The organism is Paraburkholderia sp. BR10937, assembly GCF_040965695.1.
Classification (GTDB): Bacteria; Pseudomonadota; Gammaproteobacteria; order Burkholderiales; family Burkholderiaceae; genus Paraburkholderia.
The window spans coordinates 114,758-172,428 of the sequence record NZ_JBFRCL010000009.1 but is presented as its reverse complement, the minus strand read 5'-3'; the positions used below and the strand labels follow the sequence as shown (position 1 = coordinate 172,428).

Genomic DNA, 57,671 nt, shown 5'->3' with positions numbered 1-57,671 from the left:
ATTTCACAACTGCAAACGGATCAGGGGCGCCTTGCCCTGAGAATCATCCTTTCACCGGACGAAAATGAGCGCGCACGGGACAAGGTATCGTTCGACCAGGACGCTGCCGGAATCAAGGCGCAGTTGGGGGCGCTAGACAATCTCGTCGGTACGGACGAAGGCCGCGCACTGCTGGCTGCTGTCAGATCGACCCAGTCCGACTACTCCGGCTTTGTAAATGACGCTGTCGCGCTGGCGCTTGGGGGCAGGACGCAGGACGCAACGGCGCTGCTGCTTGGCGATCGCAACGACGCACAAGGTAGGGCAGAGGCGGCGCAGAGGGCGATGAGTCAGTTTGAGGAGGCCGCAGCGCAGAAAGGCGCAGCGGACGCGAAGCAAGCCTATGCGCAGACGAGCGTCGTCGTCTGGGGCGTTCTGGCGCTTGCGCTGGTTGTTGGCGCAAGCCTGGCGTGGTTTGCGACACCCTCGATCACCGAACCATTGAAGGAAGCCCTGAGCGTCGCGCACAGGGTCGCCGACGGTGACTTGAGCGCGCCGGTCCACGCGTCGTCGCGGGATGAGACTGGTCTTTTGCTCGCAGCACTCGAGTTCATGCGGCATAGTCTGGCGAAGAGCGTCGCGGCTGTACGAAGCAATGCTCAAAGCGTCTCCATCGCCAGCTCGCAAATCGCGGATGGCAACGCGGATCTCTCAGCACGTACTGAGGAACAGGCGGTCGCGCTTGCGGAGACGGCAGCGAGCATGACGCAGCTTACCCAGACGGTGAAGCAAAACAGCGAGAACGCGAGGCAGGCCGAAATGCTCGCGACGCGGGCGACCAATGTCGCTGACGCGGGCAATGACGCGGTACAGTCGATGATCCAGTCGATCGGGAGAGTCAGGGATAGCTCCGGGCGGATCTCCGAAATTACAGCCGTGATCGAGGATATCGCATTCCAGACCAATATCCTGGCGTTGAATGCCGCTGTAGAAGCGGCGCGGGCCGGCGCGGAAGGCCGGGGATTTGCGGTCGTGGCGAGTGAGGTGCGCAGCCTGGCACAGCGCTCGGCCGCCGCAGCGCGAGAAATCAAGGCGTTGATCGGCTCATCGGTGAGCTTGATTCATGGGAGTGCGACTCAGGCCGCGGAAGTCGGTGCGACGATGGCGGAGGTGAAGCAGGCGATCGAGCGGGTTTCGGGTATGGTGGCGCAGATCGCTGCGGCTTCAGACGAGCAGAGCCGGGGCATCGAACAGGTCAGTCATGCCGTGGTGCAGATGGACGAGGCAACGCAGCAGAACGCCGCCCTTGTCGAGCAGATAGCAGCTGCCGCACGTACGCTCGAAGAGCAGGCCAGCAGGCTTGACGAGGCTGTCTCCGCATTCAGGCTTGCAACGACAGAGCAACCATCATTCCAGCAGTTCCAGGGGGCTTGCGCTTCGCTCGAAGCGCCAATCCGAGCCGCAGGACACGATGTTGCCCAGACATCCGGCCTGCAGTGAGATCCGAAGTGACTTCAACGGGACGTCACTTGAGTTTGTTCAACATCCTTGCGTGTCCGCGTTCGAGAAGAGAGTTGAGCGGTACCGCAATCGCCTCCAGTTCGCCGCGCACGAGCGCCTGGGAGCCCGACCGGCTGACCCCAAGGCCACGGAGAATGGCGGCGACTGCCTGCTCGGTTTGCTCACTCGCTGCGCCATCTTCTGCAAAGCGCTTTATTGTCGCCAGCGCCGTACCTGCGATCAAATCGAGCGCCACTTCGACCGTGACGTCCCGGAATCGCCCCGTTGCCAGTCCCTGCTCAATGTGAGGGGGCAGATAGACGTAGATCAGGCTACTTGGTCCTGCGGCGTGCAATCCGGCCGCGCAGATAAAGCGCGCAAGGAGCGGGTAAGTGCGTGCCGCGTGCAGAAACATCCGCACGCCACAGGCGATTCGTCGCGCGGGATCATCATATGAACCTACTTCAATCTCGATCAGGCGAAGCAGTTCGTCGTTGAGTTCCTGCGTCACGGCGTCGAGGAGCTCCTCGTTCGTCCGGAAGTAGTTATAGAACGTCCCTTGCGAGACCTCGGCCGCTGCGATGACCTCCTGGATCACGCTGGCGCCGACGCCCTTTTCCGCAAAGACCAGCATCGCGCTCTCGATCAGCCGCGCGCGCATACGTTCCCGTCGTTCCGCTGCAACCCGGGGCCTGTGGTCAGTGGTCGTGTGTTCACTCATGGTGCTGATTATACGGTGCGGACGGCGCACGCACCGCCACTCGTCCAGGGAAAACGAGAATATTGTCATAATGACAGATATCTCAATACAATGAGCGATATCAAGCTAACTACCCGGACCGGTTGACACACATGGACGCCCCAACTACCGCAATTGCAATGAGCCAACGCACCGTCCAGGTCGGCGGTCGAAGTATCTTTCTGACAGAGGCTGGCCACGGCCCTGTCGTGCTGATGCTGCACGGGGGCGGTCCCGGTGCTTCGGGCGTTTCCAACTACTCGAGGAACATGGAAGTCCTCGCCCGTCATTTCCGGGTTCTCGTGCCCGACATGCCCGGTTACGGGAAGTCGACCAAGGGCGTCGATCGTGGCGACCCGTTTGGGGATCTGGCAGCCGGCATGCTGGGGATGCTGGATGCGCTAGGCATCGCGCAGGCCCACCTGATCGGCAATTCGCTCGGTGGCGCCTGTGCCCTGCGCATGGCGTTGGAGCGCCCCTGGGCAGTTGGCCGGCTCGTTCTGATGGGGCCGGGCGGCGTGGATACGACTCGTCAACTTCCCACGCCGGGTCTCAAACGGCTATTGAACTACTACAAGGGCGAAGGGCCGACGCTCCAGAAGCTCACGACATTTATCCGCGGCGACCTGACCTATGACGGCAGCCTTGTTCCCGAAGCGGTGATCCGGGAGCGGTATCAGTCGAGCATCGACCCGGAGGTCGTTGCAAGCCCGCCTTTGCTCGGGCCCAAGGGCATTCCGCAGTTTAGAAAGATCGACTTCACACGTGATCCGCGCCTGTCGTCAATGCAGAATCCCACGTTGGTGTTGTGGGGCACTGAGGACAAGGTCAACCGGCCGAGCGGCGCGCATTCGCTGCAGCGTCGCCTGCCGAACTGCGATGTGTATCTGTTCAGCAAGACCGGTCACTGGGTGCAATGGGAGCGAGCCGCCGAGTTCAATGCAGTCGTGCTCGCGTTCCTGGCACAGGACAACGCCGGGGCGCAAGTTTCCCGCAAGCGGTAGCCCGGAGCTTGTTGCCATGCCAAACATCTCCAGTCCAAGCCGTTTGCCCAAAAGCCTGTTCGGGCGTGTTCGTATGGGTTACCTGCTGGCCGAATCGACACGGCTAGCAGAATGGCGAAAGTTCGTCGGCGAGGGACTCGGACTACACGTCGATGTCCTGGAGCCGAAAGTGCTCGCTTGCCGCATCGATTCGCATCAGCGGCGTTTGATCATTCGCGAAGGCGTCGCGGAAGACGTGATCGCAATCGGCTGGCAACTCGACGACGAAGATGCGCTGCAACTTGCGTGCAAGCGTCTTGCGGTGTACGGCATCAAGGTCCAGGAGGGCAGCCCGCAAGAGGCCGTCCTGCGAGGCGTGCACAGATTCTGGTACTTCGCCGGTCCCAAGAAGCTACGCACGGAGTTATTCACGCAAGCACTGCGCAGCGACCTGCCGTTGCAGATGAAAGCGAGCGGCTTCGTGACGGGAGCCGCCGGCATGGGGCACGTCGCAATCACAACGCGCCAGCCGGAAGCGATGCAGGCGTTCTGGAAAAAGGTCTTCGACGCGAGGCTTTCCGATGAAATCGAAGACAGGATCGACGGTATGAGTCTTGACTTTGCGTTCCTTCGATTGAACGAACGTCACCATTCGCTCGCGACCGCATCGACGCGCGGTCTTCGCTTGAATCCACTGCGTACCCAGATTCACCACATGAATCTTCAGTGCGCATCGCTTGATGATGTCACACAGGGCTATTTGCGGTGCCGCGCAATGGGTTATCCGATCGCCAATGCCATTGGTCAGCATCCGAATGACCGTGAGCTTTCCTTCTACGTTCAAACGCCGTCCGGGTTCGAAATCGAACTGGGTTGGAATCCGATCGTGGTGGACGAGCGCACATGGCAGTCCACGACGTACCAGGGCATCAGCTTGTGGGGGCATCGTCCCGAAAACCTGAGCCTGCGAGTCAGACTGGGGCGCTTGCGCCGTGGTCTTGCATCGTTGATGCACCCTGAGTTCACAGTACAAGGAGAGCAGTCATGAGCGTAGCGCATCTGGACGATGCCTGCGATGTCGCGATCGTGGGATTGGGCCCCACTGGCCTCGTGTTGGCGCATATGCTCGGACGGGCCGGCCATCGTGTCGTCGTCCTGGAGCGCGAGCCGGTCTTTTACGGCAATGCCCGCGCGGTGTACACCGACGACGAATGCATGCGCATTTTCCAGTACCTCGACGTTGCCGACGAGGTGCAGTCGCAAATGATGATGGAGACACCGGTGCAACTGGTGCGTCCGGACGGCACGCCGATCACGCAGTACATGCCGCGCAAACGGCCGTTCGGCTGGCCAGTCATCAACTTCTTTTACCAGCCGTATCTGGAAACGACGCTGACCAAAACCCTTGCACGTTACTCAAACGTCGAGGTGCGAAGGGGGCGCGAAGTCGTCGATTTTTCACAGGATTCAAGCGGTGTGTGCGTCGTTCATCAGGCCACGCGTGAAGCCCGGTTCAGCGACATGAGCGATGCGCGTATGCGCGTCGACGCCGATCCAGACATCCGATCAGTGCGCGCACGCTACATGGTTGGCGCGGACGGCGGGCGCAGCATCGTGCGTACGAAGCTGGGCATTGACATGAGCGGGCGGAGTTTCCCGGAGCCATGGCTCGTGGTGGATCTTGAACGCAAGGCAGGTACTGATGCGTTACGTCATCTGCCTTACTTCAATTTTGTGGTCGATCCAAAGCTGCCCGTGGTGAGCTGCGTTCAACCTGACAGGTTCCACCGGTTCGAGTTCATGCTGATGCCTGGGGAAACAAAGGAAAACATGGAGAGACCCGAAACGGTCCGGAAGTATCTTTCCATGTTCGTCGATCCTGACCAGTTCAACGTCAAACGCAAGCTTGTTTATACGTTCAATGCATTGATCGCTGCAAAGTGGCGGGACGGCCGGATCCTTCTGGCGGGCGACGCTGCGCATATGACACCCCAATTCATGGGACAGGGCGCCAGTTCGGGCGTGCGGGATGCGTATAACCTTGGCTGGAAACTCGACCTGCTACTGCGAGGCCTCGGTGGTGATTCGCTTCTGGATACCTATCAGTCGGAGCGTCACGCTCACGCAAAGGCGATGATCGACGCGTCAGTCCTGCTCAAGAACGTTGTCTCGGCCAGGAATCTCTTCGCGACGTTGCTGCGCGATATTTCCCTCGCCGTGATTCGGGCAGTACCCCCGCTAAGACGCTGGTTTCAGGATGGTGGCTTCAAGCCGATGCCGGTCTATAAAAAGAACGCCTATCTCGGTATGCCGCGCAGCCGCCGCCGTGGGCCAGAGGGCGCGCTCGCACCACAGCCGGTGGTGCGCATGTTCGACGGTTCGAGACGACGGATGGATGATCTTCTCGGCCATGGGTTTTCGCTGGTAGGACTCAACGTTGATCCATACCGTCATATTGATGAGTCATCTGCCGAGACACTAGGCGCGCTATCGGCGAAGGCGATCACGCTCTATCCCTATGGCGCACGGCCGCAGGGACTCAGCGGTGTCGAGCGCGACAACCGGAGCGGACCGACGGAGGTCGAGGATATCGACGGAGATATGATCGCGTGGTTCGCCAAAGCTGGCTTCAGTCAGGAAGCCGTAGCGATTCTGAGGCCCGATCGCTTTACCTTCGCCGTGGTCCCAGTCACCGAACTCAATCGCACGATCGCGGAACTTCGCAACCAGCTCGGTATGCGGGCAGGCACGCGCGGAGTTGTTTCATGCCCGTCGGCGGGCGTGCCCGTTGTTGCAAAAGCTGCCTGAACCTTGCTTACCTTACGTACCTGTCATGTCTGAATCGCTTGATCATACTGCCGTTCATGCGGCGGCCGCCGCACTGCGCAATGCGCGCGCAACGCGCGCGCCCGTCGATCCCGTTTCCACGCGGTTTGGCATCGCCGGTCTGGAGGCCGCCTACGCTGTCGCCGAAGTAAACGCCGTCGCGCGAACGGGCGAAGGCCGGCGCATCGTCGGCAAGAAGATCGGTCTCACATCAGTCGCGGTACAGCGCCAACTGGGCGTCGACCAGCCGGACTTCGGCGTGCTCTTCGACGATATGGAATATCTCGACGGGGACGACGTTCCAGTGAGCCGCCTCCTGCAACCGAAAATCGAAGCGGAGGTGGCCTTCGTGGTCGGGCGCGACATCGAAGACGACGCGCCAACCTACGCCAGGGTGCTTTCGTCGCTTGCATACGCGGTTCCAGCGCTGGAGATCGTAGACAGCGCTATCACAGACTGGCGCATTACGCTCGAGGATACCGTTGCGGACAACGCGTCCTGTGGTCTGTACGTGCTTGGTCATCAACCGGTCGCTATCGGTCAGTTGTCGCTGGGCGACCTGGGTATGGCGATGACCCGCGATGGGAAGACTGTATCCACGGGAACAGGCGCAGCGTGTCTTGGCCATCCGCTGCGCGCTGTCTACTGGCTCGCGCGCACGATGGCTAGTCGAGGGCAAATGCTGCGCGCGGGAGACGTCATACTTTCCGGCGCGCTCGGCCCCATGGTTCCGCTCGGCGAGGGCGACGTAATTCATGCGCAGATAGGCGCACTCGGCGGCGTCAACTGCCGCCTGCTTTGAGGACGGGATTAATGAACAGCAAACTGAAGGTCGCCATCGTTGGCAGTGGCAACATTGGCACCGATCTGATGATCAAGGTACTGCGTCACGGCGAACACATCGAGATGGGCGCGATGGTGGGCATCGACGCTGCCTCGGAAGGATTGCAGCGCGCCGCACGCATGGGTGTCGACACCACGCACGAGGGTGTCGAAGGACTCGCCCGGATGCCCGTGTTCGCCGACATTGACATCGTGTTCGACGCGACGTCGGCCTCGGCGCACACGCACAATGACGCATTCCTGCGCGCATTGAAGCCGGGCATCCGCTTCGTCGACCTGACACCGGCTGCCATCGGACCGTATTGCATTCCGGTCGTAAACGGCGAGTCCCATCTCGACGCGCCCAACGTCAACATGGTGACCTGCGGTGGTCAAGCCACAATTCCGATGGTCGCCGCAGTGTCCCAGGTCGCGAAGGTTCACTATGGAGAAATCGTCGCATCCATCTCCAGCCGAAGCGCGGGACCCGGCACGCGCGCCAACATCGACGAATTTACCGAGACGACATCGAGGGCGATCGAGACGGTCGGTGGCGCAGCCAGGGGAAAGGCCATCATCGTGCTTAATCCCGCGGAGCCGCCGCTACTCATGCGCGATACGGTGTACACGTTGAGCGAGTATGCCGACGAAAGCCAGATTGAGGAATCGGTGGCGCGCATGGCGGCTGCAGTGCAGTCATATGTCCCTGGCTATCGCCTGAAGCAGCGCGTGCAGTTCGACCGGATCGACGCCGATCAGGCGTTGCGGATTCCCGGTGTCGGCGAGCGCATCGTCGGCCTGAAGACCTCGATCTTTCTCGAAGTCGAGGGGGCTGCGCATTATCTGCCCGCCTACGCAGGCAACCTCGACATCATGACGAGCGCCGCCAGGACAACGGCGGAGAAGATCGCCGCCCGCTTGCTGGCCAACCATAGTTGAGTTCCGCCGATGGACAAGAAAATTTACATCTCCGATGTGACACTGCGTGACGGCAGTCACGCAATCCGCCACCAGTACAGCGTGGCGCAGGCAAAGCAGATCGCCATTGCGCTCGACGCAGCGCGGGTCGATTCGATCGAGGTCGCGCACGGCGACGGTCTCCAGGGCGGCAGTTTCAATTATGGGTTTGGCGCGCATACTGACGTCGAGTGGATTGCGGCAGTCGCCAGCGTGGTCAAGCACGCGAAGGTCGCTACGCTGCTGCTGCCCGGCATCGGGACCGTTCACGACCTGAGGGCTGCCTATGATGCCGGGGCCCGGATCGTGCGTGTTGCCACGCATTGCACCGAGGCCGACATTTCCCGGCAGCACATTCACTATGCACGTGAACTCGGCATGGAAGCCGTGGGCTTCCTGATGATGAGTCACATGCAAACGCCCCAGGCACTGGCAGGGCAGGCAAAGCTGATGGAGAGCTATGGTGCGACCTGCTGCTATGTGGTTGACTCGGGTGGAGCGATGACCATGAGCGATATTCGGGAGCGGATGAGGGCATTCAAGGATGTGCTGAATCCCGAAACTCAGACTGGCATTCATGCCCACCACAACCTCAGTCTTGGCGTAGCGAATTCGATCGTCGCAGTTGAAGAGGGCTGCGATCGTGTGGATGCCAGTCTCGCGGGGATGGGCGCAGGCGCTGGCAATGCACCGCTTGAAGTGTTCATAGCGGCGGCCGCGCGTCTGGGCTGGAATCATGGCACTGATCTTTACCAGTTGATGGATGCAGCCGACGACATCGTGCGCCCGCTCCAGGATCGGCCGGTGCGCGTAGACCGCGAAACGCTCGCTTTGGGCTACGCAGGTGTGTATTCGAGTTTTCTGCGTCACGCGGAGCGTGCCGCTGAGAAGTTCGGCCTGAAGACCGTGGACATTCTTGTGGAACTGGGGCGCCGGAGGATGGTTGGCGGCCAGGAAGACATGATTGTCGACGTGGCACTGGACCTGTCGAAGGCACGTGCTTAGGCCTTGGGTCTTTTAGGTCCTGTGCGTTAACTCAGTTGTAGAAAACGTTGGAGATTGGTGTGAATCGCGTCGATGTTCATCATCACTTTGTCCCTCCTGTCTATCGGCAGGCGATGTCCAGGCATGGCTTGCACAAGGTAGCCGGTGCAGCGCTTCCGGACTGGAGCGTCGGCGCGTCGTTGGACGTGATGAACGCCAATTCGATCCAGAGCGCCCTGCTGTCAGTCTCGGCGCCCGGAGTCTATTTCGGGGATGTTGAGGAGGCACGCAAGTTTGCACGCGAATGTAATGAATATGCGGCGGCTATTCGCGATCAAGATCCAGACCGCTTCGGCTCGTTTGCGGTGCTTCCGATGCCATTTACGATGCATGCGTGTGAAGAGGCGGTCTATTCGCTGGATGTCCTGAAGGCGGACGGAGTTGTCCTTCTTGGGAGCACCGAGGGAAAATTTCTCGGTGACCCGCAGTTTGACGAATTGATGGCGGAGCTCGATCGCCGGCGGGCGGTCGTCTTTGTCCACCCGAATCTGCATCGCTCGAGCGAGGAGCTCGGTCTGGACGCACCCGGGTTCCTGATCGAATTTCTCTGCGATACGACACGCGCGGCACTCAACCTTATCCTTAGCGGAACGCTGGAGCGATTTCCGCATATTCGCTGGATTCTGGCCCACGCTGGAGGCTTTCTCCCCTACGTCGCGTGGCGGCTGTCGCTTGCCAACCTGATGCCGGACGTCGCGTCGAAGGCACCGGCCGGGATGCTGACATACATTCGCAAGTTCTACTTCGATACGGCATTGTCCCCTGCTGCCTATCCGCAGGCCGCATTGCGCGAACTCGTCGAACCGTCCCAGATCCTTTTTGGCAGCGATTTTCCGTTCGCTCCAGCGCCCGTAACGGCAATGCAGCGCGACACACTTGAGCACTCTACTGTCTGGGACGCTAGCGCGCGTACTGATATCGATCGCACGAACGCACTGCATCTGTTTCCGAGGTTCGTAAGTGCGGGAGATGTGGTCGCTCCGGCGCGTGCGCGGGACGTTAGTTCACTCGCACCGCTGAAGCGCGCTGCGGCCAATGCAGGCGTAAGACTGATTGACAAGCTAAGAAATCGCTAGGGCGATCTTCTGTCTGACTATGGGCTTCAGCTAGCCCACGTAACTATGGATTACTAAGTTAAACCGTTCGTTAAGGAAATCTTCCGCGAATAACGCCGGAAGTTACGCCCTTGTTAGTCCACGGCAACGGACAAGCCACTGTCGAGACCGATACGCTGACGGCGGAACGTGGCTCGTTTCCAGCATTTTTTCAAAGCGTCGCCAGGACGACGCTTCTCTATAAGATCTTAACTGGAGACAATATGAAGCGTAGCAGCTCGGCCTTACTCTTTTCGCTCTTTGCAATTTCGGGGGGAGCACATGCTCAATCGGCAAATCAATGGATGCTCAATGCTGGCTGGATTCACCTCGCGCCTCAGGACTCGAGTCAGCCGTTGACGGTAAATGCACTCGGTGCATCATCAACGGTCCCTGGCAGTGGCGCGGCTGTATCTGATGCTGACACCTTCGCCATCACGGCCACATATTTTGTAACGGATCACATTGCGGTCGAAACCCTCCTTGGCGTACCACCAAAGCTGCAACTTAGCGGAACGGGTTCGCTTGCGGCGCTCGGCAATCTGGGCAGCGCAAGGGTCTGGAGCCCTGCGATTCTGGCTCAATACCATTTTGGCGAGCCGACAGCACGCCTGCGTCCTTACGTCGGCGCGGGCGTCACCTACGTCTGGTTCAAAAACATCGAGTTGAACAGTCCGATCGCCACTGGTCAATTTCTTGCTTCTCCAACACTCGGCGCGAAGCTGGAGGGTCCGACATCCGTATCACTCAGCAGTTCACTTGCACCGATTGTCAACGCGGGATTGACATACAACGTCAACTCACATTGGTCGGTCGGTGTTTCCGTTTCGTATGCCTGGCTGTCAACGAGAGCAACGCTCACAACACGGTCTTCGCTTGGAACCGTTACAAGTTCAACCAAGCTAAAGATTGATCCGATTGTGAGTTTCGTTTCTGTCGGGTACCGGTTCTAGTTGGGCGCTGGGTTTTAAGGTGGGAAGTGCCGGTGCGATTGAGGGTCTGCTCGTCGTCGCATTGCATGTACCCTACGCAAAATGGTTCTGGACGTTCGCGGGCAGGTCGTAATTGTGCGCTGGTCCAGAACCAATGCTCATACATCGCTCTTGGCATCGATAAGGCATGCGAAGGGAAGCGGTCTTCGGGATTGGCAGAACGGGCCACAGGCCGAAATGGCGGTCTAACTCGCGCGGCAGAGTGCCGACATGATCGAGGGCGGGCCCACACGCCCGCCGAACGACCATCTGGATCGCATTGCTTGCCACGCGGACACGCTGAAAGCGCTCGTCGCGTGCCGCGATGGCGCGGTGAGTCAAACAAGAAGTGCGCTTCAAGTCAAAATCCCGATAGCCGGGTTGGCAGACGATCTCTCCTACGCGAGAGTGCAGGTCGTGGCATCTCCTCCCTCCAGTGAAAGTCGCGCAATGCGCAATTGCTGGCGTATCGGTTGTCGCGCACTCAAGGGAGAACTGAGTAATAGACTGCTCTTCATGGAAGCCGTGAAGACAAATACGCATGTGAGGAGCGGGGATGTGTGGCCGACGGTGGGATGCCCGAGTGTGGGTGATCAGCACGCGGCAAGCAATCTATCGCGGTAACGCGGAGCGGTTGTTTCCGCGATTGGCCTCGAAGTAACAGGAAGGGAAGCGGGCGCGATGTACGCACGCCCCCATTGTTCCCGATTGCTTCCGTGGTCGACCACAACCGGTCACGGCACTTTGCGCCGCGTTGCTTTCAACTGTCAGCCCTCACAAGCTGACCATCGGGCTGGCCGCTTTGCAGCGCGCGATATTTGCCGAGTGAGAGAAGCAGCGCGCTGGCAACGATGAGCACCATCGGGGCGAGCCGCAGCGGTAACTCGTAGTTGCCGTTCAGGTCGAAATAGCGACCGGCGACGAGCGGTCCAACTACAGCGCCGAAGGCATAGCCCGCGAACGCAATCCCATAGTGCAGCCCGAAGCGGCGCAGTCCCAGATAGGCGCGAACGAGATAGGAAAGTAGATCGCCTTCGGCTCCTATCGCGAGGCCGATGCAAGCGCATGCGAATAGCGCGGAATTCAGCGATGCAGCGTTCATGAGCAGCAGGTACCCCGCGGCGCCTGCGAGAAAGAATCCTGCTCCGACAAATGGTGCATGCAGATGATCGATGAGGACGCCGGAAAGCAGCCGTCCGACGAGAATCCCCACGCCGATGAGCGAAGCGCAATAAGCTGCTGACCCGGAGGACAGGCCTCGATCCGTCAGCAGTGCGGGCAAATGCGGATTGAGCGAGAGTGTGGCGCTTGATGCCAGAAAGGCTACAGCGACGATGGTCCCGAGCTTAAGAGCTGAGAATCGAGGATCCGCGACAGTGCCGTCTGGGAAGCGCTCGTGCCGGGGTGTCCGAGGCGTGTTCTTTCGATCCTTGATCAATGCGCATGCGAGAAGGGAGCCCGCGAGAGACACACACGCAATGATCTGGTATGCGTGGCGCCAATGGAATGCAGCGATGAGGTGCTGCGTTACCGTTGGCGCGGCTGCGGCCCCCACGCCGAGTCCGACCATTGCACAACCAGTTGCCAGGCCGAGCCGCCTGTCGAACCATTGTGGAAGGATCGCGAGATAGCCTAGAACCGATGTCGCTGCGCCCGAAACGCCGATTACCAGCGAGAGCGCGATCCAGGCGGCGATGGCTCCGCTCTGCAGGCCCATACACGCGACGGCGAGACTGAACACAATCGCGGACACAAGAATCACGCGCTTTACACCGAAGCGATCCATCAACATGCCGACGAACGGGCTCGCTGCCGCCAGCCCGGCCATCGAAGCCGCATACGATATGGCCGCCTGTTCCCGGGTCCAATGGAATTCGCGCAGAATTGCGGGTGCGAATACACCAGCGGTTGCATTGAACGCGGGCGCATAGCCTATAGCCATGCCGATCGCTGCCCCTGCAACGATAGCGGTGAGTTGTAACTTCCCGGGCTCACCGGAATGTGCCGACTCCACTGGCGCTGCGCTCATAGGTGTCTCCTCATGGCTCTGGATATGGTTGGCGGCGCGCGGCTCTCCGGCCGGTTCCGCAGACATTGGGAAAAAATGCTGGGTAAATCGAAACTGTGAAAGTCAGTCGAGGCCTTGACAGTCGCCGAGGTAAGCACCAGCGCCTTTCAGTTGGGGCTCGAGCTCTAGCAGCTTGAGCATCTGCCGCACAGTGCAAGCGGCAGTGGACGTGACTGGCACACCGAGTTGACGTTGCGCGAGCTGCAGTGCCGGCAGCGACGGCATCTGCACACAGGCGGAAAGCACGACCGTGTCCACGCCGTGTGTATTGAGGCGCTTCACATCGTGGAGGAGCATGAGCGGGTCGCGCGCGCCCACGTCGAGGTTGTCCTCGATCGAGAAGTTGATCGCGTCCTGAACCTCGATACCTTCCGCCTCGATGTATTCGACGACACGCCGCGTAAGTGCATCGCTGTATGGCGCCATCAGTGCAACGCGCTTCGCACCAAAGCTCTTGAGTTCGTCGACGAGCGCGCCAGCCGAGGTCATCACTTCAGGCCGCGCGACGTTTGCGTCGATGGCTTCGCGTAGCGCCTGCGCAGCCGTGCGATGGTAGCCATGCCCCATGCACATGATTGCGACGAGGCAAGCCGTGCTCAGCACGTCCACGCGCGCATCGGCAAGCTCGATGGCGCAGCGGCCCATGTCGCGGTTCATGCGTTCGAGCTCCTCGGCGACCACCTTGTGCATGCGCACGCGGCTCGAATGGAACGTGAAGATGTGTTCGGGATGGTCGTTCATGTACGACGCGAACATCGCCGGAATTTCCCTTTCCATCGTGATGTTCGAACTGGGCACGATCTGCCCGATGCGGTAATTCATGTGCGGTTCACCTCGTTGTGACGGCGCGAGCGTGGCGCGCCAGCATCGCGCGCAGTGGCGCGGGAATGTCCGTGCTCTCGCGCACGTGGGCGTGCACGCAGATCGGCGAGAAGCGCGCATTGAAAACCGGCTCGCCGCCCGGACGTCTGCCTTCGCAGTGGAAGTCGAAGCTGCGCGTGCGGATCTCGCCGACGTAGCATTCGAGATCGACGATGTCGTTGGGCCAGAGCGTGCCCGCGAAGTCGAACGTCATTCCGCGACAGGGCAGACCCACGCCGTAAGGCTGGCCGAGCGATTCGCCCGAACCGCCCGCGATGTGGTCCTTGAAGAGCGCGAGAGCGCCGAGCAGAAAGTCCGGGAAGCGCCCTGTATAGACGACGCCTGCCGGATCGCAGTCGCCCCAGCGCACGGTGCGCCGAACGACGAACGGCGCGTCGCTCAGCACGTACTCGTAGCTTTGCGTCATGGCATCGCCTCGCCGGCCGGCACCGCGCCCGCGCTCGCCAGTTCACGCATGAGCGCGGGATACTGCTCGCGCAGACGGGCGGCGTCGACACGGCCAGTGCGCGTCATGAACTGGTAGACGAACTCATGTGGCGTGTACGTATCCATCCATTCGCGGACCTGCTCGTACCATTCATACGAGGCCTCAGAGGCGCTGATCAGGCGATCCTTCGCTTCACGACGCAACCCGGTGTACGCGCGCAGCGCGGCCCCTGCGTCGTCCGCGTGTGCCGCGATGGACTGTGCGAGTGCGATCGAGTCTTCCATCGCGATGCGCGTGCCTGAACCGATCGAAAAGTGCGCACTGGCCAGTGCATCGCCAATCAGCACACGATTGCCGCTGAACCAGTTCGCGTTGCGGATGACCGGGAATTGCCGCCAGATCGAGTTGTTCGAGACGAGGCCGTGGCCTGCAAGCTCGGGTGCGAAGACGCGTTCGAACAGCGCGCGGCGTTCGTCGGCGCTGGTGTGTTCGAGGCCAAAATCGCGCCACGTGCGGTCGTCGCATTCGGCCACGAACGTGCTCATGCCGTCGGAGTACGGGTAGTAATGCGCGACGAAATAGCCGCCTTCGTACCGTCGGAACACCAGCGCGGGACACGCAAACGCCTTTTGCACGCCGAACCATGCGAAGTGGTTGCTCAGATCGCGCCGGGTCGTGCCGAAGCCCGCTTCGTCGCTCGCACGCACGAGCGAATTGATGCCGTCGGCGCCAACGACGATGTCACCGTCGAGCGTCTCGACATTGAGCACGCGTGAGGACCACGTCACGCGGATGCCAAGGCGCCTGGCGTGCGCCTGCAGGATCGAGAGCAGCCGCAGCCGCGCGATCGCGCCGCCCCCCTGGCCCGGACGTTGCACCGTGATTGGCGTCTCGGCGCTGACGATCGTTTGCTGCGTGCTGAACTTCATCGCCCTCACCAGATCGCCGCAGACCTCGGGGGCGGCGTCGCTCAGGCGCGCGAGTCCAGTGTCGGCGAGCACGACCCCGAAGCCGAACGTCGCGTCGGGTGCGTTCTGTTCGAACACCTCAATGTCGACGCCGGGTGCGTTCTGCGCGAGCAGGATGGCGAGAAAGAGGCCGGACGGGCCGCCGCCTACGATATCGACGTTCATGGCTGCACCACCGGGCTGATCACGAGTTGGTCGGTATCGAACTGCTCGATGCGGCCCGCGAGGCCCCCTGTGAGCGCGCCATACCATACCGCAGGCTTGAAGCCGAGCGCCTTGCGGGTGAACGTGATGCCGGGATTGCCGTCGATCCGGATATAGCCGTCACCGGTCGCCGCGGTGCGGTAAGTACCCGATTCGCGCGCGGCGTCGACGAGCGGCCGGAATTCGGGGACGTCGAGTACGAACACCGAAGCGACGCCGGCATCACCGGAAAGCTGCAGGCGGCTTGCCTTGCGCTGCCATACCGGCTCGATCGAGGCAAACGGTTCGCCGGCGGCGCCGCGCTGCTCCAGGTCGATGGCCGCCTCGATGGTGCGCGTGGCGTCCGCGGCGTCGATCGTGTCGAACGGGCGTGTCTGGTAGGTGATTTCGATCGGGTAACCGTTCGGATCGTTGAAATAGATCGACTCAATCACTTCGTGGCGTACCTGATAGCGCAGCTCGATGCCGGCCTGCTCGACACGCGCGCGCCATGCGGCCAGCTCGACCGCGTCGGCGACCTGCCACGCGGTATGCGTTGCTCGCACCTGGTAGTGATCGCTCGGCGCGAGCCGTTCAGGGCGCTCGGTGCCGATGTAGTAGAAGAACGCAATCGTGCTGCCGTTGCCGCTGTCGAAGAAGAAGTGCAGGAAGTCGGCGTGATCGGCCGGTCCCCAGCCGCGCGCGGAGATCGCATGTACGAGCGGGAGGCCGAGCAGGTCGCGATAGAAATGCACGGTTTCCTCGAGCTTCCAGGTGGGGCGCGCTGTGTGATGCACGCCGCGTAACACGGGGAGCGTGAGCAGGGACGAGTGGATGGGCTGATTCATGACTTATGCTCGATTGGAGGTGGATGCAGCGCCCTCATGCTGGAGACGCTCGATCAATTGCTGGCGCAACAACACCTTGCTGCGCTTGCCGGACGCGGTGACAGGAAATTCGTCAATCAATTCGAGTCGTTCGGGCCATTTGAATTTTGCGAGTCCTTCCGCTTCGAGAAAGGCCGTAAGTTCGCCGAGCGTGAGCGTCGTGGCCGCCGGGCCGGGCACAACGAACGCGCAGACTCTCTCGCCGTAAACCGGATCGGGCATACCCACGACTGCCGACGCATGCACGTTCGGACAGCGATTGATGACGTTCTCGAGTTCTTCCGCGTTGATCTTTTCGCCGCCGCGATCGACGACGTCCTTCGTGCGACCCCGGAAAAAGTAGTAACGCTTTCCGTCGATCACCTCGGCCATCATGAGGTCGCCTGAGCGATAGAAGCCGTCGGCGGTGAAGCGATGCACGTCTTCCTTTTCCGACTTGTAGTAGCCGCGGATCGTGTACGGTCCGCGAAAGATCGCTTCGCCCGTTTCGCCGTCGGGAACTTCCTTTTCGCCGCCGATTTCGACGATCTTCACCTCGTCCCACGCGGACACCGGACGACCGACGGATTCGTCGAGCGCGTAAGCTGGATCGCCTGCCTGCGTGAACATGATCACGCCCTCGGTCATACCGAAGATGTGATAACAGGGCGAGCCGAGCATTTCGCGCAGGCGCGGCGCGTTCTTCGGGCCGATCAGCTTGCGGCGCGCCTTGGTTTCGGGCGCGGCACGCCTCATCTGGTCGGCCACGCGTGAAAGGATCGGGCCCGCGAGGCCGTACCAGGTCGGGTCGTAGTGCTCAATCGTGGTTGAGAGCGTTTGTGCGGAGATGTCGGGGCAGACGGTGACGCGTCCGCCCACGAGCAGGATCGGCCCGAAGAAGCAGACCATGTTCATGTTGTGCATGAACGGCGTGGGCATGAAGAGCACGTCGTCGCCCGTGTAGCCGTTCCATGCCGCGACAGCCTGCATGTTGTACAGATACTCGTTATGAAAGCGGGGAATGATCTTCGGCACGCCCGTCGTGCCGCCGGAAAGCTGGAATACGGCGGCCTGGAAAGGATCGTCCTCGACGCGCGCCAGCAGATCGCGCGCTTCATCCGCAGGCGTGCCTTCGATGAGCGACCATAGCGTGACGGCTTCGCCGCGCCGCGCGCCGCGCGCCTGGATCGCGATCGTCAGGGAGGGCACATGGGCGCGCATCTCCGCAGCGAAGGCGACGTCGTCGAACTTCGGATCGTCTCCCTGGACCACATGGACGGTCGCTTCGCTGAGGTTGCCCAGGTACGTGATCTCGTGTTTGCGGAAGGCCTGCAGTGCACACAGTGGAATCAGCGACGCCTTCAGGCAGCCGATGAATGCGATGAGCAGTTCGTTGCAGTTGCCGCACTGCAGGATCACGCGATCGAGCGGCTGCGCACCGAGCCTGAGCAGGGCCGCCCCGAAACGGTCGGTGAGGTCGTCGAGCTGCGCGTAGGTGTATTCGGCCTCGGGGCCGACGATCGCGAGCTTCGCGGCATGTTGCGCGAACGCCTCGCGCAGCGCCGAAGTCAGCGACTGCGTGCCGAGCACGCCGGCTTCGAGGTACGTTCGCAGCCTCGCCTCGTCAGGGTATCGCACGCCTGGCAGTGCGACACGGGGCCGTATTGTCTGTTGTTCCAACGTTGTCTCCATCATGATGCCAATTACAGTAATCAGTCTGCGCCGAATCGCGCGTTCAGCCATTCGACGATGTGGCGGCCGGCAATCTCTCGTCCCGACGGCTCGTCGCGTTGCATCGCCATGCCGTGATGGTTGCCTCGCACGCGAATGCGGGTTTTGTCGGCGGCGCCAAGGCCATTGAAGATGGCCTCGAAATCCCGCGGGAACGCACATTGGTCTCCCGTGTATTCGAGCAGCAGCGTGGGGGCGACGATCGATCCGGCACATTTCTCGAACGATGCCTGCGATGAGAGTCCCGACCACGTCGAAAGCCACGATTCCGGCGTGACGACGCGCCCGAAAGCAACGCTGCCCCAGTTCGACGTGAACGGATCGTTGCCCCACAGCGAGCCCGGCTTGCGATCGGATGGATCAAGGGATGTATCCCATGCGCGCAGGTCGGCGTCCGTGCGCCAGACCTGGAAGATCGGCGCATGCGCAGCGACCCGGCGATCGGCGAACGAGGGCGCCTCGCCCTTCAGACGGCGGCGCGCGTCCAGCTTTCGTTCGATCAGTCCGCGCGCTTTCTCGTCCAGACGCTGTGCGCGCTGCGACTGCGCCGCCCGGTAACGTTCGATGAACGCGGTTGCGTAGTGCGCAGTGCGCGTCACGGGGTCGTAGCCGTTGTCGGGTGAAAACGGATCGAGCGCGGGATCGACGGACATCGGGTCGCTTTCATCGACGACGCTTGGATCGAGACTGTTCAGCAGAATCGCACCTTGTCCCGGATGCGGTGAGACCAGAATGAAGCCGTCCGCGCGCGGCAGCTCAACGTCGGCGAGCCCTGTGGGCCGCCCCGCTGGTGTGCGCACCAAACGCTCGGCGGACAAGAGATGCGACTGCTGGTTATAGAACGCATACAGCGCGCCACCGCCCGAGTTGCCGAGCAGCACGACATCGCGATAACCGAGGGCGCGCAGATGCTGCATGCCGGCTGCTACATCGAGCAGGGCGATCTCATGTTCGAGCCGTAGATCATTGCCGATCGAGCGCGGACCCTGTACCCAGCATGCGCAGCCGGCGTCGAGGACCGCGGGCACGAGATAGTGGGTCACGGACATCTCACGCGGGTGCATGATCGACACGACCGTCTTTTCATTGCCTGTTGCCGTGAAAAGAAAGCCGAGCGTTTTCTGGCCGTCGGCGGTTTGGAGTGCGTAAGGCACCACCTTGTAGGGGCGGCGCATCAGCGCCGGGTCCCAGTTAGCGCCGCGCAGGCCTGCAGTCACGACCGCTTTTTCTACCTGATTCACGTCTCCTCCAAGGGGAATTGAGCTTGATATAAATCAGGTTAAGAATTAATTGAGATAGTGTCAATTAAAATTTGAAGGTACACTCTGGGTACTTACCCGAGCGACGACTGCCATCAATGACTGCACGTACCATCAGGAAGCTGGAAACCCCTGCGGAAGCGCCGCCGCGCAGGCGCGGTCGGCCGCCGAAAGCTGCCGCACCCATTGGTGCAGAATCCATGCTGTCGCGCAACGTCATCATCGATCGTGCGAGTGAAATGGCGAAGACGATGCCGCTCGACCAGATTTCGATGGTGCAACTGGCCAAGGAATTCGGTGTCGCACCGGGGCTTATCCACTACTACCTCGGCAGCCGCGATGACCTCATCTCCGGGGTTTTGAACGGCTATTACCGGCGGCGTCTCGAGGCGTTGCCGGCCCTGACGGGAGACTGGCGGCCTGACGTCGAGATCATTGCGCGCACGTCATTCTCGCTGGCGCGCGAAATGCCCGGCGTGAGCCTCTATGTCGCCTCACACAACCGTTTCCGACTCTTCCAGTCTGTGGCGCCGGGCGAAATCGACTACGGGATGGCGCTCTTCAATCACATCACCTCGGCATTTCTACAGGGCGGCTTTGCGGCCGATCGCGCAGCGCTCGCGTACCACCTGCTTGCGCAGTACCTGCTGTCGTCGAGCATTTCTGCTGCGGGCCGCCAGTCGCCGGCAGAACACTCGGGCTACCTTCGCGGCAAGTTCGACGAAGTTTCCGGCGATCGCTATCCCGCCGCGAAAATTGTCGGTGTGGCTTTCTCCCAGTTGAGCGCAGAGCAGGCTTTTGATGAGGGTTTGAAGTTGTTGCTCGATGGCTTTGTGAGCTGGCAGGTGCAGGGCGCGGCTGCACCCGCGGGCGTGAAGCAGCAGACGTCGCGCGCGCCCCGCAGGAATCGAGGAGCGAGCGCGGCCTGAAACGTTAGAACTTGTGGCGAATGCCGATGCGCACGCCAATCTGCTTGTCGGTTGTGGATGGGCTGAAACCGGCTATCGATGCGACGGCGGACTGACCGAGAGAGTCTGTTCCCATCGCGCGCTGCAGCGCCGTCAGGAGGTAAAGATCCGTGCGCTTGGACAGAAAATAATCGGCTGCGAGATCAAGTTGCAGGTATTTGGCGCCGTCGTCGCCCTTTACCGAGTTCCGGTGCGTGTAGTCGATGCCGCTTCCAAGTTGCAGGTATGGCGTCACGTTGTATCGTACGTTGAAGTCAAAACTGGTGAACACGGCGTTGCCACTGTAGCCGAGTGGATTGGGGCCCGACGACGAGCCAAGATGGTCGAAGCGCGTGTTGGTTGCGACAAACGAAAACGCAGCGCCGCCAAGCGTGTACGAGGCGCCAGCACCGATGATTTCGAGCGTCTTCGCCGACGCATAGCCCGCGTAGACCGGGTACGACTGCGCGCTCGTGGCGCTGCCGGCCGAACCGATGTTGTTTGCCGTTGCCGTCCCCTTGTTCGGGGTATTTCCGTAGAACGAGACATTCGGGTCGCGCGCGTTCAGGTAGCCTGCGCCGAATGAAAAAGATCCGCCAGTGTAGCCTGCGCCGAGAGACCAGATCTGGTTTTGCGTAACGTTACCCGCGACGCCGCCGAGGCTGTACAGTGCTCCAGCGCTGAAGCCGCCGAATTTGGCCGTGGTGATCTTGACAGCGTTGTTGATCCGGTTCGTGTTGGTCAGGTTATCGAGATCGTCCGGGTGGGCGCCCATGTAACCGGCCCACGATCCCGACGCGGAAAATGGCTGCACGAAATCGATGAGCGAATCGTATTGGCGGCCTAGCGTGACTCTGCCTAGCGGATTGGACAGGCCGATATAAGCCTGGCGGCCGAATTCAGCGCCGCCTTGAGCCAGCGCGCCGCTATTGGCAAGGAAGCCGTTTTCCAGAACGAATATCGTACTCAGCCCGCCACCGAGGTCCTCTGAGCCGCGCAGGCCCCAACGGCTGCCGCTAAGTCCGGTCGCGTGAGCGTCTGTCAAGGCGAACTGTGAGCCACCGATCGGCTTTCCGCCTACGACACGCGTCTGTGCACTATTCGTATACGTCAAGCCGATGTCGACAATTCCATAGAGCGTCACCGAACTCTGCGCGTATGCCGGCGCGGCAAGAATGGCAGTAAAGGAACAAAGCGCTGCGTGTCTCCGAAGCATGCTGCATCTCCACATAAGTAGTTGTACGAATTGTTGTTGTCTTGAGTGCCATCTACTCGCGCTGCCACTTTGGCTTATTTGAGATGGAATCAATTATGTAGCAGAAATCTAGCATAATTGAGATCCATGTCAATAATTCATGGGTTGTCCGGGCTACATCGTTTACCCCGGTATCCGAGGGACTCCGCTGTGCTTAAGCCTCGGGGCCCAGAAGGGCAAGGCAGCGTTGCATTGGCCGCACTCGTTCGTTGGAGGCTAGAGAAAGGGGGGCAACCGCAGGCATTCGAAACCGCGACAATGGCGGCCTTATAGGCGGCCGTGACCTGCGGCAGGGGGTGCCCCTATGTGGTTCGTCAAGCGCTAGGGGCTGACTTGGGTTCGTAAAAGGTGCCGTCTCGCAGCATGGCAAACAGGACGTCGCAGCGTCGCCGTGCCAGTGCGATGAGCGCCTGGTTATGTCGCTTGCCCTGCTGGACCTTGCGTGCGTAGTAAGCCCGTGAGATGGGGTCTCTCAAGGCCGCGAAGGCCGATAGAAACAAGGCGCGTTTGAGCACCTTGTTGCCGCGCCTGGACGGATGCTCGCCACGGATAGATGAGCCCGAGCGCCGAGTAACTGGTGCGAGGCCAGCGTAGGCCGCTAGGTGACCTGCCGAAGCGAATGCTTTGTGCGCGACTTCGGTGAGGAGTCTAGCGGCGGTCCTGACGCCGACTCCCGGCATGCTGGTCAGGACCGGCCAAAGAGGGTGAGCAAGCACCAGCCGTTCCACTTCGGTGGCGATTTCGTCGCGCTGCTTGCGTAAGGCGGCAAGTTGCTGAGCCAGGCGCGGCATGACGATGGTGGCGGCTTGCGTGCCGGGCACGATCACGGCCTGTTCGCGCAGCGCTTGAACGATTTCGGCGGCCAATCCTTTGCCCATGCGCGGCGCGAGTTTGGTCAGGCGGTTGGCGAGTGTCTTCTCGCTGATCGCTGCAAGTGCGGCTGGAGACGGATAGCGCTCGAGTAGATCAAGCACGGCGGGATGGTCGAGGCGCGGTCCGAGAACGCGCTCAAGTGCGGGATGAATCTGGGTGAGCAGGCCGCGAATGCGGTTGCTGGTTTGTGTAATTTGAGCGGCGAGATCGTCGTCGAAGCCGCAGAGCATGGTCAGCTCGGCGAGCGGCTCATCAGCTAACCGAAGCGAGCGCAGTGTATGCGGCATCGAGCGGGCGGCCTCGGCGATGATTGCGGCGTCGCGGGCGTCTGTCTTGGCTTCACCGGCATGCAGGTCGGCAATGCGGCGCATCGCCAGTCCGGGCAGATAGGCAACCAGAACGCCTTCATCGCGCGCGACGGCCACCGGTAATGCGCCAATGGTGGAGGGCTGGTCGACAACGAAGAGAAGGCGGCCATGTACCTTGAGTTCGGCGTTGAGGGCGCGCAGTTTGGTCTCGTCGTTGGGGAGCGCCTTGTTGTACAGGCGCTTGCCATTCCGACCCAGTGCTACTGCGTGATGCTGGCCTTTACCGACGTCGACACCAATGAAGACATCGACGGCGTCATGTTGTTGTGTTTCTTGCATCGAAGTTTGTGCAGATTGAACGGATTGGCCTGCAACAACGGTGGCAAGTCTCGGCATCCACGTTACGGACGGCCTTGGAATATCCCAGCCGAGCCCCTTCTATGAGCAGAGAGTTGTCAAGGGCTTTCGCAAACTGATGCACCGATGCGGTTTGCGGACGCCATGAACTGATCTCCAAGAGTTATCCATGGCCGGTCGGTGGGGCGCCTGTCTCGACCACGACGCCGACCGGCGGTGGATAACTCTTCTCATTTTGAGGCCGGTTTCTTCTTACATCGATTGTGGCTCGTCAGCGTACAAGCGCATTTCGCACCTAGTATTCCAGTGGATTTCTGCCGCCCGTCAACCATGACCGCGATCTGTTCTACATCCTGGTCTGAAGCCGATCGTCGCGCCCGTGAGACTCCAACGTCTCACCGCCTTCTATCCGCTGGCACCCTTGCCAGCCTTATCCTGTATGCGCGTTACGCTGGATTTTCTATTCAGGAGCATGCCCAATCTATTGAATCGGTTACGTCGGTAACCCAGGGGCTCGACGGGCATGTTCACTCCAAACCGGTATCTGGAAAGTGCTGCTGGGCGGAACCTTGTCTCCTTTCCTGCAAACCTGAGGAATTAAGCTGACTTCAGGTGTGCGCCTTCGGGAATGACGCCGTCTTTCAAATAGCGCCAAAGCGCGATCGCGAGGCGCCGTGCGACTCCGACGATGGCAATCCGCCGGGCTCGACGGTTCGGGCCCGTGCCCTGTGTACGCTCGTTGAACCACTTCGCAAGCGTGCTATCGGGTTGGTGGCGTAGCCAGGACCAGCCTATCTCGATCAGTAACGCGCGGACCCGACCGTTACCTTGTTTGCTAGTGCCTTGGTCGGCTTGGCTTTGACCGCTATCGAACGGCTGTGGCACGAGTCCAACGCACGCTCCCACTTGGCGCCGGTTGCTAAATTTGCGCCAGAATAGTTCTAGCGCGAGACGAGATGCGCCCACTTCGCCGATGCCTCTGAGGCGCGCAAGCGCATCGCTTCGCTCGCGTACGGCGGCGGGCAGGCTGGCTTGGCGCGTCTTCTCGAGAAGTGCCAGTTGCTGTTCGGCTAGTCCAAGCCGATCGCACTCGTGCGTCAGCCGTTGGTGCAGCTCTGCAGGCAACGGCGTGCCGTCGTGGCACTTCACTTCGCCGCGTGCGAGCCGGCTGACAAAGCGCTTCTGCCCGACGTCCTCCCAGCAGCCCAGCGTGGCCAATAGTTTGCGCATCCGGTCGCGGTGTTGCAGCACCTCTTTCTGCAGCTGGGCCCGATCACGCATCAGATGGCGCGACGCTTCGTCTTGCGGCGACGGCACGCGGATTACACGCATCCGATCGCGTTCGCCGTGCAGCCACGCGCGCAGGTTGATGACCAGCATAATGGCGTCGAGCCGGTCGGTCTTTGCGCGCCGCTTGTGCCGTTCGACCGGAATGCTTGCCGGATCAATGACGTAGCACTTAATGCGTTGTGCTTGCAGCGCACGATGAATCCAGAACGCATCCTGACCAGCTTCGTAGCTGACGACGACGCGCACGTCATCTGGGAGCGCCCACTCCACTTTGTGCCGCCTGACCAGTTCGAGCACGGCTTGCAGGCGGGTCGCGGCATCGGGTTGGGTCACGGTATGCACTGCTGGCCGATTGCGCCGCCCGTCGTGCAGCGCGACCTTCCATTTGGCGGCCGCAAGCTCAAGTGACACCGCTAGTACAAGTGGCTCGGTACTCGTCGTATATGCCGGATTTGCATGCATGATGCTCTCCTGTCCGCTGGGGGCGACGCGCTGATTTTAGGCCCAGCGGTTCGTCGGGACCCCGTACGCTTCATAGGATCTATTAGCGATCACCAGCCACCCACCAGACCCGGTGACAACACCCCCCGGATCATGACTGCGACTGGGGGCGAGAATCATGCCGGGCCTGGCTGGCCAAAGCCTCGATTATCGAGGCGGGAAGATAGTAACGGGGGGTGCTGCTCTCGAAGGCAGGCTGAAAGGTTGACTGTGGAGGCTGCCCCGGCTACCGGTCAGCGCGCGTCAACGGCACGAAGTTTTGGGTCTCGTGGCACGCGGGAGCGATGCTGTCGATCAAATTGCTACTGCAACGCGGGTTGATGCTGAATACGCGGGGATGTCGCGCGGTCGCGCGTTTTAGTCGGCCACGGCCACGCCGCACGGCACGCCTTTTGAGGCTCCGAGTCCTTTGGGCAATCTGAACAAACAGCATTTCCAATTCTTCGATGGAGTCCTCGTCATCGCGGCAATTGCGAAGCAGAAGCTCGATAGAGCTTTCGTTCACCGCGAGCGAAGCCCGATCCGTCGGCTGTACCTAATTGAGGCATTGAGCAATTCTGGTTAGCTGACGTCGAGCCTCCACGCGCCGACTGCGTTTGCAAGCGAGCGTGCGTGCCCATTGAGATCATCGGTCGTTTCAACGAGATGCTGCACCATCTGCGCGTTTTGTTGAGTGACAGAGTCGATCTCCTTGATGGCATCGTTCAGTTCCCGTACTCCATGGCTTTGTTCGCTCGCGGAACGGCTCATGTCGTCACTGAGTTCCACCACTTCGTGGGCGGCCGCGACGACTTCGTCCATGGCTGCGCCCACGTCGGCACACAGCTGCGCGCCGTGCTCGATCGTCGCTCGCGCGCTGGCAATCAACCCTTCGATTTCGCATGCCGCGCTGGCACTGCGCTGAGCGAGGCCGCGGACTTCGGAGGCAACCACCGCGAAGCCTTTGCCCTGATGGCCGGTGCGCGCAGCTTCAACCGCCGCATTGAGCGCGAGGATGTTGGTTTGGAATGCGAGATCGTTGACGACTGACACCACGGCGCTGATCTGCCGGGAGTCGTTCGCGATGGAGTCCATCGCGTCGATCACCGCGCGCACGCGCGTGCGGCTCGCATTCGCGAGCTGCGACGCGTTTTCGGCCAGTCGGTTGGTCTGGGCCGCCACCTGTGCGCTGCGCTGTACGCCTTCGCTGATCTGTTGGGTCGTTGCCGCGGTCTGCTCGATGGCCGCCGCCTGCGACTCCGTGCCACTCGAAAGACGCAGGTTCTGGCTGGAGAGATGCGTTGCGCAGGCATCGACCGCGACGGCCTCGTGCGTGACGAGCGATAACGTCTTGACGAGTCCTTGCTGCATCTGTGCGAGCGCCGCGAAGAGCTTGCGCGCCTGGGTCGCGTCGTCGATGACGATCGTCTCGCGCAACTCACCCAGCGCGATGGCATTGACCGCGCGCATGGCGCCGTCGAGCGGATGAACGACTTTGCTGGTCAGCCACCGCCTTCCTGCGAACGCCACCATTACGCTGCCTATCGTCAGGATACCGATACAAACCAAAGCGATGTGTTCGAGTCGCTGCATGCTGGCAAGCGCCGCAACGAGTGCGCCGGCGCGCGGCTCTCGTGCCGCGATCAACGCGTCTAGCGCCAGTGCCGAGCAGAAGTAGGCGCAGGCCGCGCCAGTCGCGGCGATCGCCAGCGACATGGCGAGACCCGCGCCGACGACGAGGCTCAGCGCGGCGGGAATGCGGACGTTCTTCATCACCATCGTCGGCGTTCCAGGCTAGAACGCGTGGACGATGCCGAGAATTCCGGTCGTGATGTTCTTGCCCGCGGCAACGGCAATGCCGGGGCCCGCGGCGTCCGTCACGGTGAACGCGGTCGTGCCGTGATTGTGCACGCCCGCTACGCCGGCATAGAGGCGCGTGCGCTTCGAAAGTGGGTAGTCGTAGCGCAAGGCCCACGACGTGGCATGACCGTCGCCGCCCGACTTCAGGAAGTACTGGCCGAAGCTGGCAAGCAGCGAACCATTGCCGAGATGGCGAATGAGCGCGTTCACTTCGTAAAAGTCGTGGTTGGGCGTGGCGTAGGCGCTCGAGATCGACGTGCTCACGCCGGTCGCGTTGCGATGCATCTGATAGAGCGCCGCGGTCTTCACGATGCCGAAGTCGTACGAGGCGCCGATCAGGTAGTAGCGTCCCGTGCCGACCGGTGTCGTGGCGGTGAGCGTCGCCGTGTTGGCAAAGCGCTGCTGCAGATAGTCGACGTCGACGGAGAACTGGCCCGCCTTGAAGTTCACGCCTGCGGAAAGCGTGTCGCCAAGTGACGCCGGCACACCACTCGTTCCGTTTGCGCCGCGCGCATACAGCGCGCGCAGCGTGAAGCCCGCGAGTTCGTTCGAGGTGTAGCGGATCGAATTCGCGGTGCGGGCCACAGGCACGAACACGTAGTTGTTGGTGGCGTTACCCCAGGCAAGCGCATTGAGTTCGCCAATCGAGTAGGTCACATACGAGAGGAACAGCGGCGTGTAGTTGTTGCCCGCCTGGACCTGGCCGAACGGCCCGCGAATGCCGATCCATGCCTCGCGGTTGAAGAGCGTGTTGCTGCTCGCCAGCGCGCCCGAGTTCAGATTGAAGCCGTTTTCGAGCTTGAAGACTGCGCTATAGCCGCCGCCGAGATCCTCCTTGCCGAAGAGGCCCCAACGGTTCGGGGCGACGGAGCTCGACGCCTCGCGCACCACGGTGTTGCCTCCCGTGCGGGCGACCTGGATGGCGGTGTCGATGATGCCGTAGAGCGTGACGGACGATTGCGCGTAGGCTGCGGGCGCGGCGAGCGCGGCAGCAAGCGCAGCGATCGGTACAAGCGGGACACGCGCGGCAAGCGGAAAGGACGGCGCGAGCGGCTTCATGAAGTCTCCTGAACGGTGCCGTCGGGATGCGGCACTCTCTGAAAGCAGGAGTTTTGTGTACGGACTAGTCTGTCGTCAATAAAAATATACAAAACTATCGAAAACACCAGGTTGTGTATGTTGGCGGCACGGACGAGCGCAGCCGGGCCCCGGTGGGGGGCGACAGGCTGCACTGGAGGGGGAAAGGCTTAGCGGGAGGACGGCGGGAACAGGTCGGCGTCGGTGAGGATGATGTCCGCCGTCTGCTGGTAATGCGAGGTGAGAAGCTGGATGGCGTGGGCCGCGTCGCCCGCCACGACGGCGTCGAGAATTTCCTTGTGCTCGGCGCCTTCGTGGCGCTTGGGAAACACGCGCCGCACGGAGAGCTGGCGGTAGCGGTAAAGCTGGTCGGCCAGTTGCTCGCAGAAGTTGATGAGCCAGCGCGACTGGCAGCCGCCAATCAGCGCGCGGTGGAACTCGCGGTGGCGGCGCTCCCACTCGGGGTTTTCCTTGTATTCGCTCTCGCTGAGCGAGCGCGGTACTTTGGAAAGCCGATGATAGGCGAGCACCACGTCCTCTTCCCATTCGGTCGAACGGGTGGCGAAGGCTTCGCGCAGCGCGACTTCTTCAAGCCAGCAGCGCGTTTTGGTGATTTCGCGCAGGTCGCTTGCACTGATGCCGGCCACGGCGAAACCGCGCTGGTCGCGGCGCTCGACGAGGCCGTCGGAGGTGAGCCGGTTCAGCGCCTCGCGCACGGGCGTCTGGCCCGCCTGGTAGTGGTCGCAAAGGAACTCGATCTGGAGCTTGCGCCCCGGTTCGAGCTTGCCGTCGAGCAGATCGGCGCGGATGCGGTCATACAGGTTCGTTGCCAGGGTCGCGACGCTCGCGCCCCCCGTGCCTGCGGGCGCAGCTGGGTTAGCCACGATGCGGGACAAGTCACACCTCATTAGGATTCAATCTGGGATGAAGTATATCTGATTTGGGCGGCTACACTTCGGTCTGGCCGCGATTCGGGGTTTTCCCTCAACAAATACACAAAAAGTTAGACTATGTTGTTTTGTATATATTATGATCACCAACAGATCAAATCCTGACTGGAGAGGCACTTGGAATCATTGACGCTGGATCAGGCGAAGCGCGCCGTTGATACGGCGCTCGCTGCGGCGCGCCGCGAGAGCTTCAAGCCGATGGCGGTCGTCGTGCTCGACGAAGCCGGACAGGTGAAGTACGTGGCGCGCGAAGACGGCGCCACTGCACTGCGTGTGGAGATCGCGCACGGCAAGGCCGCCGCGGCGTTCGGCATGGGCGTCGCCTCTCGCACGCTGCATGAGCGCGCCAGTGCCAACCCGGTGTTCTTTGGCGCCATCGCACCGGCCGCGGGCGGCAAGTTCATCCCGCAGACCGGCGCGGTCGTGATCGTTTCCACAACCGGCCAGGTGCTTGGCGCGATTGGCGCGAGTGGTGGCACCGGCGATGAGGACGAGGCCATCTGCATCGAAGGTCTGCGCAACGCAGGCCTCTCGCACCGGTAAGGCGGTTCCTCGCAACGCAACCTACCTACCGCTGCGCGTGTCATGGCATCGATGTTCACGCGCATATCGTGCCCGCGGAGTTTCCGCGCTATCTGGGCGCGAAGGCGCCGGGCGACTGGCCTTCCATGCGCGAGGCGCACGCTTGCCATCGCCATGTGGTGATCGACGAGAAGATCTATCGCACGGTCTCCGACCTGTGCTGGGACACGGAAAAGCGTCTCGCCGACATGGACACGCAGAGCGTGGCGATCCAGGCGATCTCGCCGATGCCCGAATTGCTGTCGTACTGGATGGACGCGCCCGACGCGCTGCCGCTGCTGCAATACCTCAACGACACAATCGCGCAGATGACCGACGCGAGCGCGGGTCGCATGGTCGGGCTTGGCGCCGTGCCGCTGCAAGACGTGGATATGGCGATTCGCGAGCTCGAGCGCCTGATGGCCACGCCGGGCTTCGCGGGTGTCGAGATCGGCAGCAACATCAATGGCGCGCCCATTGGCGCGGCGCAGTTCGATGCCTTCTTCGAAGCAGCCGCGGCGCTCGGTGCAGCCGTATTCGTGCATGCGCTGCGCCCCGCAGGCAAGGAACGGCTCGTGGGTCCCGCGCAGCTCGTGCAGGCGCTGGCGTTTCCCACCGACGTGGGCCTAGCCGCCGCTTCGGCCATTACGTCGAATCTGATCGTCAACCATCCGAATCTTCGCATTGCGTTCAGCCATGGCGGCGGCACGCTTGCTTCGCTGCTGCCGCGCCTCGAAAAAGCCAGCCGCGTGTTCGAACCGCTGCGCGAGACGCTGCAGCAAAGCGCGCACGAGCAGGCCCGCCGCCTCTGGTACGACTCGCTGGTGTTCGACCCGGCCACGCTGCGCCATCTCGTCGATACCTTCGGCGACACGCGCATCATGCTGGGCACCGATTACCCGTTCGCGTTCCGCGAGCGCGACCCTGTGGGCGGCGTCGAAGCGCTCGGCCTCGACGCGGCCGCAACCGAACGGCTCATCTATCGCAACGCCCGGGAATTCCTGGGCATCAGGAATGGAGCATGACATGACGCAGTGCCTCGTAACGGGCCTCAGAGGCATCGAGATCGGTGTGCCGGATCTCGAACTCGCCGCGCGTTTCTATGCAGAGACGTGGCACCTGAAGGAACTCACGCGCCGCCCGGAGAAAGTGTATTTCCGTGGCACGGGCGCAGCGCATCACATCCTCACGCTCACGCAGAGCGAGCACGCGGACGTCCGCGCCATTGAATTCGATGTGGCCGAAATCGCGCATCTCGACACGATCGCGCGTGCGGTCGAGGCGCACGGCGGCACGGTGCTGAGCGGCCCGGTCCCCACGACCATGCCGGGTGCGGGCACGCTGCTCGAAGTGCTGGACCCGCAGGGGCGGACGCTGCGGTTCATTGCAGGCGGGCGCAGCCACGCGGTCACCGAGCCGGTGAAGGACCACCCGATCAAGATCACGCACGTCGTGCTCAACAGCGAGAACGTCGCGGTGGCGCAGGCTTTCTTCGAGCAGGCGTTGGGCTTCAGGCTTTCGGACCGCACGCGCATCATGGCCTTCATGCGTTGCGGCAGCGACCACCACAGCATTGCGCTGGCCGACGCGCAGGAGAACAGCCTCAATCACATCGCCTTCGTGATGCCGGACCTCGATTCGGTGATGCGCGGCGGCGGGCGCATGAACGACGCGGGCTATCCGATCGAGTGGGGCGTGGGCCGCCACGGTCCGGGTAACAATGTGTTCGCCTACTTTCTGGGGCCGTTCAATTTCGTCATCGAATACACCGCCGAAGTGCAGCAAGTGGACGAGACCTATCGCACGGGCGGCCCCGACGACTGGAAATGGCCGCCGGGACGCATCGACCAGTGGGGTGTGGGACGCAACCCCTCGGAGCGGATGAAGGCTGCGCAAAAGAACATCTTCTTTCGTGCGCCGGAAACTTCAACAACCGAACCGCATTGATCCTTATAAATATCGCATAACGAATCAATTTTTCTCAAAAAGACAAGATATCATGAAACTGGTTACCTTCCGATCGGGCGAGACGACGCGCCTTGGCGTTATCGACGGCGACGACGTCGTCGACCTCAACAAGGCGGACGCTTCGGTCCCCGCCGATCTGCGCGCGGCGCTCAAGGCCGGCGTCGACCTGAACGCCGCGGCCCAGCGCGCCATCGCAAGCGGCGAGCATCGTGCGCCGTATGCGTCGCTCAAGCTCGCGCCCGTGGTGCCGGAACCGGGCAAGATCGTGTGCCTCGGCCACAACTTCTACGATCACGCCAAGGAAGGCGGCAATCTCAAGCCGGTTTATCCGCTCATCTTCTTCCGTGGCGCAACTTCGCTGATCGCACACGAAGACCCGGTGATCCGCCCGCGCATTTCGGAAAAGCTCGACTACGAAGCGGAACTCATGATCGTGATCGGCAAGCGTGTGCGTCATGTGAAGCGCGAGAATGCGCTCGACTACGTGTATGGCTATGCATGCTTCAACGACGTTTCCGTGCGCGACTATCAGAAGCGCACGTCGCAATGGACAATCGGCAAGAACTTCGACGGCACGGGCGCCTTCGGGCCGTGGCTTGTGACCGCCGACGACCTGCCGCCGGGCGCGGAAGGCCTCAAGCTGCGCCTCATCCTTAACGGCCAGGTCATGCAGCAGGCCAGCACGACCGACATGATCTGGGGCGTGGCGGAAACCATCGAGCTGCTGAGCGAATGCATGACGCTCGAACCCGGCGACGTAGTCGCGATGGGCACGCCTGCCGGCGTGGGCTGGGCGCGCGATCCTTCCGTGTGGCTCAAGCACGGCGACCGTGTGGAAGTGGACATCGAACGCGTGGGCCGTCTGCAGAACACGGTGCAGGACGAGCAGAACGAAGCGGGCGCATGACGATGGAACGTACCAACCATTACGAGGTGGTCGTGGTCGGCTTCGGGCCGTCCGGCGCGGTGGCAGCGGGTCTGCTCGGCCAGCGCGGCCGCAAGGTGCTGTGCGTGGACCGCGCGCGCGAAGTCTATGACAAGCCCCGTGCGATCGCCGTCGACCATGAAATCATGCGCGTGTTCCAGGGGCTCGGTGTTGTCGAGCGCATAACGGAGCACGTGGCCGTGTTCCCGCCTTCCGAATACTACGGCGTGGACGGTCAGCTCATCAAGCGTATCGACACGGTGGGGCAGCCCTGGCCGCTCGGCTACATGCCGACGATGGTGTTCACGCAGCCGCCCGTGGAGGCCGCGCTGCGCGAGCACGCACGCGCTTACGAATCCGTTGAAATTGCGCTGGGCACGGAACTCGTGAGCTTCGAGGAAACCGCGCAGAACGTGACGGTTCATCTCAGGGACGACACCGGCGCCACGCGCACCGTGACCTGCGACTACCTTATCGGCTGCGACGGCGCATCGAGCACGGTGCGCACGCAACTGGGCATCGAGTACGAAGACCTCGTGTTCGACGAGCCCTGGCTCGTGGTGGACGTGCGCGTGAACGAGCGCGGCATGGAAAAGCTGCCGAAGGTCGCGATCCAGTACTGCGAACCTTCGCGACCCTGCACGTATATCGTCGGGCCGGGCGGGCATCGCCGCTGGGAAATCATGCTGATGCCCGGCGAAGACCCGCGCGAAATGCAGGCCGACGCGCAGGTGTGGAAGCTGCTCTCGCGCTGGCTCACGCGCGAGGACGGCGAACTGTGGCGCGCGGCAAGCTATCGGTTCCACGCACTCGTTGCGAAGCAATGGCGCCGTGGACGCGTGTTCATCGGTGGCGACGCCGCGCACCAGCAGCCGCCTTTCATCGGCCAGGGCATGTGTCAGGGCATTCGCGACGTGGTGAACCTCGTGTGGAAGCTCGACGCCGTGATGGCGGGCAGCGCACAGTCCGAGCTGCTCGACAGCTACCAGGCCGAACGCAGCCTGCACGTGCGCCAGCTCACCACGCGTATCAAGGAGATCGGCAAGCTGATCTGCGAACGCGATGTGGCCGCCGCGCGCGAACGCGATGCGCGGCTGCTGCGCGAAGCGGGCGGCGAAGTGAAGACGATCGCGCGCCAGGACATCGTGCCGAAGCTTGACGCGGGGTTGCTCTCGCATGCCACGCACGCGGCCAACGGAACGTTGTTCCCGCAACCACGCGTGCAGCACGCCGACGATGCCGCGTTGCTCGACGTCGTCGCGGGCAGCAACTGGCGCGTCGTGACGCTGGGCGGCGAGCCGCTGTCGAGCGACGCGCAGCAGGCGGCGGCCCGCATCGGCGCGCAGATTGTCGAGCTTGCCCCGGACGGCGATGTCCACCATGCGGCGGTGCTGCCCGACACGCGCAGGGTCGCGGAGATCGACGGCGTGCTCGCCGCCTGGTTCGAGCGCAACGGCTGCCGAGCGGCGATCGTGCGTCCGGACCACTACGTGTACGGCGTCGCAAGCGATGCGGCGGGTCTCGCTGACTCACTTGCGAAGCTCGACGTCGCGCTGCACGGCTAACGCTCGCGAACAGACCGTGAACAACGGCCTGTTCAAAAGCTCTTTCAGCCCGCGATCAGACCGCCAGGAAAAGGCGGCACGGGTACGTAACCCAACCATACGGAGACAACCTTGGCAACACCGATCAATGTCAGGGAGGAGCTAGCGCAGGCGCGCATCGGCGGCTTCCATCTGCGATTTGCCGTACTCGTCGCGTTCATCATGTTTTTCGACGGCTATGATCTGTTCAACGCCGCCTATGTGATTCCCCTCGTGCGACACCAGTGGCAGCCGTCGCCGGAAATGATCGGCATCATGCTCTCGAGCGGCATTGTCGGGCTGTCGATCGGCTCGGTGCTCCAGGGCTTGATCGCGGATCGTATCGGCCGGCGCAAGGTGATGCTCGGCGCGCTCTGGACGCTCACGCTGTCGAGCGGCCTGCTTGCCACGGTCGTCCACTCTGCGACGAGCTTCGCGCTCGCGCGCCTCCTGATGGGCACGGCGCTCGGCATGGTCACGCCGCTCGCGCTCACCTGCATCAACGAGTGGGCGCCGCGCCGCAACGCGAACACCTTCGCCACATGGGTCTTTCAGTTCGGGTTCTCGGCGGGCGGTATTTTCGCGGGTATCGCCGGGCTCACGCTCACGCCGCATCTCGGTTGGCAATCGCTCTATTTCGTCGGTGTGCTGTCCGCGCTGGTGGCGGCCGCCGCAACGAAGTGGCTGCCGGAATCGGCGCAGTATCTCGCGCTGCGCGGCCGTAACGACGAGGTGCTCGCGCTGCTGAAAGCCGCCCGCCCCGAGCGCGAATCCGACTACCGTGAAGGGCATATCCTGCCGATGCGGCCGGCTTCGCGAGCGGGTTCGGTGCGCGATCTGCTTTCGCCGGAGTACCGGCGCAACACGCTGGTTCACTGGGTCGCGGGCGCGCTAAGCCTCTTTTGCATCCACGGTCTCACCGGCTGGCTGCCGACCATGGTGGTGAACAAGGGCGGTGGCGTGTCGTCGGCGTTTGGGTATGGCACGGTGGTCATGGTCGCTTCGGTGTTCGGTGGCATCTCCATGGGCTGGCTCGCCGACCGCATGCATAGCCGTATTCGCGCGATGATCGTCGGCTATATCGTCGCGGCGTTCTTCATGGCGGCGCTTGCCGTTACGCTCGGCAAGGATGGCTCGATGGTACTGATCGCCTGCGTGGGCTTTTTCATCTTCGGTGCGCAGGCGATCATGAACAACTATCAGGCCATGTGCTACCGCACGGAAATCCGCGGGACCGGCATGGGCGTCGCGGTCGGGTTGAACCGGATTGGCGGCATACTCGGGCCTGTTATCGTGGGTATCGTCGCTTCCATCAATCCTGATCCGGTGTGGACGTTCGCGGTGTTCACGGCTGCCCTGATCCTGGCTGCGGGCGTCATCGCGCTGGGCAGAACGGAAATCGCAGCATTGCCGGGATCGCCGCGGAACGCCGTGAGTGCGCAGGACGACGAGGCGCTGGCCTCGAACGCGCGGCACGATCCCGGCGTGGCGGGCTGAGCGCCGAAGACGGAGCGGCCACATCGTTTCGGATACCAGGGCCGCCCAACGAGGCGGCCTTCTGCATCGAGACGCGTGCGATGCGCCCGAAGAGGGGTATTCGTGCCTTTCGTGCAATTTCTGGCGGTCCTGCGGAAAAAATCGTTATAAATCAGCGCCTTGAATTCCTTCTTGTCCTGCCTCGCTGACTTGCCAGTAAAGCCCCGTCGTGTGGGGCGTCAGAGGACGCAAGCGCCAGAAATTGCACGAAAGGTACGAATACCCCCTAAAGAGCGATCGGTGACAGTGTGTGCGAATGGTGCAAAGTCGAATGTTCGCGTGGGCACCATTTTCCGCCTTGCCGACGGGATCAAGGCACAAGCGAAAACGAAACCTGGTTCGCGATGGGCGGTTCTGACTCAAACGTGCATGTCGAGGATGAAGCCATTCCTAAGCTGGATGGAGCGTCGCAGGGAAACGTCAAATGATGCGGTATGAGTAGGGCAAGCGCTACTCTGATTTGCGAACGTTTAATTCGATTCCCCGGGAGCGAGCATGGATGCGATCGTTCGATCACGCCGTCGTCGGGGGGCGCCTATGGCAAAACTCAAGACGCCTGACGAACAGAACGGGGATAATCAAAACTCCGCCATAGCCTGCGAGTCACGATCATGCTTCGAATCGTCCTTTGGAACACGCAGCACATGAACAACCAAAATCAAAGCCAACCGATGAGTGAGGCCTATGGCGAAAAGCTGGCAACCTTGGAGCGCGCAATAGGAGCGTACGGGCCGCACATCGTCGCACTGTTCGAGGTGGGTACCACGGGTAAGCAAAACCTCAAGCTCGTTGAGGATATGAAAGCGAGAGGCTACGTGCTCAGAGCGAGTCAGAGCCAAGAAGGCGGCCTAACAAAGTACACGACGCTCGGCTCGATGGTGTTTGTTCACCAAGATATTGCAGGCAGCTGGAAGCAGCCTTTTGAAGTTCCGCTAGCGCCGGAGGCAAGACGCGCCACACTGCTGCTCGAGAGAGAAGGCACCCTGCTCGCTTTCTGTCACGCGAATGCAAGTTATAAATCACTCGAGCAGTTTGTTGACGAGATGCAATTCATCAGCACACACGGTAGGTTGATATTTTTTGGAGGAGACCTGAACTGTCCAGCTAGTGTCGCGCCCAAAAGCGTTCAACTTAGGGACCAGGACAAGCGTACCTTGGAACTTCGGTTGCCGGAATGCGGTGGGTTCACGCATGTTTCGGTGTTTAGTTCGGAAGCGATAAAAAATGAAAGGTATGACCAGATTGTCAGGAATACTGGAGGATATCCAGGTATTTCCAGGGAGGAATTCGTTCGCGAAGACGTGGATGTCTACTGGGGTGACTGCGCGGTTCCATCTTTTCTGGACTATGCGTACGTAGCGTCGGATATCCAGGTGAGGGGAAAATGTGAAGGTGCAGTACAAATCGTTTCCATAAAGAGAGAGAAACAGAAGGTCTTATCGACCTTAGAGAACTTCAAGAGAAGGGATAAGGTGTATAAGGAGGGGCAGGTCAAGAGGCTGTTCCTGGGGGAAACCGTGCGTAGTGATCATTTTCCGGTGGCTTATGAGCTCAACGTCGACTGAGCTTACAGCAATTCAGCCCAAGTGAAACGTTGTCGTTGGTTCAAGCGATTTTGTTCCCGTTTTGGGGTAATCGTCCTTCTCGTGCAGAAAATGGCGGTAGCAGGACCTCGATCGGCATGTAGCAAGGCTTTGCGGATCTACGTATTTCTCGCAGTCGAGTGCTTTGCAAGCCATTGATTTATTTGCCATGCCTAGATCAAACCGCCAGAATCAGCACGCAAAGTACGAATACCCCAAAGCGGAACCTGTCTGTGCGCACCTGCTCTTCATCCAACAAGTAACATGCGAGGTGTCTTGCTTGGAGAAAGGGCCTGGTAAATTGTTCACAAATCCCATGTTGTTCCCGCAGCTTGCCGATACTGGGGCAAATCGGCTGAAATCCGACTCAAAAACTCGCGCGTTTCATGGGTCTGGCTCACGAAATGCATTGCGACATCAAGCGCTTTTCGTAAAATACTTAATTTAACATAAATATAATTATTGGCGTTTTATATGTAGTCCTTATGATTTACGAGCCCGGTGCGGTACAGACCCGCCCTGGTACGTCGAGTATCTGTCAGCGTGCCTTCTTTCCTTGATCCGCCTGGATGGCATCATGCGTCCAGGGCGTCGAAGCACTCCCTCAGCAACCGTTCCTCGGCATCGAATTTCTCAACATTCCTGTTCTTGAGCTTTTCGAGATTCTGAAGCTTCCATCGGATGGCCGGCATGTCCTTCAGATGCGCGTATGGCATGAGGCCCCAGTCGCGTCTTCTCACCTGGCAGGAATGGGCAGGTGTAAGCCACCTCGACATCAACTAACAAGGAGTCTTTGACGTCGTGGAATAACACAGACCATCTCTATCAAGTTGACAAAGCCGTCGGGACAGGTGCCGGCGCTGCCGCCATTCCCGGGACTCACCGGCGGGCTCATTCGCGCCGACCAGAATTCGGCGGCCGGTGGAATTGCGGGTCAACTCCGCGTGCACGGTCAGGTGCGCAACGACGGTGAAGTCATGCGTTACGACGACGCCATGCCGAACGGCTTTCACGTGATCGCGCTCGATGCCGACCCCGACCGCTATCTGGACGAAGCCGCGCGCAAGGTGCTGGCGCGGATCGGCGCGCAGACGATTGGCGTCACGCACGACGAAAGCCGGGTCGTCGCGGGTCGTGTGTTGCTCGACACAAGCGGGAAGTACGAAGCATTCTTCAACGAGCACGGCGCGAAGGCGCTGATCGTCCGGCCTGATTCCTACGTGTTCGGCGCCGTGGGTTCGTTGACGGAACTGTCTGGGCTCGTTCGCATGCTCGGCGCGGGGCTCGCGCTGCAGGCCGCGAACGGCATCGGGCAGGAGCGCCTCGAAAGCGCGCAGGCGTGAGGTAAGAGGAGGGGGAAGGGGGCGTGCTTCTTCCCTCCATCATAAAACTGTAGGATGACGAAGTAACAAGGGCGACTTTGCGGCAATCCACACGTCGCCCGAGTTTTCACTGCCTAAGCGTGCTCGCCACGAGTACGCGGAACCAGCGGTGGCCCGCATCGTTGTGATATCGCGCGTGCCAGCACTGCTGCACCGTCAAATGAGCCGAGGCGCGGCAGTGGCTCGCAAACGCCTCGGCGCGTTGAACTTCGAATCGGCGAGCGCAATCAAAAGCAGGCATCGGGGAGCCTGTCCCTGTTGCCCGTGGGCTTCGCGTTGCTGCTATTGCTGACGGCTATTGGAAGTTACAGATAAGCAATGGCGGAGCCGCCGTCTACGCGAACGCACTCCCCGTTCACGAACGAGCTTTCGTCACTGGCCAGGAAGCAGGTAGCATTTGCGATGTCTTCGGGCCGGCCCAGACGCGGCATCGGGGTCTTTGACTGACGAATCTTGCGCGTATCTTCGCTGACGTTTTTGACCACGCCTTCAGTCTCCGTGTAGCCCGGAGCAACGGAGTTCACACGAATGCCACGCGGGCCCAGTTCCGCCGCAGCAGCGCGCATCAGGCCGAGAACGCCTGCTTTCACTCCGCAGTAGATGAGAGCCTTAGGCAAGCCAATGAAACCCGACGATGAGGCGATATTGACGACTGAGCCGCCTTCCGTCATGTACCGGGCCGCAGCCTGAATTCCCCATACGACCGAATTAAAACCCGTTTCCGTCATCATCGAAACGTCTTTCTCGGTGATTTCGAGAACCGGAGCATAGCGAACCCACATGGCATTACTCACGATGACGTCGAGGCGGCCTGCCGCTGCGACGAGATCACCAGCCGCATTGAAGATCGTTTCGCGTTCGGCAACGTTTCCGCCGAAAGCATAGGCGACGCCACCCTGAGCCTTGATTTCGTCGGCTGCGGACTGAGCCTTATCGAGGTCACGATCCAGGATGCCAACAATAGCGCCCTCTCGAATGAATTTATTGACGATGCCGCGGCCAATGCCTTGAGCGCCGCCAGTCACAAGCGCGACTTTTCCTTCAAGTTGCTTAGTCATTTCCATTCCTAAACATTTTTAATTGGATCAATGGTCTTTGAACCGGCATTCCGGCAGACCGCGCACGCCACTACCCGTGACTGCGACGACTGCACCCGCATTCGGATTTTCACTCTTGAGAGCGTTTCCGCTGTTGCTGATGCTGGTCACGAAGATCGTATCGAGATCGGTCCCCCCGATCGACGGGCAGGTCGGATAGACCGTCGGCAGGTCGATCAGAAGATCGAGTTGGCCGTCAGGAGCGAATCGAGCCAATTGGCCCGAGATAACCATTGCTGTCCAGAGATTGCCCTGTGCATCAATCGTGGCACCGTCGGGACCCGATCTCAGCGACGTTGTGTCCACGAACAGCGTACGTTCGCTAATCGCGCCGGACGTCGAGTCATAGCGATAACGGCGTAGCTGGTGGCTCAGGCTATCTGAGAAGTAAAGATGCTCGCCATCGGGACTAAAGCAGGTCGAATTGGTGACGCAAATACCCGTTTCCAAGACTTTCAGATTGCCGCGTCCGTCGAGTTGATACAACTCGCCCACCGGCTCCCGGCGCCCGAGCGCCATCGAGCCCACAACAAAGCGGCCTTCACGATCGACTCGACCGTCGTTGAGCCGCATATTGGGAGCAGGATGCGCCACGTCCACAAAGTGGCTGATGTCGCCGGTTTCGGTATTGAGAAAGCAAAAGCTGTGGGCGAGTGCGACGAGAAGACGACCACTCTCGCACAATGCGATGGAGCCGATCTGTGAAGGCATTTCCCATTCGCGCACGGATTCGTCTCTCAGATCACGCGCTTTCACCTGGCGTGCGTGGGAATCAATCCAATACAAGATCTGCTTGCGATCGTCCCATAGCGGGCATTCGCCCAGCGCGTCGCGGGATGTTCCGATAACGTCGATAGAATAGTTTGTCATTATGCTTTCTTGCCGGTGCCTTCCACTTCAGCAGCATTCAGCGCCAGGATTTCGGCGCGAATTTCATAGAGCGTATCCGTTGGGTAGCGCGAACCCAACGGACGACGAGCGGTCCCGAACATTTCAATGTCGGTGGTGGTTTCGATGGGCGTCGTGCGGCTCCAGTCGTAGACGACGGTGCGTGCCGCTACTTTCCATTCGCCGCCGCGCCTATCGAAACGGTCGATATAGCGCCCATAGAGAATAACTTCGGCAGGTTGATTCGCGCTTTTTCGGTCTTCCTGAACGGCGTGGAAATAGCTTTCGGCCAATGCATGGTCGCCGTGCAATTCGATCATGATGTTGCCGATCATATGAATCATGCGACCGGCCGTTTTGATCGATTCCATGGCCCAATCGCAGAATCCCGAAGCCGTGCCCTGATAGGGGCCGTGACGGTCCGTTGCGTCCTTCCAATAGGTCGCACGCAGCGCACTCTCGTCGCCTCGATCCACGCCCCGGCAATAGCGATAGAGGCATTGGCGAATCGCTTCGCGGTCAAGCAGATCTTGCACCGCTTGATTCGAGATTTCAGATTGGCTCATGGGATTCCTGGCGTGGGTGGGATGGCGGCCGGGTCGCCCGGCCACGTTCACGGCTTAGAGAGCCGCTTCAGGATGCTTGATGATCACAGCGTCGAGCACCGCGGCACTGGATTCACGGACGACAAGCGGATTGACGTCCACGCTCATGACTTCCGGATGATTCATCGCGAAGTCCGAGAGCTTGACCATTGCCGTGACCAGTGCGTCCATGTCCTTGGGAGCGGAACCACGCCAGCCTTTCAAGAGTGCGGTGGCCTTCACCTTCTCGATCGCCTGACGTGCGCGTGCTTGCGTGAGTGGGGCGGAGACCAGGGACACGTCCTTGTACAATTCGGTATTGACACCGCCGGCGCCCACGAGAATCATCGGGCCAAAGGTTGCATCGTTGTTCACCCCGAGGATCATTTCGGTGCCACCCGCGATCATCGGGCACACGAGAATGCCGTCGATCTGTGCATCAGGTACGTGAACGTGCACGCTGTCGAGGATCTGTTGGTGAGCAGCGCGCACCGCTTCAGCGTTCTTTACGTTCAGAACGACGCCGCCAACCTCGGTCTTGTGCACGATTTGTGGGCTCACGATCTTGAGCACCACGGGGTAACCCATCGCATCGGCAGCCGCAACCGCAGCCTCAGCGTTGATCGCGAGGACGTCTTGCGGCACCGGCAGGCCAGCTTCTGCCAATGCTTCCTTGGCCAGAGCTTCCGTGCTCACGTCGCCCAACTTATTGGCTTGATGCTTCGCTTGAGCCGGCTCGTACAGGTGCGCCCAACGTGCGCGGATCGTTGCGGCCGCACCCAGTGCGAGCGTGGCGCGCGTTGCGTCGTTGAAGACCGGAATGCCGATTTTTTCAAGTTCGCGATCAACTTCGGGCACGGAGAGCGTGACCACGATGACGTCGCGTTCCGGGTGCCGGGTCTTGAGTTCGGTAAACGGCTGCTCATAACTGGTCTTGAACGATGCAGGAGCCAGGCCCGCCGACGCCAGATACGCCAGCGTTGTGCCGTAGCTGCTGTTTGAGAGCATGATGTCCAGCGCGCGGACCGTGCCGTTCTTGACCGATGTGATTTGAGCCGTCACGTCCAGCGGGTTGGCGGCGACCGCGAACGGCAGCAGTTCAAGCATTGGCGTCCTGGCGGCTTCAGGGAGGGCGGGCATCGTGAGGCCGGAGTCGCCGCATGCGTCTGCGACCATCACGCCGATACCACCAGACGAAGTGAGAACGCCCAGTTCGTTGTTGACCGGCAGATGACCCGTGGTCGAGATCAGGTACGCGATGTCCAGCATCTCTTCTTGCGACTGGGCGCGGTACGCGCCGCACTCGGCGAAAACGGTGTCGTAGGCCGCGTCGTTGCCGGCCAGCGAACCCGTGTGGGTCGCTGCGGCGGCAGCGCCGAGTTCGGAGCGACCGACCTTCATGATAATGACGGGCTTTTGAGCCTTGGCCGCTTTCAGCAAAGCACGACGCAGTTTCTGACCGTCCTTCGCCGATTCAAGCGCGGCCATGATGACCTTGGTGCTCGGATCCTCAGCCAGGTAATCGATGGCTTCGGCGACATCGACGTCTGCTTCGTTGCCCGTGGCCACGATCTTGCTGAAGCCCATGCCGCGCAGCGTGGCAGCGCCGTACAAAGCCGAACCGAAGGCGCCTGACTGAGTCGCCAGAGCGATGTTGCCGACCTTCGGGCTGACGCCGTAGAGCACGACCGAGAACGTCGAGAACAGGCGCGATTCAACGTTTAGCAGTCCGAGCGAATTGGGTCCGACCATGCGAACGCCCGAGGCCTTGCACATCGCGGCCATACGGTCTTGAACGGCACGGCCTTCTGCGTTGATTTCGGCAAAACCCGCGGTCAGGACGACCACCGACTTGACACCCTTCTGGATTGCATCGCGCAATGCTGATTCGACACCGCCAGTCGGTACCACGATGATCGCTTGATCCGGAACTTCGGGTACGTCAAGGATCGACGGGTACGCCGGAAGGCCCTGGATTTCCGAGCCGCTGCGGTTAATCGGGAACAATTTGCCCTGATAGCCGGATTCGCGAAGGAATCGCAGTACACGACCGCCGATGCGGTCCGGATCCGACGAGGCGCCGACAACGGCCACCGATTTTGCGTCAAACAATGCGCTGAGAGTAGAAGATGTCATGGTATGCGAGTAAGGTCGAGTGCTCCCCGGTCACGCCGGGAGCCGGAATCGAGTCGGGTTCAAGCCGGGTTCAGACTTGTGCGACGAGCCAATCGAGACATTGGCTACGGTTGCCGAACCGCTCCGCTGCTGTGCGCGACTGCATACAGAGTTGCGTTGCAGGCATTTCCACGGTCATACCCATGCCGCCGTGCATCTGGATAACAGCGTGGCCGACGTCCTTCGCAACGCCCGCGCAGAACATCTTGGTCAGCACGACCAGACGGTCGATAGCGCAGTCATCGCTGCCGTTGAAGCCTTCGATCAGGCGAGCGACTTGACCCTTGACACCTTCGTAGGCCACATAGCAATCCACGACGCTGTGTTGAAGCACCTGATGGACAGCCAGCGGCTTGCCGAACTGCACGCGGTCGTTGAGGTACTGGATCGTCTGCTCGACCTTTGCACCCACTGCACCGACGATCTGCACGCACGACAGCAGTGCGCCGATCTGCAGAGCCTGATTGACCGCGACGTTAGCGGCAGCGCCAACCAGAATGATTTCGTCTTCGCTGACTTCGAGGCCGTCAACCGCGTAATCTACGATCACCGTACCGTCGATGCCGCCGAAGAACTGGGCGCGATCCGCCAGGCGCGTACGCGCGATCAGCACCACGGCCTGACCGTCGGCGGTCGACGCGTTGAAGATGACATGCGTTGCAGGTTCGCTTTCGTTCGAACCGCAGATTGCACCGCGCAGGACGCTGCCTTCCAGGCGAACCGTAGCGGCCTGGAGAGGCGTGCCCGACTGCGATTGCAGAACTGGCGACACTGAAGCCTCGCCGCTCAGCAGTTGTTCGAGCACTGGAGCAACAATTGGTGCTGCAGCCGCTGCTTCGAGAAGAACCGGACTCACGGCGCAACGCTCGACCAGCGGCATCACGTTCGTGTAACGCGAGGCCGCTTCAACGATGCCTGCAAGATCCGTGAGCGTCGCCCCGACGCCACCGTTGTCTTCCGAAACCAGAACCGACTGCCAGCCCAGTTCGAGGGCTTGTTGCCACTTGCCCGAGGCCAGGCCTTCGACGGCGTCGCCCTTCTGCGTTTCAGCCGCAGCGGCGAGGCGTGCCGACGAGTCGAACATGTCGCCCTGGAACATGTTGCTCACCGCATAGCCCGCGCCCATGATCGACTTGGCGATGATGTTCTTTTGAACTTCCGTCGAGCCGCCGGCCAGCGTACGCGAACGGTAGAACAGGTACGTATGGACAAAGTTGCGTTCGAGGTTCAGCTCGTCTTCCGTCGTTGCCAGCGGCAGCAGCGGAAGGAGGCGAGCAGCGTACTCAGGCCCGAGTACGTCCATTGCAATCGACGTCACTTCCTGGCTTTGCTTCGAGCACGCCATTTTCAGCGCGGACGACTTCGATGACTGAAGCGTGCCAGCCACGTCTTCCTTGATCGCCGACAGCAGGATTTCACGCGTACCGTATGCGCCGGCTTCGACTTCGAGCAAGCGGTCGAGTGCCTTCAGCAGCGACGGGGTTGCGCCCTTTTCCTTGATCTTTTCCTGAACCAGTTCGGTCACTTGTTGAACGTGACGCAGCAGACGCGGCATCAGTGCAGGGCTCAGACGTTCGCGGTCAAGCAGGAACTTGCCGTACGACCAGCCCTGACCTTCGGCGCCGATGCGATTGAACACCGGCACCTTGACGTCCTTCAGGAACACTTCGTTGACGTGGTGCCACTGGTCAATCGTGTGAATCGGGCGCACTTCGATGCCCGGCGTGTTCATCGGGATCAGGAGCAGGGTGATGCCTTCCTGACGCTTGCCTTCGTTGCTCGTTCGCACGAGCGTGTACATGATGTCCGCTTCCTGAGCGTGCGACGTCCAGATCTTCTGGCCGTTGACGATGTAATTCTCGCCGGCTTCGTCCAGAACAGCAGCGGTCTTGAGCGAGGCCAGATCGGAGCCCGCGCCCGGTTCCGAATAGCCTTGGCACCACCACTCCGAACCATCGATGATCGGCGGCAGGAAGCGCGCCTTTTGCTCGTCCGTGCCGAATGCCTGGATCACGGGACCAATGTGGCCAATGCCGTGGTGATACAGCTGCGGGCAGTCCATGGCCGCCGTCACTTCTTCGAAGATCAGGCGCTGCATCACGTCCCAACCGGGGCCGCCGAACGCTTTGGTCCAGCCCGGAGCGGAATAGCCGAGACCGCCCTTCGCCATGGCAGCCGTGTATTGGCTCAGGAGCTTGCGGCCGAGCTTCTTGTTTGCGCGCGTTGCGGCACGCACTTCGGCGGGCACATTGGCTTCGATATAGTCAGCAATTTCTTTGCGAAAGACCGCATAAAATGCTTCGTCCCGCACTTGATCCATTTCACTCATAGTTAACTCTATGCAATCTATTAGTACGACTAAACCGGGTGGAGGCTCGTCGCCACAGATCTTTTAGCTGTCCGGCCGATTAGCGGCCCACGTAAACCGGAGCGCGCTTTTCGAGGAAGGCGCGCTGCGCTTCCTTCGAGTCTTCGGTCTTGGACAGGAATTCGGTGTTGCCCTGCTCGTAGCGATAGGCTTCGCGCAGCGGCATGTTCTCGGTCATGCGCGCAGCTTCCTTCGCGAGACGCAACGCGACAGGCGATTTCGACGCGATTTCCCTGGCGATTTCTATCGCGAAGGGCAGCAGTTCTTCCTTCGTCGTGCACGCTTCCACGAGGCCGAGGCGATACAGTTCATGACCCGTGACGTTCATGCCCGTGTAGAACATGCGGCGCGCCCGCGATTGACCAAAAATGCGGTTCAGGAACGAGACGCCGCCGGCCAGGCCGACATTGATTTCCGGCATCGAAACGTAAGCGTCCTCCGACGCGACCCAGATGTCCGAGTTCATCACGATGCCGAAGCCGGCACCCATGGCCGCGCCATTGATAGCGGCAATGATGGGCTTCGGGCATTCGCGGATCGCATACGCCGATTCACGGACGATACGGTGATGCTTTGGGAACGCGCCGGGTTGCGAGAGGTCCTTGCGGTCGCTGATGTCGGCGCCCGCCGAGAACGCGGAACCCGCACCCGTAACCACGATGACCGAAACGTCGTCACGCGCGCCGAGCACGTCGAAACAATCGATGATGTCGTTGCGCATTTGAGCGTTCTGGGCGTTGCGCTTTTCCGGACGGTTGAGCGTAACGAGAGCGATCTTGTCTTTGATCTCGACGAGGAGGGTATTGAATTCCATTTTCTTGATTCCTTTGTTAAGTGCGAGTGCGGCCGTGAATCAGGCGCGCGGAATATTTGCCATCACCACCTGGCTCAAACCACCATCGATCAATAAATCTTCGCCATTGATGTAGCTGGACCGATTGCTGGCCAAAAAGAGAATCGCCTCTGCCATGTCATTTGATGTGGCAATCCGGCCGCTGGGCACAGCCTCATTGCGCGCGCGCAAGCGACCTTCGTCCTGGTAATATGCCTCGCTCATAGGAGTGCGTACCAAGCCAGGACTAACGCAATTACTGCGAATTCCGTATTGCGCGAGCTCCAGGCAAAGCTGTTTGGAGAGCATCAGAACGCCGGCTTTGCTCACGCTATATGCAATGCCCTTGGGGATTGCGATGTCCCCGCCGATAGATGCCACATGCACCATGGTTCCGCCTTTGCCCGCGTCGCGCATTTGGGCGCCGAACGCCTGTGAGCAGAGGAATGCGCCCGTCAGATTGATCGACAGCAGACGCTGCCATTCATCGAGCGACGCATCGAGCAGGGCGACACGCCCACCACCACCGATACCTGCGTTGTTGACCAGAACGTCAGCAGGGCCGAGTTCGCGGAGCACTGTTTCGGCAGCAAGAGCAACAGACGCGGCGTCAGACACGTCACAACCGACGGCGATCGCGGTGCCTCCCGCCAGCTGAATGTCGTTCAGGATGCCAGAGCAGGCTTCCTGCGTCCGATCGAGGATCGCGACTTTCGCGCCCGCGGCCGCCATTTGTCTTGCCGTTTCCGAACCGATGCCACCGGCACCGCCCGTGACTACGCAAATTCGTCCAGAGAGACCCAGCCAGGACATGGAATTTTCACCGTGACTCATTACCTTGCCCTTTGACGGATTCGATGGTTTCGTTAAGCGAGATTGCGCCCAAGGCGGTGCCGTGCACCGAAAGGTGAGCGCCAAGCTGAATAACCTGGAGAATGGCCGATGCAGAAATGCCCTTGTTCAACGCGGCACGAATATGGAGGCGCACCGCTTCTGGATTGGACGCAGTGAAGCAGGCATTCAAGGCGATCTGAACGAGCAGGCGTTCGTCATCGCTCAAGCCGTTGCCCGTGCCACCGAATTGAATGAAGTCCATCACAACCTGCGCGTACTCTGCATCGAACCGCGCGAGGTCTTCGATCAATGAGGCAGCGACCGGATGAGCGGCCTTGAATTCGTCACCAACCGGAATGCCGGCGGATTGGCTGTCGTCGGGCTTCTGGGCGCCAAGTTCTTCGCCAAGAATCGCAGTGCCGGCGTACACGGCTTCCAGCCCCTGCATCGCCACCAGATGAAGCACGTCGAGCACATCAAAAGGTGTTGCCCCCGCATTCAAGGCCCCTTTGAGATGGGTCGAAAGACCCGGCGCGTACATGTGAGCTGACGAAGCGTCGAGCGCAACGTACACAAGCTCCACCATCCGTGGACTAAGCGGGCCTTTCCTCGCGGGCTGGTCAGCATAGTCCGCATACCGCTCAAGGAAGTTGGGATGGAGATTCAGAATGGTATCGGTCCACGGGCGCCAGTAGCCGCGTGCGGCGATGAACTTTTCCTTGATCCGTTTTTGTTCCGCTGACTGCTGCATCCGCGTCTCCATTTGTTATTTGATACCCGCAATCAAGGGGCTATCGTCCACGACTGTCCGGTCAGGAACTGTGCCGCCGCGCTCGCCATGTAGTGGGCGATGGGCTGCACCCTGGAGACCGGGGTCTGCGCGAGGACTTCGAGCGAGTTGATGCGCAAACCCTTCGAGCCCCATTCGCAAGCCTGCGTCGCGACGAACATACGTGCCGCCGCATCGTCACCGCAGGTAGCCCAGTCGTCAGTCTGCGGCGGGAGCAGGAGAGTCAGGCTTGCGTTTTGCGTATAGGACTGAGCAAATCGCTTTGCCGTTTCATGCGCGGCGTTCAGGCGCTCGCCAGCCGCTGCGTTCAGCACGGAAGCGTCGATGACCGACTTGTACCTGGCGTCCTTATTTTCGGTCTGTAGCGGCATCCAGTTCTGGCTGGCGTCCGGAGCGGCACCCACGACGTCGATGGTCGTTTCCGTATCCATGGCGAGGACTTCGTACTCGGCCGGGGCGCACTGGATTGAGCCCCCGTAGACCGAAGCCGCGCCGTCCACCGACACGGCGGAACCCGAGAGAGGGCGCGAGCCTTCGCCACCCAGGAAGAACAGGGCTTCAGCAAGTTCAACCGGCTCGGCAAAACGACCGAGGGGAGTTTTGCCAGCGGCGCGAACCGGATCGAGACGGCCCGATTCAATCAGGCGGCGCACGATTTCCGTGCGTACGAAACCCGGGCACAGGGCGGTCACGCCGAGATCCGGACGCGCCTTGGCCAGCGCTTTCGTGAATGCGATAACACCGGTCTTCGTGGGGGAGTAAGCGCCACGGAAAGGGATCGCATGCAGCCCGGCGCCCGACGAGACATTGACGACGCGGCCATGCGGCTTGAGCTTCTTTTCCAGCGCCTGAAAAATCAGGCGAGGTGCATCCAGATTCAGACGGACAAGGGGCGCAAGCTGCTCTTGCGTCATCGCCGTGAGCGGCAATTGCGTGCTGTCCGACATGCCCGCATTGTTGATGATCGCGTCGAGATCCGGCATATCCGCGGCCAGGGCAGCGATTGCCGCGGGCTCCATCAAGTTGACGACGCGAATCAGGTGCGGCTCGCCAACCTGCGGCATTTTCTCAATCAAGCCCCGCAATGCTTCGGCCTGGTAATCCACCAGCACACAGCGCCAGCCGTCTTTGGCGAAGCGCATGGCGCTCGCATAACCGATACCGGAAGCGGAACCCGTGATAAGAACAGTTTTCTGGGACGGCATAGGCATATCCTTAAGCATTTTCGACATCGGTCGAGAACCTGAAGCTCTCGAATTGCTTGCGCAGCGGAACCTTGTAGAGTTTCCCGGTCGCGGTATGGGGGAGGGAATCCACGAAGACGACGTCATCGGGAAGCCACCACTTCGCAACGTGCTTGCGCATGTGCTCCAGCATGTCTTCAGTCGTCACATCCGTGCCCTTGCGCTTCACCGCGATGAGCAGCGGGCGCTCTTGCCAGTGCGAGTGGCGCAGACCAATCACCGCCGCCTCTTCAATCGCAGGATGGCTGAGAGCCGCGCTTTCCAGGTCCAGCGACGAAATCCATTCACCACCCGACTTGATCACGTCTTTCGCGCGATCCGTGATCTTGAGATAGCCGTCGGCGTTCAACGTCGCCATGTCGCCGGTTGCGAACCAGTCATTCGCATCCCATGCGTCGTCTTCGTGGTTGTAATAAGCGCGGGCAATCCAGGGGCCGCGCACTTTCAATTGACCGGTAGTGTGGCCGTCGTGGGGAAGGCGGTTGCCTTCGTGGTCGAAGATCGCGATTTCGGTACCGGGCAGCGGACGACCGGCAAGCATTTGAAGCTCGAAGCGCTCATCGAGCGTCAGGTCGTTGTGCTTGGGTAGGGGAATGTTCACGGTCACGACAGGACTCGTTTCAGTCATACCCCATGCCTGACACAAATAGACGCTGAAATACTGCTCGAACTTCTCGATAATGCGGCGAGGGGCAGCCGATCCCCCCGAGAGCACACGGGTCAAGACGATGTCACGGCGACGCTGTTCTGAATACACGTTTTCCGCGTACTCGAGCAGCGACATCCAGACGGTGGGTACGCCACAAGACACGGTGCACTGCTCGTCGCGAAGCATCGAGTACACGTTCTCGCCAGAAAGTTGCGCGCCAGGTAGCACGAGTTTGGCACCGGCCATTGCCGACGAATGCGGGATGCCCCAGCCGTTCACATGGAACATGGGTACGATCAGAAGGATGCTGTCGCGTGCGCTGATGGCGAAGCTGTCGGCCATGCAGGTGGACATGGCATGCAGTACGGTTGACCGATGGCTATACAGAACACCTTTGGGCTTGCCCGTCGTGCCCGAGGTATAACACATGGACGACGCGCTATTTTCGTCGAGTTGCGGCCATGCATAGACGTCACTGCAGCCGTCCATCAGCGACTCATAGCAAGCGAGGCCGGGAACAACGATATCGGGCATCTGGCCGGCTTCGCACAGGGCGATGAAGCCTTTTATATTCGGGCATTGCGGCGCGATTTCTGCCACGAGCTTTGCCAGGCTCACGTCGAAGAATACATGCGTGCTCCCGGAGTGATTCAGGATATAGACGATCTGTTCCGTGAACAGGCGCGGGTTCACGGTGGTCAGGACTGCGCCAGTGCCCGAAACCCCGTAATAGAGTTCAAGGTGGCGGTGCGTATTCCACGCCAGCGTAGCGACACGCTGGCCTGCGGCCACACCCAGTGACTGGATAAGGTTTGCAACCTGCTTCGAGCGGCCACGCGCGGCAGACCAGGTATAGCGATGGAAATTGCCATCGCCCATGCTGGATACGATCTCTTGATCGCCATGGTTGTTGGCCGCGTGCTCGATCAAATCGGAGATCAGAAGCGGCCGTTGTTGCATCAGTCCGTTCATTGTCGTCCTGTTTTATCTGTCTAAAGTCTCACTCCATGGGCCCGTTTGCCGAATCAGGCAAACAGCGCCGCAACGTGCCGTATACAGGAAACGCACTGCTGAACCATTGGGGTTAATGCCGAATCTGGATCGGAGATAGCCCTCCGAGGGTGAGGCCACTTTACTACACGGAAGCGCCGCAATCGCGTGAGTATTGATGTCAAATTCGCAATACAGAACGAGACATTTCTTGGGTTGTGTGATGGTTGCTGAACTGCTTAGAATCCGCCCCAGACTAAGCTCCAGCCAGTAATCTACTTACCATTACAAAGGAGATGCCATCGTGGAATTCGGCGTATTTCTTCTCGCGCAGCAGCGCAGCTACGCTCAGACATCGCAGAGCGTCATCCACAATACGATCGAGCAAACGGTCGTGGCCGAGCAGGCGGGCTTCGATGCCGCCTGGTACGCAGAACACCACTTCAACAACTACTCGCTCTCGCCTTCGCCGCTGATGACGATTGCTCACGCAGCGGCCAAGACGACCAGGATCCGCCTTGGCTCGGCAGTTTGCATTCTCCCGCTCTACCATCCGGCACGTCTGCTGGCCGAAATCGGTCTTGCAGACACGCTGTGCGACGGCCGTCTCGAACTGGGCATCGGCTCGGGCTACCAGCAGTTTGAATTCGAGCGCTTCGGATCGGATCTCCCGACGTCGGGCGAAATCTTCCACGAAATCTGGGATATCCTCAACAAGGGACTGAACGAGAAGGTCTTTGAGTACAAGGGGAAGCATTTCGAAATGCTGCCGACGTCGGTCGCGATCCGCACCATTCAGGAGAAGGTGCCGCTTTGGATCACGTCGATGAATCCGGGTACGCTGGGTCGTGCATTTAACGAAAACGCGAACCTTTTCACGACGGTCCTGCACGGCGGAAACGACGCTCTGCGTGGTCTACGTGGTCGGCTGGAAGGTCTGGCCTCGGAACTGGGCAAGGATCTCAGCAGGACCAAGGTCGGCTTCCTGCGTTGCGGCTTCGCATCGAACAGCAAGGCTGAAATCGATGCGTATCTGGATTCCGCACGCTGGGCGCGTCGCATTTCGGAATCGTTGAAGGATCGCCGTATGGACGTGGACGACGGCTACCTCATCAAGGAAACGCCCTGCGCCGTGGACATGACCCTCGACCAATTGCGTCAGAATCTGCCGGTTGGTTCGGTCGATGAAGTCGTGGACAAGTTGCTCCAGGAAATCGAAATCCTGAAGCCGAATCACATCGCGCTTCAGACGCAACTCGGTGACTGTGACCAGAAGACGATGCTCAAACAGATCGAACTCTGGGGCAACAAGATCATCCCGGCAGTGCGCAAGGAACTGGCGCGAAACGAAACTGCGACGGCCTGATCTAGCAGCAAGCAATAAATCCGAGAGGCATCGCATGCGTCTGCATTTGACGAATAGTGGCGCGATTACGCTTATAGCGCCGTCGCACTTCAAGCAATTCGAGATCTTGGTGGACGAGCAGCCCGCCTCCTTGCTGGATCAGTCGATTGCACGAATCGGTGAATGTGCTGACGATGAGCACATATGGGTGAATCCGCAGGTGATTCGCTTCCTGTCGGGCAAGGCCGGGGACGCTGACTGGGAGGCCGGCTTCGAAACAATGGTTGGTTTCGCCAGGAAATTCAACTGGGTTAGCGAAGCGGGCCTGATCCGGGCCCACATTGTGCGCAATGACAACTCGTCAGGTAGTTCCGTCGATGATTTCAAGGCAGCAATGCGTATGTTGCCCGCTGGCGTCTCCGCGATCACGACGGGCGATATCGTCAATCCATGCGGTATGGTGGTGTCGAGCCTGACGTCGATTTCGGCGGAGCCGCCGCTGGTTGGATTCTTCGTGCACCGCGATTCGTCCATGCTCGAGCCGCTGAAAAGCAATGGCAAGTTCGTGGCCAACGTCCTGGGGCAGACGCACCATGACGTGGTGACGAATTTCCTGAACGAGCAGCAGGGTAGCGCGCGCTTCGCCAGTGGCCGGTGGGGTTCGGGTCTGGACGAAATCCCGATCCTGGTGGATGCGCTGGCTAATGTCGAATGTCACATCATCCATACGACGACCCTGGGAACGCACGAGATGGTCGTGGGCAGGATCCGCAAGACGACAACCGACGACGCTGGATCACCGATGGTGAACTTCAACGCGGCGATTCGTGCGCTGGCGTCGTAGCCAGAGGCCCTGATGGTTACACTGTCACCGGTCAGGCAGTTTTATTCGTCTCTATCAAAAGCAGTCCTGATCATGTTCCGGTTGTCGCACGCGATCCTCGAACGACATCACGAATGTTGACTTGCGCTGTCAGGGCACGAGCGCAGCAGTCTTTCCTCCGCGTCCCGCTTTTCAATCGCAGCCTCGCTACTACGAACATCGCCTAACTGAAGCCGCGGGTCATTGTTGTAGTGACGTTTGACGATTCGTTTCCAGCATCGCAGCAGTTGTGTTGTTTGTGGGGCGCACCGACTTGCCGTTTGAAGACGGCTGACTGGTCGGCGGGTGGGTGCAACTTTCACCAGGCAGGTAGGTATCAACATAAATAAATGAGCGCGCGAAAGCGCGGCTTCTGATATTGGAGACTAAATGAAGACGAAAATCCTTGCGGCGGCGGTTGCCGCGGCATCCTTGACATCTGTTGCACACGCGCAGTCCTCGGTCACGATGTATGGCTACCTCAGCAACGGCGTTCGTTACGTCAACAACACCGCAGGCGGCTCGACATTCCAGATGGCCAATACGATCGCACCGGAGCGTTGGGGCTTTTTCGGCACGGAAGATCTGGGTGGCGGCACCAAGGCAGTCTTCCAGCTGGAAAACTATTTCAACATCAACACCGGTGCCATGACTTCGCCGAACACGTTGTGGTACGGGAAGGCATACGTTGGCATCGACAGCCAGCAGTTCGGCCGTCTGACGCTAGGTCGCCAGTACGCAACGACCGCACTGCGCGCGATCATGATGGACCCGATTTTCATTGGTGGCGGTATCGCCGCAATCTGCCCGCTCGGTCAAATCCTGACCGACGTGTGGACCCGCGATTCGCGTACCAACAACAACATTGTCTACACGAAGCATCTTGGCGACTTCGCATTGAGCGCGAGCTACAACCCGTCGGGTGTGGCCGGCGAATCGCGTGCGGGCGTCAACTACTCGGGCGACGTGTACTACGCGTCGCACGGCCTGGAAGCCGCCGTTTCATATCAGCGTCAGTACAGCCCGGATGCAACGGGTACGCAGGACAACTGGTGGGTCGGCGGTACCTACACGTACGGCGGTCTGAAGGCATACCTGAACCTGGTGACGCTGCGCCTGACGACAATCGACGGCGCCGCGGGTCCGGCTCGCCGCGACTACGTGACGACGATCGGTGCGCGTTATCAAGTGACGCCGTTCTTCACCTTGATCGGTGCCTACTACCTCGACGTGGCCAAGAACCTCTCGAACGTTGACGGCGCAAACGGCAACAAAAACACGGCATACGTCGAAGCACTGTACTCGCTGTCGAAATCGACGTCGCTGTACGCAGAAGCCGATCGCAACTGGTTCACGGGTGCTTACAAATACGACAAATATAGTACCCAGACGCTGCTCAATATGGCGCCGGGCGCCTCGTCTCAGGTTGGGGTCTCCATCGGCCTGGTTCACAACTTCTAGTTGATGCTTTAAAAGATACCCAGTGTTGTAAAAACCTATAGGCTATCAAACCTGGAAATGAAAACCATTAACGTCCAGTCGTTCATCGACGAACGGCCACTTAAGCCATTCCACGCAATTCTATTCCTGCTCATGTTTCTGACCATTCTTCTGGATGGTCTCGATGCAAGTGCAATGGGTCTGATCGCCCCAGCGCTGCTCAAGCAAATGCAGGCAACCAAGGCTGACCTGGCACCGGTCCTTTCGGCATCGTTGATCGGCATCGGCATCGGTGCAGCACTGGGCGCTCCGTTCGCTGACCGCATCGGCCGCCGTTTGGTTCTGATCCTGAGCGTTGCGCTCTTCGGTGTCACCACCATCTGGTCGGCACAGTCCGCGACGCTGCACGAACTGATGTGGTCGCGCTTCTATACCGGTATCGGTCTTGGCGCTGCAATTCCGCTTTGCGCCACGATGATGAACGAGTTTCTCCCGTCGCGCATGCGCAGCCGTGCAGTGAATGGGATGCTGTTCGGCTACGCGGTGGGTGGCGGAATCTGCGGTCCGCTGGCCCGCTTCGTGATTCCACAACATGGCTGGCAAGGCTATCTCATGGTTTGTGGTGTCGCACCCTTGATCGTGGCCGCTTTACTCCTGTTCTTCCTGCCGGAATCAGTTCGATACCTCGCGAACGCCCAGAAAGACAGCGCCAAAATCGCCAAGGCTCTTTCGCGCATCGATTCGACAGTCGACTTTTCGGGTGCCAGGTTTATTGCTGACGCAACTGTCGCTACTGAAAAGCACAGGTTCTCGTTTGTTGAACTGTTCACGAAAGAGCTAGCGGTGCCGACGCTGCTCCTGTGGGTTGCGTATATCTGCTCGACGGTCGTGCTCTACGTGCTGCTGATGTGGACGCCGACGATCATGAGCGCGGAAGGTCGTTCCCTGGCCGAAACCGCCAACGTCATGATGGCGTTCAACTGGTTTTCGGGCATCGCCATTCTCCTGGGTGGTATCCTGATGGACAAGTTCGGCTCCTTACGAATCATCTCGAGCTACTTCGCGATCTCGGCAATTCTGGCTGTTGCCGTCGGTATCACGGGTGTTCACGGCAATGCACTGCTATGGATGCTGGTGTTGACGGCAATGGGCAACAACGGAGCCTGCTCCTCGATGTCCACGCTCGCAACCCAGATGTACCCAACCTCCTCGCGTGCTACGGGCGCTGCCTGGGTGCTGGCTGTTGGTCGCTTCGGAGGGGTGGCCGGGACGTTCCTGGGCGCTACGCTGATTGGGCTCGGCTGGCCCCTGACGACCATCGTGGCAGCGGTCGCACTCCCGACCGTGGTTGCCTCGATCGCAATCTTCTGTATCGGCTTCGGCATCCCGTCCCTGCGCCGTCGACACGATGATCTCCAGGCGGAGGCAGCCTTCCACTGATAGGTCAGCGAACCTGAATTGGATTTCACAAAGCTGCTGCCTCTGCGTAGCGGCTTTGTGCTATTTCTGATCAAGCTGCTCCGGAAAAGACAAATCGTTCCACATATCGAAAACAAGAGAAGGGAGGTTTCGTGGACAGACTTCGTGCGATGGGATTATTTCTTTCCATTTCCAGAAATAAAAGCTTTTCCGAAACTTCCCGCCAATTCGGTATCGCCGCTGCCTCCGTTTCGAGAATGGTTTTGGATCTCGAAAATGACCTGAAGGTTAAGCTACTCACCCGCACTACCCGCCATGTCGCCCTGACCGAAGCGGGGATCGAATATGCAAAGCATGTCGAGGACATCCTGCGGAGCATAGATGATGCGCAACGAAGCATCACTTCTATCACCTCTGCACCCTCGGGAACGCTACGAGTTCATTCTCGGGTTATGTTCGGCCTGGGTGTGTTGCCGACCCTGATTGCCGAATTTTCGAAACTGTACCCGGAAATTCAGATCGAACTGACGCTGAGCGAAGGCCAGGCTGATTTGAACAAGGATCAAATCGATATTGATTTTCGCATTGCGCCCCCCATTGAGTCGGGGATCAAACGCCGAATTCTCTTCAGAAGCGATCGCTACCTGGTCGTGTCTCCCGGTTACCTCGTTGGTCGAAGCCCAGTCGCGTCGCCGGAACAACTAAAAGTCCATCAGTGTGTTGCTTATTTCCTGCCGGGAACGAGCTATTCATGGCGATTCCGAAAAGACGGGGCTGAAACTGAAGTCCAGTTTCAGCCCCGTCACGTAAGCAATAATGGTATCGCTCTACTCGAATTCGCGCGCATGGGTGAAGGTATCGCTCTTCTCGACGACTACACCGTTCATAAGGATCTTATGGGCGGGCGATTGGTGCGCCTGCTTCCCGAGTATCAAGTGACCAATTCCAGTTTCGAAGATGGTATGTACGCGACAATCGTTGATTCGCCAGCCATTCCTGCCAAGATTCGCCTGTTCATGGACTTCGTCGCGTCTCGCGTCTCTGGATCGGAACTTAGATTTTCTGCTTATGAGTCTCGCGATGTGAAGATGTCTCGCTAGTAAACAGCATGTTTCTATGGCTTAAATGTTCGTGAAGGTGATCCCGCCATCGACAGCCATCCACTGTGCAGTCACGAACCCAGCATCATCGGAGGCCAAATACGCGATTGCCTTGGCGATGTCATCGACGTTGCCCAAGCGGCCTAGGGGAGTCGTGGCCACGCGCCGGGCATCACGTTCTTCATTACGATTTCGAACCGTGCCTTCGGTCGGAACCGCGGAAGGGCAAACGGCATTGACGCGGATATTTCGGGCACCCAATTCTGCCGCCGCCGCGCGCGTGATCCCCAGGATGCCGGACTTGATGCCCGAGTAGACAATGGAGTTCGCGGCTGAGCGCAGCGCTGCCGTCGAGGCCACGTTGACGATGGAGCCGCCGCGCTTAGGATCCATGACTGCAGTCGCGGCTTGAATCCCCCAGATTACGGCTTTGAAACCGACATCGAGCATACGATCGACAGTCTCTGGTGCGATTTCCAGCACCGACTGATAGCGAACCCACGCTGCGTTACTGATCAGGATATCGAAACGACCGCCTTTTTCGTAAACGATGTTAACGGCCTCGGTGATGCCTTCGCGCGTCGAGACGTTCTTCACGACCGGAAATGCGTGGCCGCCGGAGGCGATCACGGCTTCGACGGTATCGTTGACTAGTTCTTCCTTCAGGTCGTTGACGCCAACGATAGCGCCACGTGCGGCCAGCCTGAGAGCGGTCGCTTTACCAATTCCAGCACCGGCTCCGGTCACGAGGGCATAACGCCCAGCCAGATCTTGTTGCATGGTAGCTTTCTATTCTCGGTTAATAGATTACCGACCTTTA

49 protein-coding genes (2 of these 49 running past the window's edge) are annotated in these 57,671 nt (G+C 60.4%); 23 read left to right on the top strand and 26 right to left on the bottom strand.

What is annotated here, in order from left to right; translation table 11 throughout:
* Positions 1-1,479, top strand: partial view of a methyl-accepting chemotaxis protein gene (locus AB4Y44_RS10360; protein WP_368699438.1) — the 3' portion only. The gene continues 165 nt to the left of window position 1, outside the view; 1,479 of the gene's 1,644 nt are visible here — the last part of the coding sequence; its start codon lies off the left edge, out of view; it ends in the stop codon at positions 1,477-1,479.
* A 25-nt stretch (positions 1,480-1,504) separates the two neighbouring features.
* Here the strand turns inward: AB4Y44_RS10360 and AB4Y44_RS10355 are convergent, their stop codons facing one another.
* Positions 1,505-2,140: a TetR/AcrR family transcriptional regulator gene (locus tag AB4Y44_RS10355; RefSeq protein ID WP_368691697.1), complete on the bottom strand. Its 636-nt coding sequence runs from the start codon at positions 2,138-2,140 to the stop codon at positions 1,505-1,507.
* A gap of 218 nt (positions 2,141-2,358) precedes the next feature.
* Between AB4Y44_RS10355 and AB4Y44_RS10350 the strand changes: the two genes are divergently transcribed.
* The 8 genes from AB4Y44_RS10350 to AB4Y44_RS10315 all read left to right on the top strand — a co-directional run bounded on the left by AB4Y44_RS10350 (position 2,359) and on the right by AB4Y44_RS10315 (position 10,897).
* The gene (locus AB4Y44_RS10350) at positions 2,359-3,222 is read left to right on the top strand and encodes an alpha/beta fold hydrolase (RefSeq protein WP_368699437.1); all 864 of its coding nucleotides are present in this window, start codon (positions 2,359-2,361) and stop codon (positions 3,220-3,222) included.
* A gap of 16 nt (positions 3,223-3,238) precedes the next feature.
* On the top strand, positions 3,239-4,249 hold the full coding sequence (locus tag AB4Y44_RS10345; RefSeq protein WP_368691699.1) for a VOC family protein: 1,011 nt from the start codon (positions 3,239-3,241) through the stop codon (positions 4,247-4,249).
* Complete coding sequence (locus AB4Y44_RS10340; protein ID WP_368691700.1) at positions 4,246-6,009, top strand: bifunctional 3-(3-hydroxy-phenyl)propionate/3-hydroxycinnamic acid hydroxylase; 1,764 nt, start codon at positions 4,246-4,248, stop codon at positions 6,007-6,009. The genes AB4Y44_RS10345 and AB4Y44_RS10340 overlap by 4 nt, the downstream gene beginning before the upstream one ends.
* A gap of 25 nt (positions 6,010-6,034) precedes the next feature.
* Positions 6,035-6,829 (top strand): 2-keto-4-pentenoate hydratase, encoded by a 795-nt coding sequence (locus AB4Y44_RS10335; RefSeq protein WP_368691713.1) that lies wholly within the window; start codon positions 6,035-6,037, stop codon positions 6,827-6,829.
* An 11-nt stretch (positions 6,830-6,840) separates the two neighbouring features.
* The gene (locus AB4Y44_RS10330) at positions 6,841-7,788 is read left to right on the top strand and encodes an acetaldehyde dehydrogenase (acetylating) (protein WP_368691701.1); all 948 of its coding nucleotides are present in this window, start codon (positions 6,841-6,843) and stop codon (positions 7,786-7,788) included.
* Between the two features lie 9 nt (positions 7,789-7,797).
* Positions 7,798-8,811, top strand: a complete 1,014-nt coding sequence (dmpG, locus tag AB4Y44_RS10325) for a 4-hydroxy-2-oxovalerate aldolase (protein ID WP_368691702.1) — start codon at positions 7,798-7,800, stop codon at positions 8,809-8,811.
* A 59-nt stretch (positions 8,812-8,870) separates the two neighbouring features.
* Positions 8,871-9,926, top strand: coding sequence for an amidohydrolase family protein (locus AB4Y44_RS10320; RefSeq protein ID WP_368699436.1), 1,056 nt, complete (start codon positions 8,871-8,873; stop codon positions 9,924-9,926).
* Positions 9,927-10,168: 242 nt separating this feature from the next.
* Positions 10,169-10,897 carry an OmpW family protein gene (locus AB4Y44_RS10315; RefSeq protein WP_368699455.1) on the top strand — a complete coding sequence of 243 codons (729 nt, stop codon included), beginning with the start codon at positions 10,169-10,171 and terminating at the stop codon, positions 10,895-10,897.
* Positions 10,898-11,675: 778 nt separating this feature from the next.
* On the opposite strand, the gene AB4Y44_RS10310 is transcribed toward AB4Y44_RS10315, so the two are convergent.
* From AB4Y44_RS10310 to AB4Y44_RS10280, 7 genes are all read right to left on the bottom strand, one after another.
* Positions 11,676-12,944: an MFS transporter gene (locus AB4Y44_RS10310; RefSeq protein ID WP_368699435.1), complete on the bottom strand. Its 1,269-nt coding sequence runs from the start codon at positions 12,942-12,944 to the stop codon at positions 11,676-11,678.
* Positions 12,945-13,046: 102 nt separating this feature from the next.
* On the bottom strand, positions 13,047-13,805 hold the full coding sequence (locus AB4Y44_RS10305; protein WP_368699434.1) for an Asp/Glu racemase: 759 nt from the start codon (positions 13,803-13,805) through the stop codon (positions 13,047-13,049).
* A 7-nt stretch (positions 13,806-13,812) separates the two neighbouring features.
* A complete protein-coding gene (locus AB4Y44_RS10300) occupies positions 13,813-14,271 on the bottom strand; it encodes an acyl-CoA thioesterase (protein ID WP_368699433.1) in 459 nt (152 codons plus the stop codon).
* Entirely contained in the window at positions 14,268-15,425 is a 1,158-nt protein-coding gene (locus AB4Y44_RS10295) for an FAD-dependent monooxygenase (protein ID WP_368699432.1), read from the bottom strand. Before AB4Y44_RS10295 ends, AB4Y44_RS10300 begins: the two co-directional genes overlap by 4 nt.
* Complete coding sequence (locus AB4Y44_RS10290; RefSeq protein WP_368699431.1) at positions 15,422-16,291, bottom strand: VOC family protein; 870 nt, start codon at positions 16,289-16,291, stop codon at positions 15,422-15,424. Before AB4Y44_RS10290 ends, AB4Y44_RS10295 begins: the two co-directional genes overlap by 4 nt.
* 3 nt (positions 16,292-16,294) lie before the next feature.
* A complete protein-coding gene (locus tag AB4Y44_RS10285) occupies positions 16,295-17,947 on the bottom strand; it encodes an AMP-binding protein (RefSeq protein WP_368699430.1) in 1,653 nt (550 codons plus the stop codon).
* 74 nt (positions 17,948-18,021) lie between these two features.
* Positions 18,022-19,215 carry an alpha/beta hydrolase gene (locus tag AB4Y44_RS10280; protein WP_368699454.1) on the bottom strand — a complete coding sequence of 398 codons (1,194 nt, stop codon included), beginning with the start codon at positions 19,213-19,215 and terminating at the stop codon, positions 18,022-18,024.
* A 182-nt stretch (positions 19,216-19,397) separates the two neighbouring features.
* On the opposite strand from AB4Y44_RS10280, the gene AB4Y44_RS10275 reads away from it, so the two are divergent.
* Positions 19,398-20,228, top strand: a complete 831-nt coding sequence (locus tag AB4Y44_RS10275; RefSeq protein ID WP_368699429.1) for a TetR/AcrR family transcriptional regulator — start codon at positions 19,398-19,400, stop codon at positions 20,226-20,228.
* Positions 20,229-20,232: 4 nt separating this feature from the next.
* On the opposite strand, the gene AB4Y44_RS10270 is transcribed toward AB4Y44_RS10275, so the two are convergent.
* The 6 genes from AB4Y44_RS10270 to AB4Y44_RS10245 all read right to left on the bottom strand — a co-directional run bounded on the left by AB4Y44_RS10270 (position 20,233) and on the right by AB4Y44_RS10245 (position 28,642).
* The gene (locus AB4Y44_RS10270; RefSeq protein ID WP_368699428.1) at positions 20,233-21,462 is read right to left on the bottom strand and encodes a porin; all 1,230 of its coding nucleotides are present in this window, start codon (positions 21,460-21,462) and stop codon (positions 20,233-20,235) included.
* A 353-nt stretch (positions 21,463-21,815) separates the two neighbouring features.
* On the bottom strand, positions 21,816-23,021 hold the full coding sequence (locus AB4Y44_RS10265; RefSeq protein ID WP_368699427.1) for an IS110 family transposase: 1,206 nt from the start codon (positions 23,019-23,021) through the stop codon (positions 21,816-21,818).
* A gap of 615 nt (positions 23,022-23,636) precedes the next feature.
* Positions 23,637-24,791, bottom strand: coding sequence for an IS110 family transposase (locus AB4Y44_RS10260; protein WP_368699426.1), 1,155 nt, complete (start codon positions 24,789-24,791; stop codon positions 23,637-23,639).
* Between the two features lie 600 nt (positions 24,792-25,391).
* The gene (locus AB4Y44_RS10255) at positions 25,392-26,588 is read right to left on the bottom strand and encodes a methyl-accepting chemotaxis protein (protein ID WP_368699425.1); all 1,197 of its coding nucleotides are present in this window, start codon (positions 26,586-26,588) and stop codon (positions 25,392-25,394) included.
* A gap of 15 nt (positions 26,589-26,603) precedes the next feature.
* The gene (locus tag AB4Y44_RS10250) at positions 26,604-27,728 is read right to left on the bottom strand and encodes a porin (protein ID WP_368699424.1); all 1,125 of its coding nucleotides are present in this window, start codon (positions 27,726-27,728) and stop codon (positions 26,604-26,606) included.
* A 188-nt stretch (positions 27,729-27,916) separates the two neighbouring features.
* Complete coding sequence (locus tag AB4Y44_RS10245) at positions 27,917-28,642, bottom strand: GntR family transcriptional regulator (protein ID WP_368699423.1); 726 nt, start codon at positions 28,640-28,642, stop codon at positions 27,917-27,919.
* Between the two features lie 171 nt (positions 28,643-28,813).
* Here AB4Y44_RS10245 and AB4Y44_RS10240 point away from each other — a divergent pair, with 171 nt between their 5' ends.
* The 8 genes from AB4Y44_RS10240 to AB4Y44_RS10205 all read left to right on the top strand — a co-directional run bounded on the left by AB4Y44_RS10240 (position 28,814) and on the right by AB4Y44_RS10205 (position 38,195).
* Positions 28,814-29,239, top strand: coding sequence for a heme-binding protein (locus tag AB4Y44_RS10240; protein WP_368699422.1), 426 nt, complete (start codon positions 28,814-28,816; stop codon positions 29,237-29,239).
* 47 nt (positions 29,240-29,286) lie between these two features.
* Positions 29,287-30,282 (top strand): amidohydrolase family protein, encoded by a 996-nt coding sequence (locus AB4Y44_RS10235; protein ID WP_368699453.1) that lies wholly within the window; start codon positions 29,287-29,289, stop codon positions 30,280-30,282.
* Between the two features lies 1 nt (position 30,283).
* A complete protein-coding gene (locus AB4Y44_RS10230; RefSeq protein ID WP_368699421.1) occupies positions 30,284-31,204 on the top strand; it encodes a VOC family protein in 921 nt (306 codons plus the stop codon).
* A gap of 52 nt (positions 31,205-31,256) precedes the next feature.
* Positions 31,257-32,132 (top strand): fumarylacetoacetate hydrolase family protein, encoded by an 876-nt coding sequence (locus AB4Y44_RS10225; protein ID WP_368699420.1) that lies wholly within the window; start codon positions 31,257-31,259, stop codon positions 32,130-32,132.
* Complete coding sequence (locus AB4Y44_RS10220; RefSeq protein WP_368699419.1) at positions 32,129-33,715, top strand: bifunctional 3-(3-hydroxy-phenyl)propionate/3-hydroxycinnamic acid hydroxylase; 1,587 nt, start codon at positions 32,129-32,131, stop codon at positions 33,713-33,715. Before AB4Y44_RS10225 ends, AB4Y44_RS10220 begins: the two co-directional genes overlap by 4 nt.
* A 111-nt stretch (positions 33,716-33,826) precedes the next feature.
* Positions 33,827-35,230, top strand: a complete 1,404-nt coding sequence (locus AB4Y44_RS10215) for an MFS transporter (RefSeq protein ID WP_368699418.1) — start codon at positions 33,827-33,829, stop codon at positions 35,228-35,230.
* A 683-nt stretch (positions 35,231-35,913) separates the two neighbouring features.
* Positions 35,914-36,834, top strand: coding sequence for a hypothetical protein (locus AB4Y44_RS10210; protein WP_368699417.1), 921 nt, complete (start codon positions 35,914-35,916; stop codon positions 36,832-36,834).
* Between the two features lie 848 nt (positions 36,835-37,682).
* Positions 37,683-38,195, top strand: coding sequence for a hypothetical protein (locus AB4Y44_RS10205; RefSeq protein WP_368699416.1), 513 nt, complete (start codon positions 37,683-37,685; stop codon positions 38,193-38,195).
* A gap of 344 nt (positions 38,196-38,539) precedes the next feature.
* Here AB4Y44_RS10205 and AB4Y44_RS10200 read toward each other — a convergent pair whose 3' ends face one another.
* The 10 genes from AB4Y44_RS10200 to AB4Y44_RS10155 form a co-directional block, all read right to left on the bottom strand.
* Positions 38,540-39,292, bottom strand: coding sequence for an SDR family NAD(P)-dependent oxidoreductase (locus AB4Y44_RS10200; protein WP_368699415.1), 753 nt, complete (start codon positions 39,290-39,292; stop codon positions 38,540-38,542).
* 27 nt (positions 39,293-39,319) lie between these two features.
* Positions 39,320-40,201 (bottom strand): SMP-30/gluconolactonase/LRE family protein, encoded by an 882-nt coding sequence (locus AB4Y44_RS10195; RefSeq protein WP_368699414.1) that lies wholly within the window; start codon positions 40,199-40,201, stop codon positions 39,320-39,322.
* Entirely contained in the window at positions 40,201-40,785 is a 585-nt protein-coding gene (locus AB4Y44_RS10190) for a nuclear transport factor 2 family protein (RefSeq protein WP_368699413.1), read from the bottom strand. Before AB4Y44_RS10190 ends, AB4Y44_RS10195 begins: the two co-directional genes overlap by 1 nt.
* Positions 40,786-40,839: 54 nt before the next feature.
* Positions 40,840-42,939: an acetate--CoA ligase family protein gene (locus AB4Y44_RS10185; protein WP_368699412.1), complete on the bottom strand. Its 2,100-nt coding sequence runs from the start codon at positions 42,937-42,939 to the stop codon at positions 40,840-40,842.
* A gap of 70 nt (positions 42,940-43,009) precedes the next feature.
* On the bottom strand, positions 43,010-45,307 hold the full coding sequence (locus AB4Y44_RS10180; RefSeq protein WP_368699411.1) for an acyl-CoA dehydrogenase family protein: 2,298 nt from the start codon (positions 45,305-45,307) through the stop codon (positions 43,010-43,012).
* Between the two features lie 79 nt (positions 45,308-45,386).
* A complete protein-coding gene (locus AB4Y44_RS10175; RefSeq protein ID WP_368699410.1) occupies positions 45,387-46,160 on the bottom strand; it encodes an enoyl-CoA hydratase/isomerase family protein in 774 nt (257 codons plus the stop codon).
* A 39-nt stretch (positions 46,161-46,199) separates the two neighbouring features.
* Positions 46,200-46,991, bottom strand: coding sequence for an SDR family NAD(P)-dependent oxidoreductase (locus AB4Y44_RS10170; protein ID WP_368699409.1), 792 nt, complete (start codon positions 46,989-46,991; stop codon positions 46,200-46,202).
* A 7-nt stretch (positions 46,992-46,998) separates the two neighbouring features.
* Positions 46,999-47,763 carry a carboxymuconolactone decarboxylase family protein gene (locus AB4Y44_RS10165; protein WP_368699408.1) on the bottom strand — a complete coding sequence of 255 codons (765 nt, stop codon included), beginning with the start codon at positions 47,761-47,763 and terminating at the stop codon, positions 46,999-47,001.
* A 32-nt stretch (positions 47,764-47,795) separates the two neighbouring features.
* Positions 47,796-49,007 (bottom strand): SDR family NAD(P)-dependent oxidoreductase, encoded by a 1,212-nt coding sequence (locus AB4Y44_RS10160; RefSeq protein WP_368699407.1) that lies wholly within the window; start codon positions 49,005-49,007, stop codon positions 47,796-47,798.
* 10 nt (positions 49,008-49,017) lie between these two features.
* Entirely contained in the window at positions 49,018-50,667 is a 1,650-nt protein-coding gene (locus tag AB4Y44_RS10155; RefSeq protein WP_368699406.1) for a long-chain fatty acid--CoA ligase, read from the bottom strand.
* Positions 50,668-50,989: 322 nt separating this feature from the next.
* Between AB4Y44_RS10155 and AB4Y44_RS10150 the strand changes: the two genes are divergently transcribed.
* The 5 genes from AB4Y44_RS10150 to AB4Y44_RS10130 all read left to right on the top strand — a co-directional run bounded on the left by AB4Y44_RS10150 (position 50,990) and on the right by AB4Y44_RS10130 (position 56,851).
* Complete coding sequence (locus AB4Y44_RS10150) at positions 50,990-52,051, top strand: LLM class flavin-dependent oxidoreductase (RefSeq protein WP_368699405.1); 1,062 nt, start codon at positions 50,990-50,992, stop codon at positions 52,049-52,051.
* 34 nt (positions 52,052-52,085) lie between these two features.
* Complete coding sequence (locus tag AB4Y44_RS10145; RefSeq protein WP_368699404.1) at positions 52,086-52,874, top strand: flavin reductase family protein; 789 nt, start codon at positions 52,086-52,088, stop codon at positions 52,872-52,874.
* A 408-nt stretch (positions 52,875-53,282) separates the two neighbouring features.
* On the top strand, positions 53,283-54,353 hold the full coding sequence (locus AB4Y44_RS10140; RefSeq protein WP_368699403.1) for a porin: 1,071 nt from the start codon (positions 53,283-53,285) through the stop codon (positions 54,351-54,353).
* A 57-nt stretch (positions 54,354-54,410) separates the two neighbouring features.
* Entirely contained in the window at positions 54,411-55,772 is a 1,362-nt protein-coding gene (locus AB4Y44_RS10135; RefSeq protein ID WP_368699402.1) for an MFS transporter, read from the top strand.
* A 131-nt stretch (positions 55,773-55,903) separates the two neighbouring features.
* The gene (locus AB4Y44_RS10130) at positions 55,904-56,851 is read left to right on the top strand and encodes a LysR family transcriptional regulator (RefSeq protein WP_368699401.1); all 948 of its coding nucleotides are present in this window, start codon (positions 55,904-55,906) and stop codon (positions 56,849-56,851) included.
* Positions 56,852-56,872: 21 nt separating this feature from the next.
* Here AB4Y44_RS10130 and AB4Y44_RS10125 read toward each other — a convergent pair whose 3' ends face one another.
* On the bottom strand, positions 56,873-57,631 hold the full coding sequence (locus AB4Y44_RS10125; RefSeq protein WP_368699400.1) for an SDR family NAD(P)-dependent oxidoreductase: 759 nt from the start codon (positions 57,629-57,631) through the stop codon (positions 56,873-56,875).
* A 27-nt stretch (positions 57,632-57,658) separates the two neighbouring features.
* Positions 57,659-57,671: the 3' portion of an enoyl-CoA hydratase/isomerase family protein gene (locus AB4Y44_RS10120; RefSeq protein WP_368699399.1), read on the bottom strand. The gene runs 782 nt beyond the window's last position; only the last 13 of its 795 coding nucleotides appear in the window; its start codon lies off the right edge, out of view; its stop codon occupies positions 57,659-57,661.

Excerpts from the sequence above, each read along its gene's own strand:
- AB4Y44_RS10355 (WP_368691697.1), bottom strand. The coding sequence starts at position 2,140 with ATGCGCGCGCGGCTGATCGAGAGCGCGATGCTGGTCTTTGCGGAAAAG.
- AB4Y44_RS10350 (WP_368699437.1), top strand. The coding sequence starts at position 2,359 with ATGAGCCAACGCACCGTCCAGGTCGGCGGTCGAAGTATCTTTCTGACA.
- AB4Y44_RS10345 (WP_368691699.1), top strand. The coding sequence starts at position 3,239 with ATGCCAAACATCTCCAGTCCAAGCCGTTTGCCCAAAAGCCTGTTCGGG.
- AB4Y44_RS10340 (WP_368691700.1), top strand. The coding sequence starts at position 4,246 with ATGAGCGTAGCGCATCTGGACGATGCCTGCGATGTCGCGATCGTGGGA.
- AB4Y44_RS10335 (WP_368691713.1), top strand. The coding sequence starts at position 6,035 with ATGTCTGAATCGCTTGATCATACTGCCGTTCATGCGGCGGCCGCCGCA.
- AB4Y44_RS10330 (WP_368691701.1), top strand. The coding sequence starts at position 6,841 with ATGAACAGCAAACTGAAGGTCGCCATCGTTGGCAGTGGCAACATTGGC.
- dmpG (WP_368691702.1), top strand. The coding sequence starts at position 7,798 with ATGGACAAGAAAATTTACATCTCCGATGTGACACTGCGTGACGGCAGT.
- AB4Y44_RS10315 (WP_368699455.1), top strand. The coding sequence starts at position 10,169 with ATGAAGCGTAGCAGCTCGGCCTTACTCTTTTCGCTCTTTGCAATTTCG.
- AB4Y44_RS10310 (WP_368699435.1), bottom strand. The coding sequence starts at position 12,944 with ATGAGCGCAGCGCCAGTGGAGTCGGCACATTCCGGTGAGCCCGGGAAG.
- AB4Y44_RS10305 (WP_368699434.1), bottom strand. The coding sequence starts at position 13,805 with ATGAATTACCGCATCGGGCAGATCGTGCCCAGTTCGAACATCACGATG.
- AB4Y44_RS10300 (WP_368699433.1), bottom strand. The coding sequence starts at position 14,271 with ATGACGCAAAGCTACGAGTACGTGCTGAGCGACGCGCCGTTCGTCGTT.
- AB4Y44_RS10295 (WP_368699432.1), bottom strand. The coding sequence starts at position 15,425 with ATGAACGTCGATATCGTAGGCGGCGGCCCGTCCGGCCTCTTTCTCGCC.
- AB4Y44_RS10290 (WP_368699431.1), bottom strand. The coding sequence starts at position 16,291 with ATGAATCAGCCCATCCACTCGTCCCTGCTCACGCTCCCCGTGTTACGC.
- AB4Y44_RS10280 (WP_368699454.1), bottom strand. The coding sequence starts at position 19,215 with ATGCGCCGCCCCTACAAGGTGGTGCCTTACGCACTCCAAACCGCCGAC.
- AB4Y44_RS10275 (WP_368699429.1), top strand. The coding sequence starts at position 19,398 with ATGACTGCACGTACCATCAGGAAGCTGGAAACCCCTGCGGAAGCGCCG.
- AB4Y44_RS10270 (WP_368699428.1), bottom strand. The coding sequence starts at position 21,462 with ATGCTTCGGAGACACGCAGCGCTTTGTTCCTTTACTGCCATTCTTGCC.
- AB4Y44_RS10265 (WP_368699427.1), bottom strand. The coding sequence starts at position 23,021 with ATGCAAGAAACACAACAACATGACGCCGTCGATGTCTTCATTGGTGTC.
- AB4Y44_RS10260 (WP_368699426.1), bottom strand. The coding sequence starts at position 24,791 with ATGCATGCAAATCCGGCATATACGACGAGTACCGAGCCACTTGTACTA.
- AB4Y44_RS10255 (WP_368699425.1), bottom strand. The coding sequence starts at position 26,588 with ATGGTGATGAAGAACGTCCGCATTCCCGCCGCGCTGAGCCTCGTCGTC.
- AB4Y44_RS10250 (WP_368699424.1), bottom strand. The coding sequence starts at position 27,728 with ATGAAGCCGCTCGCGCCGTCCTTTCCGCTTGCCGCGCGTGTCCCGCTT.
- AB4Y44_RS10230 (WP_368699421.1), top strand. The coding sequence starts at position 30,284 with ATGACGCAGTGCCTCGTAACGGGCCTCAGAGGCATCGAGATCGGTGTG.
- AB4Y44_RS10225 (WP_368699420.1), top strand. The coding sequence starts at position 31,257 with ATGAAACTGGTTACCTTCCGATCGGGCGAGACGACGCGCCTTGGCGTT.
- AB4Y44_RS10220 (WP_368699419.1), top strand. The coding sequence starts at position 32,129 with ATGACGATGGAACGTACCAACCATTACGAGGTGGTCGTGGTCGGCTTC.
- AB4Y44_RS10210 (WP_368699417.1), top strand. The coding sequence starts at position 35,914 with ATGAACAACCAAAATCAAAGCCAACCGATGAGTGAGGCCTATGGCGAA.
- AB4Y44_RS10200 (WP_368699415.1), bottom strand. The coding sequence starts at position 39,292 with ATGACTAAGCAACTTGAAGGAAAAGTCGCGCTTGTGACTGGCGGCGCT.
- AB4Y44_RS10195 (WP_368699414.1), bottom strand. The coding sequence starts at position 40,201 with ATGACAAACTATTCTATCGACGTTATCGGAACATCCCGCGACGCGCTG.
- AB4Y44_RS10190 (WP_368699413.1), bottom strand. The coding sequence starts at position 40,785 with ATGAGCCAATCTGAAATCTCGAATCAAGCGGTGCAAGATCTGCTTGAC.
- AB4Y44_RS10185 (WP_368699412.1), bottom strand. The coding sequence starts at position 42,939 with ATGACATCTTCTACTCTCAGCGCATTGTTTGACGCAAAATCGGTGGCC.
- AB4Y44_RS10180 (WP_368699411.1), bottom strand. The coding sequence starts at position 45,307 with ATGAGTGAAATGGATCAAGTGCGGGACGAAGCATTTTATGCGGTCTTT.
- AB4Y44_RS10175 (WP_368699410.1), bottom strand. The coding sequence starts at position 46,160 with ATGGAATTCAATACCCTCCTCGTCGAGATCAAAGACAAGATCGCTCTC.
- AB4Y44_RS10170 (WP_368699409.1), bottom strand. The coding sequence starts at position 46,991 with ATGTCCTGGCTGGGTCTCTCTGGACGAATTTGCGTAGTCACGGGCGGT.
- AB4Y44_RS10165 (WP_368699408.1), bottom strand. The coding sequence starts at position 47,763 with ATGCAGCAGTCAGCGGAACAAAAACGGATCAAGGAAAAGTTCATCGCC.
- AB4Y44_RS10160 (WP_368699407.1), bottom strand. The coding sequence starts at position 49,007 with ATGCCGTCCCAGAAAACTGTTCTTATCACGGGTTCCGCTTCCGGTATC.
- AB4Y44_RS10155 (WP_368699406.1), bottom strand. The coding sequence starts at position 50,667 with ATGAACGGACTGATGCAACAACGGCCGCTTCTGATCTCCGATTTGATC.
- AB4Y44_RS10145 (WP_368699404.1), top strand. The coding sequence starts at position 52,086 with ATGCGTCTGCATTTGACGAATAGTGGCGCGATTACGCTTATAGCGCCG.
- AB4Y44_RS10140 (WP_368699403.1), top strand. The coding sequence starts at position 53,283 with ATGAAGACGAAAATCCTTGCGGCGGCGGTTGCCGCGGCATCCTTGACA.
- AB4Y44_RS10135 (WP_368699402.1), top strand. The coding sequence starts at position 54,411 with ATGAAAACCATTAACGTCCAGTCGTTCATCGACGAACGGCCACTTAAG.
- AB4Y44_RS10125 (WP_368699400.1), bottom strand. The coding sequence starts at position 57,631 with ATGCAACAAGATCTGGCTGGGCGTTATGCCCTCGTGACCGGAGCCGGT.